The organism is Cellulomonas gelida (assembly GCF_006538725.1).
Classification (GTDB): Bacteria; Actinomycetota; Actinomycetes; order Actinomycetales; family Cellulomonadaceae; genus Cellulomonas; species Cellulomonas gelida.
Genome location: NZ_BJLQ01000003.1, coordinates 1 through 55485 on the forward strand (window position 1 = coordinate 1; position 55485 = coordinate 55485).

The window sequence follows — 55485 nt, forward strand, 5'->3', positions numbered from 1 at the left end:
GGCGCTCGCCGACGAGGGCCGCACCGTCCTGGTCTCGAGCCACATCCTCGCGGAGGTCGAGCAGGTCGCCGACACGGTCTCGATCGTCGCGCGCGGGCGCCTCGTCGCCGCGGGTGCGGTCGGGGACCTGGTGCGTGGCCGGGGTCAGGTGCGGGTCGGGGTCGCGGACGTCGCGGCCGCCGTGCCGGTGCTGACGGCGCGCGGGTGGACGGTGCAGCCGGAGGGCGACGGGCTCCTCGTCGGCCGCGGTGACGGCGCGCGTGCCACCGCCAGGGACACTGGCGTGGAAGCCTCCGGCCCGGACGCCACCGGCTCGGACGCCACCGGCTCGGACGTCACTGGCGTGGACGCCGCGCGGGTCAACGAGGTGCTCGCCGGTGCCGGGGTGTTCGCGCACGAGATCCGCACGGTCCGCGCCGATCTCGAGTCGGTCTTCCTCGAGCTGACCGCTGACGTCGGGGTCGGCGGGACGCAGCGGCGCCTGCGCAGCCGCTCGCACCAGGAGACCCGATGAGGGCGCTGCTGCGCGCCGAGCTCGCGCGCGTCCGGGCCCGCTCGGTGGTGTGGGGGACGGCGATCATCCTGGTCGTCGCGGGTCTCGGGCTCGTCATCGCGGCCTGGGACGACACCCGCCCACCGTCGGCGGCGCAGGTCGCTGAGGGCGAGGCGGCGTACGCCGACTACCTGGAGTTCTGGCTCGAGGACCACGACGAGCAGCGGGCGGTGTGCGAGCGGAACCAGGCCAGGGACACGGTGGCGGACTGGGACTGCGAGCGGCTGGACGTGCAGCCCACGCTCGAGGAGTTCCTCGTCCAGGGGTTCCTGCCGTACCGGCCGGGCCTCGTCGAGACGGTCGACGCGCGGTTCGGCCCGGTGGGCTGGCTGCTCGTGGTGGGTCTGCTCGTGATGGGCGTCAGCCTGGTCTCTGCCGACTTCGCCTCCGGAGCGTTCGGGACGTGGCTGACGTTCGCGCCCCGGCGCGGACGCGTGCTGCTGAGCCGCCTGGGCGCCTCGCTCGTCGCGGCGGTCGTCGTCTCGCTCGTCGCGCTCGCCTCGACCGCGGCCGGGATCGTCGGCGTGCTGGTGTGGAACGACGCGCTGAAGTCCGGCGACGGCGCAGCGGCGGCGCTGTTCGCCCAGACCGCGGCTCGTGCGCTCGTCGCGGGCCTGTGGGCCACGACGGTCGCGGTGGGTCTCGCGTTCGCCCTGCGGCACGCCGCGGGGGTCACCGGCCTGGTCGTGTGGTGGGTGGCGGGCATCGAGACCGCGTTGCCGACGATCGTCCCCACCAGCTCCGCGTGGACGCTCGCGACGAACCTGCGCGCCTGGCTCGACGGCGGGACGACGTACGCGGTCGAGTCGTGCTGGGTCGACGAGGTCGGGGTGGACGTCTGCGGGCCTGTCGAGCACGTCGTCACCCAGCTGCAGGGCGGGCTGGTGCTGCTCGCGGTCGCACTCGTGTGCGTGGGGCTGGGTGCGCTCGTCTTCCGCGTGCGCGACGTGAGCTAGGGCGTCTGCAGGTCGACGACGACGCGCACCGGGTCTGCCAGCAGCGTGATCCGGACGGGTCGCTGCGCGTCGAGCCCGACGAACGACTGCGTCTGACCCTCGAACGTCAGCGGCCGGGTCACCTGCTGCACACCGCCGGTCCCCATGACGTCGTGGTCGAGCTCGTCGTGACCGGTGTCCATGGGGTAGGCCGTGCCGAGGAGGACGACCTGCAGCGTCGCGTCACCGGCGACGTCGAGGACCTCGCCGCTGGGGTCGTCGACCGCCTCGTCGACGTAGCCGACGCGCCACCCGGGCAGCCCTTCGCCCGCGAGCTCGTACACGACGCGCTCGTAGCCGTCGTGCACCCCGATCCGCACGTCGACGACCGTGAGCCGGCCGTCCTGCGGCAGCTGCGAGAGCTCGGTCCCCGGCGCGGTGAAGGCGCCGCCCGTGGGCGCCGACGTCGGGGGAGACGTGGGCTCGGTCGACGCGCCCGGGGTGGGCGGCGTGCTCGTCGGCGTGCTCACGAGGGTCGGCGTCGGCGACGGCGTCCCGGCCTGGTCGTCGTCGGACGCGCCGCAGCCGGCCAACGTGAACGTGGCCGCCGCGAGCACCGCGACAGGCGCCGCCCACCGTCGGGCGGTCGGGCTCGTCGTGCGCATGCGTCCTCCGTCGCTCGAGCTGCGTGCCGGACCTGCGTGCCGGCCGCCATCCGTTCTCCGCTGTCACCGTAGGACCTCGCGTCCGGCGGCGAGGCCAGGAGCGCGCGACGGGCCTGACGAGCTCGGAGCCTATCCGCTATGCGGGCACGTGAGCCACGATGTGAGACGGCGTGGCGGGGACGTGACATGCAACCGACGCAGGCGTAACCTCGCCTCCGTGCAGACGATCCTCGTAGTACTTCCTGAGCGCGCCGGCTGAGGCCAGCAGTCCAGGCTTCGTCAGCGCGCTCACCCCTCGCACCGTCGGCAGCAGCCCGACGCGAGGGGTTTTCTGTTTTCACCGACTTGCTCTCACCGACCGACTCTCACTGACCGGCACCACCAGCACCACCACGCAGCACCCCGCAACCAGCAGCAGGGAGACACCGATGGTCCAGGGCCCCCACCCGGCACCGCCGCGGACGCCCGCGAGCCCCGCCGTGGTCGGCGCGACGGCGCGGCCCGCGCCCGCAGTCCCGACCCCCGCCGTCCCGTCGACGAAGGCCGTCCCGCCGACGAAGGTCGTCGAGCAGGTCTCGGGCGCGAAGTCGATCGTCCGCTCGCTCGAGGAGGCCGGGGCCGAGGTCGTCTTCGGCATCCCGGGCGGCGCGATCCTGCCGACGTACGACCCGCTCATGGACTCGACCCGGCTGCGCCACATCCTCGTGCGTCACGAGCAGGGCGGCGGGCACGCGGCCACCGGCTACGCGGCCGCGACGGGCCGCGTGGGCGTGTGCATGGCGACGTCCGGGCCGGGCGCGACGAACCTCGTGACCCCGATCGCCGACGCGAACATGGACTCGATCCCGCTGGTCGCCATCACCGGGCAGGTCGGCGCCGCGATGATCGGCACGGACGCGTTCCAGGAGGCCGACATCGTCGGCATCACCCTGCCCGTGACCAAGCACAACTACCTCGTCACGGACCCCGACGACATCCCGCGCGTGATCGCCGAGGCGTTCCACGTCGCGTCGACCGGGCGCCCGGGCCCGGTGCTCGTCGACATCGCGAAGTCCGCGATGCAGGCGCAGACCACGTTCACGTGGCCGCAGGAGATCTCGCTGCCCGGGTACCACCCGGTGACCAAGCCGCACGCCAAGCAGATCCGCGAGGCCGCACGGCTGCTCGCGACCGCGCGTCGGCCCGTGCTGTACGTCGGCGGCGGAGTGATCCGGGCCGGGGCCGCCGCGCAGCTGCGCGCGCTCGTCGACGCGTCCGGTGCCGCGGTCGTCACGACCCTCATGGCCCGCGGCGCGCTGCCCGACACCCATCCGCAGCACCTGGGCATGCCGGGCATGCACGGGACGGTCGCGGCAGTCGCGGCGCTGCAGAAGTCGGACCTGATCGTCGCGCTCGGTGCGCGGTTCGACGACCGCGTGACCGGCAAGCTCTCGTCGTTCGCGCCGTACGCGACCGTGGTGCACGCCGACATCGACCCCGCGGAGATCGGCAAGAACAAGGCGGTCGACGTGCCGATCGTCGGCGACCTGCGCGAGGTCCTGACGGACCTCCTGCCCGAGCTCGAGCGCGAGCACGCGCAGCACGGCAAGCCGGACCTCGAGGCCTGGTGGCGCCAGCTCGACGCGTGGCGCGAGACGTTCGGGCTGGGCTTCGACGAGCCCTCCGACGGTCACCTCGCACCGCAGTACGTCATCCAGCGCATCGGCGAGCTCACCGGACCCGAGGCGACGTACGTCGCGGGCGTGGGGCAGCACCAGATGTGGGCCGCGCAGTTCATCAAGTACGAGCGGCCCAACTCGTGGCTCAACTCCGGCGGCCTGGGCACCATGGGCTACGCGGTGCCCGCGGCCATGGGTGCCAAGGTCGGCGAGCCGGACCGCACGGTCTGGGCGATCGACGGCGACGGCTGCTTCCAGATGACCAACCAGGAGCTCGCGACCTGCGCGATCAACGACATCCCGATCAAGGTCGCGGTCGTCAACAACTCCTCGCTGGGCATGGTGCGCCAGTGGCAGACGCTGTTCTACGAGTCGCGGTACTCGAACACCGACCTGCACACGGGCCACGACACCGTGCGCATCCCGGACTTCGTCAAGCTCGCGGACGCGTACGGCTGCGTCGGGCTGCGCTGCGAGACGAAGGCGGACGTCGACGCGACGATCAAGCGCGCGCTCGAGATCGACGACCAGCCGGTCGTCGTCGACTTCACCGTCTCGCGGGACGCGATGGTGTGGCCGATGGTCGCGGCAGGCCTGAGCAACGACGACATCCAGTACGCGCGGGGCATCTCCCCGGCGTGGGACCGGGAGGACTGAGCGGAATGCAGCGGAAGTTGAGGGCCGCAGCGAAGCAAGGCGCTCGGCTGCAGCGGAATGCAGCCTCAGGCCGACCGACGGGAACAGGGGACTGACATGAGCCGCCACACCTTGTCCGTGCTCGTCGAGAACAAGCCCGGCGTGCTCACGCGCGTCGCCGGCCTGTTCGCGCGCCGGGCGTTCAACATCCACTCGCTCGCGGTCGGCCCGACCGAGCACGAGGAGATCTCGCGGATCACGGTCGTCGTGGACGTCGACGAGCTCCCGCTCGAGCAGGTGACGAAGCAGCTGAACAAGCTCATCAACGTCATCAAGATCGTCGAGCTCGAGGACGCCGCGTCCGTCCAGCGCGAGCTGCTGCTCGTCAAGGTCAAGGCCGACGTCACGCAGCGCACCTCGGTGCTCGAGGTCGTCCAGCTGTTCCGCGCGCACGTCGTCGACGTCGTGCCGGACACCGTCGTGATCGAGGCGACCGGCTCGCCGGGCAAGCTCGACGCCCTGCTGTCGGCCCTCGAGCCGTTCGGGATCCGTGAGATCGTGCAGTCCGGCACCGTGGCCATCGGCCGCGGGTCCCGCTCGATCACGGACCGGGCGCTCGAGCGCGTCTCGCGCTCCGCCTGATAGACCACCGTCCAGACGCACGCTCGCGTGCTTGCCTCACCGTTCGATCCCCGAACGTCCATCTGAAGGAGAGACCCACCGTGGCCGAGCTGTTCTACGACGACGACGCCGACCTGTCGATCATCCAGTCCAAGAAGGTCGCCGTCGTCGGCTACGGCAGCCAGGGGCACGCGCACTCGCTCAACCTGCGCGACTCCGGCGTCGACGTCACCGTCGGCCTGCGCGAGGGCTCGCCGTCCCGCGCCAAGGCCGAGAACCAGGGCCTCAAGGTCGCCACGGTCGCGGAGGCCGTCGCGGGTGCCGACGTCGTCGTCATCCTGGCGCCGGACCAGGTCCAGCGCATCGTCTACCGCGACGAGATCGAGCCGAACCTCAAGGACGGCGCCGCGCTCGTCTTCGGGCACGGCTTCAACATCCGCTTCGGCTACATCAAGCCGGCCGCGGGGCACGACGTGCTCATGGTCGCCCCCAAGGGCCCGGGTCACCTCGTGCGTCGCGAGTACGTCGACGGTCGTGGCGTGCCGGTCATCGTCGCGGTCGAGCAGGACGCGTCGGGCTCGGCGTGGGAGCTCGCGCTCTCGTACGCCAAGGCGATCGGTGGCCTGCGTGCCGCCGGCATCAAGACGACGTTCACCGAGGAGACCGAGACCGACCTGTTCGGTGAGCAGGCCGTGCTGTGCGGTGGCGTCTCGCAGCTCATCCAGTACGGCTTCGAGACGCTGACCGAGGCGGGCTACCAGCCCGAGGTCGCCTACTTCGAGGTGCTCCACGAGCTGAAGCTGATCGTCGACCTCATCTGGGAGGGCGGCATCACCAAGCAGCGCTGGTCGGTCTCCGACACGGCCGAGTACGGCGACTACGTCTCGGGCCCGCGCGTCATCACGCCGGACGTCAAGGCGAACATGGGCCAGGTGCTCGCGGACATCCAGTCCGGCGCGTTCGCGGAGCGCTTCATCAACGACCAGGACGCGGGCGCGCCCGAGTTCAAGGCGCTGCGCGAGAAGGGCCAGAACCACCCGATCGAGCCGGTCGGCCGCGAGCTGCGCAAGCTGTTCGCGTGGGTCAAGCCGTCGGACTCGGACTACACCGAGGGCAGCGCCGCGCGCTGACCTGAGCCTCACGCACGACGAGAGCGCGGCGCCCAGACTCGGGTGCCGCGCTCTCGTCGTCCCCGCGCGTGCCGGACGCGTTCGTCGGGCAGGATGGGCGCACCGGTCCGGCGACGAGGGGTGTGGCATGAGCACGTACGACGACACGGTCGACCCGGCCGACGAGCACGCCGACATCGCCACGGACGGTGACGACCGCATCACCGCGTTCTGGCAGGCGGCGCGCGGACACGTGGGCTTCGGCAAGCTCGAGGGGGTCGTCGGCGCGGTGCCCCTGGACGTCGTCCCGCCGCCGTCGTTCTCGTACGGCGAAGGTGCGGAGGCCGACGACGCGGTGCGCGCGATCCTCGCGCAGCAACGCACGTCGGCGAGCACCGCGCGCGACGAGTTCGGCGAGGGCGACGAGCTGCCGCGCGTGGGCGACCTCGCGATCGTGCTGGACAGCGCGGGGGAGCCGCGCGCCCTGGTCCGCACGACGGCCGTGACCGTCACCGACGAGTCGGTCCAGGAGAGCTACGAGCTCGTCTACCCGACGCGCGGCCCGACGCCGGCGATCGACTGACGGGGCCCCCTGCGGCGGCCGGTGCCTGTGGCCGCATCGTGAGATGGACAGTCCGGGGAATGGGACGCGCGGTTAGGCTCAGGACATGAGCAGCAGCGCCACCGCCCGTGACATCAACCTCGCCGTCGTCGCCGGAGACGGCATCGGCACCGAGGTCGTCGAGCAGGGCCTGCTCGTCCTGGACTCGGTCCTGTCGGGCTCGGGCGTCGGGGTCACGACGACGGACTTCGACCTGGGCGCTCGCCGCTGGCACGCCACCGGCGAGACGCTGACGGACACCGACCTCGAGGCGATCCGCACGCACGACGCGATCCTGCTCGGCGCGATCGGCGACCCGAGCGTCCCCTCGGGCGTGCTCGAGCGCGGCCTGCTCCTCAAGCTCCGCTTCGCCCTGGACCACTACGTGAACCTGCGCCCCGGCAAGCTCTTCCCGGGCGTGACCGGACCGCTGGCGAACCCCGGCGAGGTCGACTTCGTCGTCGTCCGCGAGGGGACCGAGGGCCCGTACGTCGGCAACGGCGGCGCGATCCGCGTCGGGACGCCGCACGAGGTCGCGAACGAGGTCAGCGTCAACACCGCGTTCGGCGTCGAGCGCGTCGTGCGTGACGCGTTCGCCCGTGCCGCCGCGCGTCCGCGCAAGAAGCTCACGCTGGTCCACAAGCACAACGTCCTGGTGCACGCCGGCCACCTGTGGCGCCGCACGGTCGAGGCCGTCAACGCCGAGTTCCCGGACGTGACGGTCGACTACCTGCACGTCGACGCCGCGACGATCTTCCTGGTGACGAACCCGAGCCGGTTCGACGTGATCGTCACGGACAACCTGTTCGGCGACATCCTCACGGACCTCGCGGCGGCCATCACGGGCGGTATCGGCCTCGCGGCCAGCGCGAACATCAACCCGGACCGCACGGCGCCGAGCATGTTCGAGCCCGTGCACGGCTCCGCGCCCGACATCGCGGGTCAGGGCAAGGCCGACCCGACGGCCACGGTGCTGTCGGTCGCGCTCCTGCTGGACCACCTGGGCCTGCACTCGCAGGCCCGCACGGTCGAGGACGCCGTGGCGGCCGACCTGGCCGAGCGCGGCTCCGCCGAGCGAGTACGTTCGACGGCCGAGGTGGGCAAGGACCTCGCCGCGCGCGTCGCCGGCTGAGGTCGCACCCCGTCCCACCGAAGGCCGTCGCCGGGTACCGTCAGACCAGTCCCAGGTGAAAGGCCCCACCATGAGCACCGTCGCTTCCTCCACGTCGGCCGACCTCTTCGAGGTGCACGCGTCGGCGAACCCCGTCCCCGCCGACGAACGAGCCGAGCTGCTCGCCGCGCCGCGCTTCGGGACCGTCTTCACGGACCACATGGCCCGCGTGTCCTACTCGCAGGCGGACGGCTGGCACAGCCGCCGCGTCGAGCCGTACGGCCCTCTCCAGCTCGACCCCGCCACCGCGGTGCTGCACTACGGCCAGGAGATCTTCGAGGGTCTCAAGGCGTACCGGCACGCCGACGGCTCGGTCTGGACGTTCCGGCCGCAGGCCAATGCCGAGCGCTTCGCGCGGTCGGCGTACCGGCTCGCGCTGCCGCAGCTGCCCGAGGCCGACTTCCTCGGCTCGATCGAGGCGCTCGTGCGCACCGACCTCGCGTGGGTCCCCACGGGCGAGGAGACGAGCCTGTACCTGCGGCCCTTCATGTACGCCTCCGAGCCGTTCCTCGGCGTGCGGCCCTCGCTCGAGGTCGAGTACCTGGTGATCGCCTCGCCCGTCGGCCCGTACTTCTCCGGCGGGGTCAAGCCCGTGGCGATCTGGGTCGACCAGGAGCTGCACCGCGCGGGTGCGGGCGGCACGGGTGCGGCCAAGTGCGGCGGCAACTACGCGGCGAGCCTGCTGCCCCAGCAGCTCGCGTACGACCAGGGCTGCGAGCAGGTGTGCTTCCTCGACGCGTCGACGAACACGTACCTCGAGGAGCTCGGCGGGATGAACGTGGTCGTCGTGCACGCCGACGGCTCCGTGGTCACGCCACCGGTGTCGGGCTCGATCCTCGAGGGCGTGACGCGCTCGTCGATCCTGCAGCTCCTGAGCGACGCCGGGCACGAGGTCGACGAACGTCCCGTGGCCCTCGCCGACCTGCGCGCCGGCCTCGCGGACGGCTCGATCACCGAGGTGTTCGCGTGCGGCACCGCCGCGGTCATCACGCCGATCGGGCGGCTCAAGAGCACCGACTTCGACCTCACGGTCGGTGACGGCGGGGCAGGCCCCGTCACGATGCGCACGCGCGCCGAGCTCACCGACATCCAGTACGGCCGCGCGGCCGACCGGCACGGCTGGCTGCACCGCCTGGTCTGAGGCGACGAAGCACGACGACGAGAGGGGACGCACCTACCCGGGCGTCCCCTCTCGTCGTGCTGTACCGCCCCAGGTCCGTACCGCCCCAGGTCGTGAACCGCCTCAGGTCGTGACGACCGCCGTCGTGCGCGCGAGCACGCCGGACAGCAGCGACCAGATCGCGACACCGATCAGCAGGTTGACCAGACCGGTGCACAGCGCCGACGTCGTGTCGTCGGTCAACGTCAGCGGCAGCAACGCCGCGACGACGATGCCGAGCGCGAGGATCCAGCCGAAGAACGCGCGAGGGCGGGGCGTCGAGACGACGAGCAGGTGCAGCAGCGCGGCCGCGGCGATCGCCGCGACGAAGCCCGCGAGCCCGTACGCGAGGTAGTCGTTCTCGACCCCGGCGGGGTCCTTGACGACGAGGTCGACGTCGAGGATCGACTGGAGGACGAGCACGCCGACCACGCCGACGAGCGCGGCGACGAGCGCGGTCGCGAACGCGCCGCCCCAGAACGGGCCGGCCCGCAGCACGACTCGCGACCGTGGCGGCGGCGTCGGCCCGGGTGGTGCCCACGCCGGGGGAACGGCGCCGGCCGGGGTCACGGCGGGCGGCGGGGCGGACGCCGCGGGGACGGCGGGCTCGGGGACGACGGGCGGCATCCGCCGGGTGACGGGCTGACGGTCGGGTGGCGGATCAGGGGGCAGTGCGCTCACACGGGCCTCCAGGTGTGCGGACGACGAGCGTCGTCGTCCCGATTCACGCTAGTGACCTCGCGGCCGGCCGCATCTCGAGGCGCTGCCGCTCGCGCGTGCGTCCGAGGGGTGGAACCCGGCGTGCCGGGCGTGACCGCGGCGGGTGGCGTGTGTCACCATGGCGGCATGTCCCCGTGGACCTCGATTATCGACTAGCGCGTCGGCACACCCGCTGACGCGCAGACCTCCCGTACCCCGGGGGGTCTTTTTGTTGGTGCGGGTCCGTCTCACGAGGACACCCCCGCGCCGGCCCGAGCTCCACCTGCACGCGTCCCGAGCACTCCGCACGTCCTGAAGAGAGCACCACCGTGAACGCAGCGACTCCTGAAGCGAACTTCGACCAGCGCGTCGACCTCCCGCACCTCGCGGGCTCGCCGGTCGGCACCCTGCAGGTCTACGACACGACGCTGCGCGACGGCGCCCAGCAGGAGGGGATCGCGCTGTCGGTCGCCGACAAGCTGGCGATCGCCGTGCTGCTCGACGAGCTGGGCGTCGGCTTCATCGAGGGCGGCTGGCCGGGCGCCGTGCCCAAGGACACCGAGTTCTTCAAGCGGGCGGCCAAGGAGCTGGACCTGCGCAACGCCGAGCTCGCGGCGTTCGGTGCGACCCGCAAGCCCGGTGTCCGGGCGTCGCAGGACCCGCAGGTGCGCGCCCTGCTCGACTCCGAGGCGCCGGTCGTCGCGCTCGTCGCGAAGAGCGACATCCGCCACGCCGAGCGGGCGCTGCGGACCACGGGCGAGGAGAACCTCGCGATGATCGCCGACACCGTCTCGCTCCTCGTCGCCGAGGGACGCCGCGTGGTCGTCGACGCCGAGCACTTCTTCGACGGGTACCGCTTCGACCCCGCGTACGCGCGTGCCGCGGCGGCGACCGCGTTCGAGGCGGGGGCCGAGGTCGTCGCGCTGTGCGACACGAACGGTGGCATGGTCCCGGTGTGGGTCTCGCAGGTCGTCGCCGAGGTCCGCGACGCGCTCGGCCCCGATGTCGTGCTGGGCATGCACGCGCACAACGACTCGGGCTGCGCCGTGGCGAACACGCTCGCGGCCGTCGAGGCCGGGTGCACGCACGTGCAGGGCACCGTCAACGGGTACGGCGAGCGCACGGGCAACGCCGACCTGCTCGCGGTGGTGGCGAACCTCGAGCTCAAGTACGGCCTGCCGGTGCTCGCGCGCGACGACGCGGGCACCTCGCGACTGCCGGAGCTCACCCACATCGCGCACGCGATCAGCGAGATCACCAACATCTCGCCGTTCGCGCGCTCGCCGTACGTCGGCGCGAGCGCGTTCGCGCACAAGGCCGGGCTGCACGCCTCCGCGATCCGCGTCGACCCGGACCTCTACCAGCACATCGACCCGGCGCTCATCGGCAACGACATGCGCATGCTCGTCTCCGACATGGCGGGCCGGGCGTCGATCGAGCTCAAGGGCCGCGAGCTCGGCTTCGACCTGTCGCAGCGTCCGGACGTGCTCTCGCGCGTGACCGAGCGCGTCAAGGACGCCGAGGCTCACGGTTACACGTACGAGGCCGCGGACGCGTCGTTCGAGCTGCTGCTCGTCGAGGAGATCGAGGGCTCGCGACCGCAGTACTTCCGCGTCGAGTCGTGGCGGACGATCGTCGAGCGCGCCGGTGGCCGCGGTACGCCCGCGAGTGCCGAGGCGACCGTCAAGCTGCACGCGGGCGGTGAGCGCATCGTCACGACCGGCGAGGGCAACGGCCCGGTCAACGCGCTCGACCACGCGCTGCGCCTGGCGCTCGTGGGTGCGTACCCGGAGCTCGAGTCGTTCGAGCTCATCGACTTCAAGGTGCGCATCCTCGACTCGATGCACGGCACGGATGCCGTGACGCGCGTGCTCATCGAGCACACGGACGGCCAGTCCGTGTGGCAGACGGTCGGCGTCGGCCCGAACCTGCTGGAGGCGTCCTGGGAGGCGCTCACCGACGGCACCATCTGGGGCCTGCGGAACCGCGGCGTGGTGCCACGCTGAGCGCCCCGGGCGCGACGACGATAGCGGCGGGGGTCGAACGGGCCTAGCCTCGGACACGACGACCACCGCCGGTCGAGCCGGGACTCCGCCCGGCCGGTGACCACGGTCGACGCAGCAGGGCCACCCGCCCTGGACAGCGAGGAGAGGACGCGCGTGACGAGCACCGAGCCGGCCTTCACGGGCGGGGCGGGTTCGCCTGACGCGTCACAGGCGCGCGGTCCGGCCCGGCGGTGGTGGTGGGTCGTCGTGATCGCCGTCGTCGCCGTGGTCGTGCTGCTCGTCGTCCAGCCCTGGGCCGACCACGAGACGGAGCCGATCGTCGACGAGACCACGTCCACGCCCTCACCCTCGGCGTCCGCGTCCAGCGCGGCCCCGACGGCGAGCCCGAGCCCGACGTCCACCCCGTCGCAGCCGCCCGTCCCCGGCGCGGACGCGGTGTTCGACGACACGAACGTCCAGTCGCTGTTCGTCCGCAAGCCCGCGCTGGAGGAGGCCGTGCCCGCGGCGGCCGACGGCGTCCGGACGGGCCTCGCCGCCGGCGAGCTGCCGTGGGGGCTGCCGGAGGGCTCGACGGTCGAACCGCCGGAGTGCACTTCGGCGCGCACGATCGTCGTCAGCCTGCCGCCGGGCTTCGTCGCGCGGTCGCTCGTCAACGACGGGCTCGACTTCATGCAGGAGCTGACGACCCTGCCCGACGCGACCGCGGCCCAGGCCGCGTTCCGCGACCTGGTCACGACGGTCGACGGCTGCCCCGAGTACGCGCAGGTCAACCCCGGGATCGACGGCGGCAGCTGGAAGGCCGAGCCGGCGATCGAGGGGCAGGGCGTGTACCCCGCGATCGTGCAGGAGATCGTGCACACCGCCGAGGGCGCCGTGGAGCCCGGCTACCGCGGCCACGTGCTCGTCGGCAACGTGATCGTGACGTGGACGGCGACCGCGCTCGGCGGTGGCGACGACGTGCCCGCGCAGCTCGCGACGCTCGGCTCGCCCGAGTCGTTGTCCACCATGGTGCAGGAGCGAGCGCAGGCCGCGGTCGCCGCGCTGGGCTGACGGGCGCGGAACCGCTCGCGCGCGCGCCTAGGCTGGTCGCGTGACCCAGACGCACCACGAGCCGCACGACGACGATCCGGACGCGGGCCGGGCGCGAGACGGCCACGCGCTGCACGGCGAGTACAAGGTCCCGGGCGGCAAGCTCGTCACGGTCGACCTCACCGTGCGCGGCGGGGTGCTGGACCACGTGCGGGTCGCCGGCGACTTCTTCCTCGAGCCCGACGAGGCGCTCGTCGAGATCGACGCGGCGCTCACGGGCCTGCCGGCGGACACGACGACCTCCCGGCTCGCCGAGGCGGTGCGCGAGCACCTGGCCGCCGCGCAGGACGCCGGCCGCCTCGTCGGGCCCGTGTCCATGGTGGGGTTCGACGAGCACGCCGTGGCGGTCGCGGTACGCCGCGCCCTGGGCCGCTCGACGACGTGGGCCGACCACACGTTCGAGGTGATCCGCCCCGGGCCGTTCGCGCCCGCGCTGCACGCCGCGCTCGACCAGGTGCTCACCGAGGAGCTCGCGGCGGGTCGTCGCGGGCCGACCCTGCGGTTCTGGGAGTGGGAGGAGCCCGCGGTGATCATCGGCTCGTTCCAGTCGCTGCGGAACGAGGTCGACCTCGAAGCTGCGGAGCGGCACGGCATCACGGTGGTCCGCCGGATCTCGGGCGGGGGCGCGATGTTCATGGAGGCGGGCAACTGCATCACGTTCTCGCTCGTCGTGCCCGGCTCGCTGGTCGACGGCATGACGTTCGAGGAGTCGTACGCGTTCCTCAACCAGTGGGTGCTGGGCGCGCTCGCGGACGTCGGGGTCGCCGCGACGCTCTCGGGGCTCAACGACATCTCCTCACCCGGCGGCAAGCTCGCCGGCTCGGCGCAGAAGCGGCTCGTGGGCGGCGCAGTGCTGCACCACGTGACGATGTCGTACGACATCGACGCCGCCAAGATGCTCGAGGTCCTGCGGATCGGGCGCGAGAAGGTCTCCGACAAGGGCACGCGCAGCGCAGCCAAGCGCGTCGACCCGGTGCGCTCGCAGACGCACCTGCCGCGCGTGGACGTGATCGACGCGTTCGAGGCGCACTTCCGCACGCACTACCCGAGCGTGTCCGGCGAGCTGCGCGCCGACGAGCTGGCGCGGGCCGAGCAGCTCCGGGTGCACAAGTTCTCCGACCCTGCCTGGACCGCCCGCGTGCCTTAGCCCGTCCGCGCCCGGTCGCGCCCGCTCGCCCGGCCCACGCCGTGCCCGCGTCAGACGAGGCGGCCGTGCCCGGTGACCAGGACGACGAACGCGGCGACCCCGATCACCGTGGTCCCGAGCGCCATGCTCGCGACGAGCCGCCCGCCGCGGCCACCCTCGGGTGCCTCGGTGGTGTGGCGCCGCCACGCGAGGCGCACGACGATCCCCGCGGCGGCCAGACCCGCGAGCGCGACGAGCCAGGAGACGGGACCCACGACGTCCTGGAGCAGCCGGCCCGCCGCGACCGAGCCGGCGGCGAGGCCCAGGGCGGTGCGTCGCCACGCGAGCCGCGTGCGCTCGAGCGCGAACCCCGGCGTGCTCATCGCAGGAGCAGCCCGAGCAGCACGAGCACCCCGGCGACCGCGACGCCGACGACGAGGACCAGGAAGCCGACCGGCGCCGGGAGGGCGGCGCCCGTGCGCATCGCGCGCTCCGCACGCGCCCAGCCCCACCAGGCGAGCAGGGGCGCGAGCGAGCCGAGCACGACGAGCAGCACGGAGGCGGCGAGCCGGAGCCGCTCCTCGACCGGCAGGTCGAGCGCCTCGAGCGCGACCCCCGCCGCGAGCAGCGCGAGCGCGGTGCGCACCCAGGCGAGGAACGTGCGCTCGTTGGCGAGCGAGAACCGGGCGTCCGGCTCCTGGCCGTGCCCGTAGACCCAGGCGGGCAGCCGGCGGTTGCGGAGGTCGCTCACGCGCCCATTGTGGCGTGCCGGACGGCGGCCGCGGGACGCCGCGTCCGGGCTGCCGCCTCTGCGACACGTCCGCGGTCGTGGCCCAGCGCGTATCAGGCCGTCACCTCCCGGTCCCTGACGTGCAGGTGTCGGCGACCCGGCGACACAGAGGGGATGACGGGTGGCGAGGCACCGCACCCGGGCACCGATGGAGGACGTCGTGAACGAGAGCGTGACGCTGGACCGTGAGCTGCGGCGCATGGCCGTGCTGCACGCGCGCGAGCTCGCCGCGATGCGCAGGGCCGGCTCGCGCCGGCTGCGTCCTCAGCGGCCCGCGACCGCCGGACGGCTCCCGAACACCGCCGTCCCGACGCGCACCATGGTCGCGCCGCAGGCGATCGCGAGCTCGAGGTCGCCGCTCATGCCCATGGACAGCCCGCTCGCGCTCGCCGTCCCCGGCGCCCCGCTCGAGACCACCTCGTCGCGGATGGTGCGCAGCAGGTCGTAGCCCTCGCCGACGACGCGGTCGTCGTCGGACCGTGCGCCGATCGTCATGAAGCCGACGAGGCGCAGACCCTCCAGCGCGCCCACGGCGACCGCGAGCGGCGCCGCGTCCTGCGGCGTGACCCCCTGCTTCGTCGGCTCGCCCGAGACGTTGACCTGCAGCATCACGTCCAGCGGCGTCGCACGGCCCGACGCGCGGGTGGACAGTCGCCGCGCGAGGTCGAGGGAGGCGACCGACTCGACGCACGACGCCCAGCGCAGCGCCGCGTTGACCTTGTTCGACTGCAACGGCCCGATCACGTGCCAGGCCGGGGAGAGGTCGACGAGCTCGGGCGCCTTCGCGACGAGCTCCTGGACCTTGCTCTCGCCGAGCAGCACGGGACGCAGCGACGGGTCGGCCGCACGGGCCCGCGCGTCGGCCTCGAGCGCCTCGCGGGTGGTGGCCGTCGTCTGCGCCTTGGACGCGAGCAGGAGCGTCACGTCCTGCGGGCGTCGACCCGCCGCGGCGCACGCGCGCGCGACGCGGTCACGCACGGCGGCGAGCGGCGCGTCGAGGGGGACGTGGTGGGGGACGGCGGCGGGCTCCACGACCCAGCAACCTAACGGACGGCGCCGTGGGCGACGAACCTCGCGCCCCGCGGGCGAGCCGCCGTGCCGAGCGGGCTGGTGCGCGCGCACGCGGCATGGCACGGTGAGGTCCGTGAAGACGCTGCTGAACCTGATCTGGCTGGTCCTGGCGGGTTTCTGGCTCGCGCTCGGCTACGTGCTCGCGGGCATCATCTGCTGCATCCTCATCGTCACGATCCCGTTCGGGATCGCGGCGTTCCGGATCGCGGGCTACGCGCTGTGGCCGTTCGGCCGCACGGTCGTCGACAAGCCCGACGCAGGGGCGTGGTCGGTGGTCGGCAACGTGATCTGGGTGCTCGTGGCGGGCATCTGGCTCGCGATCGAGCACGTCCTCACCGCGATCCCGCTGTTCCTGTCGATCATCGGCATCCCGCTGGGCATCGCGAACCTCAAGATGATCCCGATCTCCCTCATGCCGCTCGGCAAGCAGATCGTCCCGTCCGACCACCCGTTCGTGGGCTACGGCGAGCCGTCGCGGCGCTGAGGCTCAGCCCTTGGCGATGTCCGCGACCGTCGCGGCGGTCAGCCGTACGAGGTCGTCGGGCGCGAGCTCGACGTCCAGGCCGCGCCGGCCGCCGGAGACGAACACGGTGTCGAACAGCCAGACCGTCTCGTCGACCACCGTGGGGTGCGCGGTGCGCTGGCCCAGCGGCGAGATGCCGCCGACGACGTAGCCCGTCGCGCGCTCGGCGTCGGGCTTGGGCGCCATCGCGGCCTTCTTGCCGCCCGCGGCTGCGGCCAGGGCCTTGAGGTCGAGCTGACCGGTCACCGGGACGACCGCGACCGTGAGCGTGCCGTCGACCACCGTCATGAGGGTCTTGAAGACCTGCTCGGGCGGGACGCCCAGGACCTGCGCCGCCTCGAGGCCGTAGCCCACGTCGGACGCCGGGTCGTGCTCGTACGGGTGCGCGGTGTGCGGGACGCCCGCCTGCGTGAGCGCGACGAGCGCGGGGGTGCCGGTCGGGGCGTGCTTGGCGTTCTTGGCCACGGGAGCAGCCTAGGTGGCCGATCGCGTCGGGACGGCGGGACCGCTAGACCGCGAGCCCGACGACCGCGCCGATCGCGTAGGTGATCACCATCGCGAGCGAGCCGCCGATCACGTTGCGCCGCACCGCGGGGAGCGCGGGCGCCCCACCGATCCGTGCGCTCACCGCCCCGGTCAGGACGAGGGCGGCGACGACCGCGGCGAACACCGCGGGCACGAGCGCCGCGCCCCACGGCACGAGCGCCACGAGCACCGGCACGAGGCCGCCGACCAGGAACGCCCCGAGCGAGGCGACCGCGGCGTGCCACGGGTTGACCAGGTGCTCGTCGGCCATCTGACCGGCGCGCTCGGCGTCGCGCTGCGAGCTCACCGAGACGTACTCGCCGGCTGCCATCGACAGGGCGCCGGCCACGAGACCGGCGATCCCGGCGGTGAGGATCGCGGCCGAGCCGGGGGTCGCGCCGGCGACGCCGACGACGAGCGCGGCGACGGACACGATGCCGTCGTTCGCGCCGAGGACGCCCGCCCGCAACCCGTTGAGGCGCACGCCGTCGACCGGTTCGCCCGTCTGCCGGGGCGCAGGGTTCAGGAGGCTGGTCAAGGCCGTCATACGGCCACCGTAGGCACGTCCTGACGGTCTGTCATCATTGGAAAGGCTGGCCTGACCTGCAGTGATGCAGGTGTGCCTACCCTTCGACGGGGACCGGCGGGCCCGGCGCCGAGGTCAGAGCGCGCCGACCGCGAGGACGCGCAGGACCACCTCGCCGGCCTCGTCGGACGCCGCCAGGTCGACCAGTGCGTCGATGCGCCAGTCGTGGTCGCCCTCGGGGTCGTCGAGGAGCTGGCGCACGCGCCAGGTCGTCGCGCTCGTCGTGACCTGGAACAGCGCGGGTCCCCGCGCGGGGGCGCCCGTGAGGATCTCGTCGTGGTCGTCGTAGAACGGGTCGAGCGCGGCGGACCAGCGGTCGGTGGTCCAGGGCTCGTCGTCCTCGTCGCGGTCGCCGAGCGCCGCCAGCGCGCCGTACTGCTCGCGCGCCGCGAGCTCGACGCGGCGGAACAGCGCACCGCGCACGAGCGCGCGGAACACGCGCGGGTTGTCGGTGATCGGTTCGGGAGTGTCCTCGTCGAGGCCGCCGGGCGCGTCGGCGCCGTGCTCGTCGAGCGGGTTCGCGAGGCGCTCCCACTCGTCGAGCAGGCTCGAGTCCGTGCGGCGCACCAGGTCGCCCAGCCACTCGATGAGCTCCCACAGCTCCTCGGTGCGGGCATCCTCCGGGACGGTCTGGCGCAGCGCGCGGTACGCGTCCGCGAGGTAGCGCAGCAGCACGCCCTCGGTGCGGTCCAGGGTGTACAGGCTCACGTACTCGGCGAACGTCGCGGCGCGCTCGTGCATCTCGCGGACCACGGACTTGGGGGAGAGCTCGAGGTCGGCGACCCACGGGTTCGTCGTGCGGTAGGTCGCGAACGCCGCGGCGAGCAGCTCGGCCAGCGGGCGCGGGTAGGTGACGTGCTCGAGCAGCGCCATGCGCTCGTCGTACTCGAGGCCGTCGGCCTTCATCGCGGCGACGGCCTCGCCGCGGGCCTTGTTCTCCTGCGCGGCGAGCACCTGGCGGGGGTCGTCGAGCGTGGCCTCGAGCACCGAGACCACGTCGTGCGCGTACCCGGGGTCCGCCTGGTCGAGCAGCTCGAGGGCCGCGTACGCGAACGGCGACAGCGCCTGGTTGAGCGCGAAGTTCGGCGGCAGGTCGTGCGTGAGGCGCACGGTCCGACGACGACCACGCGGCGCGTCCGCGTCGTCGACCGTGACCCGCTCGATCACGCCGGCCGCGCGCAGCGAGCGGTAGACCGCGACCGCCTGGCGCACGTGGCGTCCGCGCGCGGAGGCGGGCTCGTGGTTGTCGGTGAGCAGGCGCGTCATGGCGACCACCGGGTCCTCACCCTTCGCGCCGCGGGCCAGCACGTGCAGCACCATCGCGTGCGTGACCGAGAAGCTGCTGGTCAGCGGCTCGGGCGGGGCGTCGCGCAGGCGCTCGAACGTCTTGTCGGTCCAGTTGACGTGCCCGGTCGGCGCCTGCTTGCGGACGATCTTCTTGAGCTTGCGCGGGTCGTCGCCCGCCCGCTCGAGCGCCTTGCGGTTCTCGATGACGTGCTCGGGCGCCATGACGACGACCTCGCCGACCGTGTCGAAGCCCGCGCGTCCCGCACGCCCCGCGATCTGGTGGAACTCGCGCGCCGACAGGTGCCGCATCCGCTGGCCGTCGTACTTCACCAGGCTCGTGAGCACCACGGTCCGGATCGGGACGTTGATGCCGACGCCGAGGGTGTCCGTGCCGCAGACGACGGGCAGCAGGCCGCGCTGCGTGAGCCGCTCGACCACGCGGCGGTACTTGGGCAGCATCCCCGCGTGGTGCACCCCGACGCCGTGCCGCAGCAGCCGCGACAGCGTCTTGCCGAAGCCCGGGCCGAACCGGAACGCCCCGAGCTCGGCCGCGATCGCGTCGCGCTGCTCGCGGCTCGTCAGGTGCGCCGACAGCAGCGACTGCGCGCGCTCGACCGCCTCCTTCTGCGTGAAGTGCACGACGTACACGGGCGCGCGACGGGTGCGGACGAGCTCGTCGAGCACCTCGTGCAACGGCTCGACCACGTAGGAGAACGTCAGCGGCACGGGTCGTTCGGCGTTCGTGATGACCGCGACGTCACCGCCCGTGCGGCGCCGCAGGTCGTCGGCGAAGAACGTGACGTCGCCGAGCGTCGCGGACATGAGCACGAACTGCGTGCGCGGCAGCTCCAGCAGGGGGACCTGCCACGCCCAGCCGCGCTGCGGGTCGGAGTAGAAGTGGAACTCGTCCATGACGACCTGGCTCGCGTCCGCGTCCGCGCCGTCGCGCAGCGCGAGGTTCGCGAGGATCTCGGCGGTGCAGCAGATGATCGGCGCGCCCGGGTTCACGGCCGAGTCGCCCGTCATCATCCCGACGTTCTCCGAGCCGAACGCCGCGACGAGGGCGAAGAACTTCTCGCTCACGAGCGCCTTGAGCGGCGCGGTGTAGAAGGTCCGCCGCCCCTGGGCGAGCGCGACGAAGTGCGCGGCGGTCGCCACCAGGGACTTGCCCGAGCCCGTGGGCGTCGACAGGATCACGTGGCTGCCCGTGACCAGCTCGAGGAGCGACTCCTCCTGGTGCGGGTACAGCGTCAGGCCCTGCTCAGCGGCCCACCCGGTGAACGCCTCGTAGAGCGCGTCGGGGTCGTGCGGGTCGGTGGGGATCCGGTCGGCGAGCGTGGGCACCGCCTGATCCTCCCATCCGCAGGGTCATGCGCTGCCGTGCTCCTCGCTCACCGCCATGCGAACGAACCGAGCACGGCGTCCACGGTGGGCCAGTCGGCCGTCGCCGGGTCGTGCAGGTAGCCGATGGCCAGCACCGTCCCGTCGCGCTCGACGAACCACTCGCTCAGCACCTGGTCCTCACCCAGGGCTGTGTCGAGGCGCACCGCGGTGCCGAACGGTCCCTGCACCCGCACAGGTTGCTGGGTGAGCGGCTTGTCGGCGTCTGGCCCCTGGTCGACGCGGAGATCGGCCAGGGCGTCGGCACCCCCGACGACGGACGTCGCGCCCTGGCACAAGACGTGCATCGATCCGTGTGCCCAGACGAAGCCGCGCGCGTCCGCGGTGGTGCCCGGGCTCGTCGCGGGGCTCGAGATCGCGTAGTCGGGGCACGGGTCGGCGGAGCCGTCGAACCGCTGCGGGAGCTCGACGCCGGACGACGGCAGGGTGAGCGTGGCCCACGCCAACGGGTCCGGGGAGCGCGTCGCGCGTGCCGCGAACCAGCCGCCGCCGAAGCCGCCGGCGACGAGTCCGAGCGCGACGACGAACGCGAGCGCCGTACGGGACGGACGTGGCATCGATGACCCCCTCACGTCGGAGCCGGGGAGGCTCCGACCGGGCAGCCTCGCACGCCCGGCGGTCGCGCGTGGAGCGATCCGCGCACGGTCACCCGGACGGACGCGCGTGCCGGGGATAGCGTCGAGCCATGAGGCCCTTCGTGCTGCTGGCGTCGCGCGCCGAGGACGGCGCCGCGGACGACGAGTACGCGCAGGTGCTGCGGTACGGCGGGCTCACGGAGCGCGACCTGGTCCGCGTCCGCCTCGAGGCGGGTCCGATGCCTGAGCTGGACCTCGACGAGCTCAGCGGCGTGATCGTCGGTGGCAGCCCGTTCGACGCGAGCACCCCGGCCGACCGCAAGTCCGACGTCCAGCAGCGGGTCGAGCGCGAGATGTCCGCGCTGCTCGACCGGCTCGTGCCGCGCGACTTCCCGTTCCTCGGCGCGTGCTACGGGGTCGGCACGCTCGGCTCGCACCAGGGCGGCGTGATCGACCGGACCTACGCCGAGCCCATCGGCGCGGTGCGCGTGACGCTCACGGCCGCCGGACGCGCGGACCCGCTGCTCGCCGAGGTCCCCGACGCGTTCGACGCGTTCGTCGGGCACAAGGAGGCCTGCCGCGTCCTGCCGGCGACCGCGACGCTCCTCGCGAGCTCGCCGACGTGCCCGGTGCAGATGTTCCGCGTGGGCTCGAACCTCTACGCCACGCAGTTCCATCCCGAGCTCGACGTCGCCGGGATCAGCGCGCGCGTGAAGGTCTACGGGGGCTACGGGTACTACCAGCCGGGCGAGCAGGAGCAGATCCTGGCGCGCCTCGCGTCCAGCGACGTGTGGGCGCCCCCGCGCATCCTCGCGGCCTTCGTCGACCGCTACGGGCGGCGCTGATCCACGGCGCCCGTTCGTCGTTCCGTCGCCTGCTCGGCGCGGCCCTGCGCCTCCAATGACCCCGTGCCGTCGCCCGGCCCCCGTGCGGCCCGTGGCTGGACGCGCGACCATGTCGGGGGACCGGTCGACCGGGGCCGGCGGGGACACGGGAGCACCCATGACGCAGGCGCAGCGGACGTTCGACGTGGTCGTGCTCGGCGGTGGTGCCGTCGGCGAGAACGCCGCGGACCGGGCCGCGCGGACCGGCCTCGAGGTCGCGCTCGTGGAGGGTGCCCTCGTGGGCGGCGAGTGCTCCTACTGGGCCTGCATGCCGTCCAAGGTGCTGCTGCGCCCGGGCGCCGTCCGTGACGCCGCGCGCCGCACGCCCGGCGTCGCCGACCCAGGCGACCTCGACGTGGCCGCCGTGCTCGCGCGGCGCGACGAGATCACGCACCACTGGGACGACGCGTCGCAGGCGGACTGGGTCGCGAGCGTCGGGATCACGCTGCTGCGCGGGCACGCGCGGTTCACCGGTCCGCGTGCGCTCGTCGTGGAGTCGGACGACGGGACAGTCGACGTGCGGGCCCGACGGGCCGTGATCGTCGCGACGGGCTCCCAGCCGACGATCCCGCCCGTCGAGGGGCTGGCCGACGCCCGCCCCTGGACGAGTCGAGACGCGACGTCCGCGCAGCACGTGCCCGCGCGGCTCGCGGTGCTCGGCGGGGGAGTCGTGGGGTGCGAGCTGGCCGACGCGTTCGCGAGCCTGGGCAGCGCGGTGACCCTCGTGGTGCGCGGCGACGGGCTGCTCGCCGGGGCGGAGCCGTTCGCGGGCGAGGCCGTCCTCGAGTCGCTGCGCGCCCGCGGCGTGCGGGTGCTCCTCGGGGCGCAGACGCGCCGGGTGCACCGCGACGACGCCGGGGTGCACGTCACCCTCGACGACGAGGTCGTCACCGCCGACGAGCTGCTCGTCGCGACCGGGCGCCACCCCCGGACACGAGACCTGGGGCTCGAGACCCTCGGCCTCGAGCCGGGTGCGCCGCTCGACGTCGACGACGCGCTCGCGGTCGCGGGCCTGCCGTGGCTGTTCGCCGTCGGCGACGTGACCGGACGGACCGGCACGACGCACCAGGGCAAGTACGACGCGCGCGTCGCCGGCGACGTGGTCGCGGCACGGTTCGGGTCCGACGAGGCTGCGCGCACCGCGGAGGCCGCCGCCAGGCCGTGGAGCAGGTACCGGGCGAGCGCTGACCACGCCGCCGTGCCGCAGGTCGTGTTCACCCAGCCCGAGGTCGCGTGGGTGGGGCTCACCGAGCGGGCCGCACGCGAGGCCGGGCTCGACGTGCGCGTCGTCTCGTACGAGCTCGCCGACGTCGCGGGAGCCAGCGTCCTCTCACCGGACTACTCGGGGCGCGCGCAGCTCGTGCTCGACGCTGCGCGCGACGACGTCGTGGTCGGCGCGACGTTCGTCGGGCCGGACGCGGCCGAGATGCTGCACGCGGCCACGATCGCGGTGGTCGGCGAGCTGCCGCTCGCGCGGCTGTGGCACGCGGTGCCGTCCTACCCGACCCTGAGCGAGGTGTGGCTGCGGTTCGGCGAGGTCGCCGGCCTGTGACCGTCGGGGCCACCGGCCACTGACCGGCGGCCCCGACGTCTGTCCCGCGCCCCGGGGCGCGGTGTGCCGTCAGCCGAGCGAGCCGTCGCTGGACAGCACGAGCCCGATCGCGGCCTCGCCCTTGCGCACCGCCTCGCCGATGAGTGCGAAGTCGTACGCCGTGAAGTCGGTGAACACCAGGCCGTACTTCTCCTCGAGCCCCGGCTGGCAGAACGGCCGCTCGGGGCACTCCGCGGGCCCGGCGAGCGACAGGCCCGCCGCGCACGCCTCCGCGAGCTCGGACAGCGTCGTCACGCCGTGCTCGTCGGCGAACTCCTGGGTCACGGCGAACGCGTTCTGGTCTTGCGCGGCCGACGCCTTGCCGACCACCAGCCCACGCTCCTGCGCGAGGGGTTCGAGCGCCGCCACCGTCGCGTCGACGTCACCCGACGCGACGGGCGCGGCGTCCGGGCCGTTGATCGTCGAGTTGAGGAACTCGGCGAGCGTCGCCGCGTACTCGGGGACCACCGCGAGCTCGCCGGACTCGAGCGCCGGCAGGTACGTCTCGCGTGCACCGATCTCCCGGACCTGCGCGTCGTACCCGGCGCTGCGCAGCACCTCGGCGTAGATGTTGGCGAGCGTGCTGCTCTCGGAGAAGTTCGCGGCGCCGATCGCGAGCGAGGTCCCAGCGCCCGACTGCTCGGTCGCGGCCAGGCCCTCGTCCTTCACGAACTGCGCGGCGACCTCGCTCGAGGTCTGGCGGTCGATGTCGACGGCCTTGTTGAGCGCGATGAGGCGGTCGGTGTCGAGCGCGTCGGAGACGGCGTCGAGCAGCGGGACGACGCCCGGGCTCGCCTCGGCGACCGACGCGCTGACCGCGGGGATGACGTTGTCGGCGTTCTGCAGGGTCTTGTCGTCCTTCAGCACGACGAGCTGGTCACCGGGGACCGGTTCGCACGCCGCGCCCGTGGCCGCGCCCTGGCTGGTGGGATCCGCGACGCCGCCGCCCGAGCCCGGGTCTCCGCACGCGCCGAGCGCGAGCAGGGACGCGGCGAGGGACAGCACGGCGAGGCTCTTGCGGTTCGAGAACACGGTGACTCCAAGGCGGCCGGTGATCGGGACAGGCAGTGCGGACTCGGGAGCGGACTTGGGAACGGGCTCGGGAGGGGACTCGCCAGCGAACGGCGGCGAGCGTCGTGCGGTCATCGCGCAGTCCCATTCGAGCGGGGGCCGTCCGCGGCGGCAACCGCGGGCACGGGATCGGCGGCCGTGAGACCGCGGCGTGGTCGCTGCGCGGTGGCGCGGCGCGTCGACTCGCGCACGCCGCGCGGCGTCACGGCACGCTGGGCGAGGGCCAGCGCACCCTCGGCGAGCAGGCACAGCGCCGCGACGAGCAGACCGCCCGCGAGCACCTGCCCGTAGCGCTGCGTCGCGAAGCCCGAGACGACCACCGACCCGAGACTGCGGCCGCCCACGAGCGCCGCGAGCGGGACGGTCGCGAGCACCTGCACCACGGCCGTGCGGACCCCCGCCGCGACGAGCGGCACGGCGAGCGGGAGCTCGACGAGCCACAGCCGGCGCGAGCCGCCCATCCCGAGCCCCCGTGCCGCGTCGAGCACGTCGCGGTCGACGCCCGCGAGCCCGGTGACCGTGTTCGTCAGGAGCGGCGGGACCGCGAACACCGCGCACGCGAGCACGGTCGCCGAGCTGCCGAACAGGCCCGCCGAGGCGAACAGCGTGAGCAGCGCGAGCGTGGGCAGAGCGCGGGTCGTGTTCGCGACGACGACCCCGAGCGTGCCGCCGCGACGCGCGTGCCCCAGCGCGACGCCCGCGGGCAGCGCCACGAGTGCCGCGAGCAGCACGGCCAGCACCGTGACCCGCAGGTGCTCGGCGGTGAGCGCGAGCACGCCGTTGCGGCCCGTCCAGTTGAGCGGGTCGTTGAGCCACGCGAAGGCCTCGGTCAGCAGGTCCACGAGAGCCTCCCGGCGCGTGGCTCTCCGGTGCGCGGGCTCATACCGCGACCGCCCGACCGTCGCGCGCGGCGCGCCACGGCGTCAGCAGCCGCCCGACGAGCACGACGAGCAGGTCCGCGACCAGCGCGAGCAGCACGCACAGCACCGTCGCCGTCATGATCTCGGCGTGATAGTCGCTGCGGAAGCCGCGGAACATGAGCTGGCCGAGCCCGCCGTAGCCCACGACCACCCCGACCGTCACGAGCGCGACCGTCGTGACCGTGGCGACCCGCACGCCCGCGACGATGCTCGGCAGCGCCTGGGGCAGCTCGACCTGCAGCAGCATGCGCACGCGCCCGTACCCCAGCCCGCGAGCCGCGTCGGTCACGGCCGGGTCGACGCCGGCGAGGCCCACGAGGACGTTGCGCACGAGCACGAGGAGCGCGTACAGCACCAGGCCGATGAGCACGGTCGTCCGCCCGATGCCCGTGTACGGCGCGAGCAGCGCGAACAGCGCCAGCGAGGGCACCGTGTAGAGCACCCCGGCGGTCCCGACGACGGGACCCGCGAGCCGCGGCCGCAGGTGCGCGACCCCTGCGAGCGGAAGGGCGGCGACGAGCGCGAGCAGGACCGCCTGCACCGTGAGCGACACGTGCTGCACGAGGGCGCGCTCGATGTCGGCCCAGTTGCGCTCGACGTAGTCCCACGACAGCCACGGGTTCGCGGGCGCGCTGGTCGTGGACATGGCAGCGAACGTAGACCGAGCCTCCGACACCCGCCCGACGAGCGGTCGACCGGCCGGGCAACGGGTGCCCACAGGCGCGGGAACGAGGCCGGGCGCCGGGCGGGCCGGGGCGGGCGCTCGCGGATGTCGGTGCGCGCGGTTACGGTCCCTGGCGTGGACGACGAGTGGGCGATCCGGTTCGAGCACGCCGCCAAGACGTACGCCGCGGGCTCGTCGTCCCGCCGCGACGCGCCGGCCGCGGTCGACGAACTGACCCTCGACGTGCGCACGGGCGAGGTGCTGGTGCTCGTGGGTCCGTCGGGGTGCGGCAAGTCCACCACGCTGCGCATGGTCAACCGGCTCGTCGAGCCCACCGGCGGACGCGTGCTCGTCGAGGGGCGTGACGTCGCGACGCTCGACGTGGTCGAGCTGCGCCGCCGCATCGGGTACGTCATCCAGAACGTCGGGCTCTTCCCGCACCGCACGGTCGCGCAGAACGTCGCGACCGTGCCGCGCCTGCTCGGGTGGGACCGCACGCGCACCCGCGCGCGCGTCGCCGAGCTGCTCGAGCTCGTCGGGCTCGCGCCGGACCGCTACGCGCGGCGCTACCCCCACGCCCTGTCGGGCGGCGAGCGTCAGCGCGTCGGCGTGGCTCGCGCGCTGGCGACCGACCCGCCGGTCCTCCTCATGGACGAGCCGTTCGGTGCGGTGGACCCCGTGGGTCGCCGCCGGCTGCAGGACGAGTTCGCGCGCATCCAGCGTGAGCTCGGCACCACGGTCATGCTCGTGACGCACGACATCGACGAGGCGGTGCGGATGGCCGACCGGGTCGCGGTGATGAGCCTCGGTGGCCACGTCGAGCAGCTCGCGGCACCGCTCGAGATCGTCGCCCACCCCGCGACGCCGGCGGTGGCCGATCTCGTCGGCCGCGGTCGTGTCGCGCGCCTGCTGGCCCTCGGCCGTCTGTCGCCCGACGACGTCGACGCGCACGGCACGGCAGCCCCGGACGCACCGGTGGTCCACGTCGGCGACGAGCTCGGCGAGGTCCTCGACACGCTGGCGAGCGACGGCGTCACCGCGGTGGCGGTGCACCACGACGGGGCCCTCGTCGGGACCGTCACCTCGACCGCAGTCCTGGCCGCCCTGCGCAGGCTGGTCGCTGCGCCCGCCCCGGCGGACGTCCCGGGCCGGTGACCCTCAGCCGTGGCCGACGACGCGGTCGCCGTCGTGCGGCCTGAGGCTCACAGGCCGCCCAGGACGCGACCCACGATGATCTTGGTGATCATCGCCGCGGGGTAGACGAGGGCGTACCCGAGCGCCACCCGGGCGTCGTAGCGGGTCCGTGCGTTCGCGAACGCCAGGACCGCAGGCTGTGTCTGTGCGCCGCCCATGATCCCGGACAGCCGCGTGCCGCCGATCTTGAACAGCCGCCGCATGACGAGGTACAGGCCCGCTGAGACGAAGGTCGTGACGACGACGCCGAGCACGAGGATCCGCAACCAGTCGCCCGAGGTGAACGCCGCCCCGATCTGCGCGCCGGCCCGGGAGCCGGCCTGCGCGAGGAAGATCAGCAGGCCCAGCTCGGCCATGGCCTGCGCCGCGGTGTACGGCATCACGGTCACGACCGGGCCGATGCGGCCGATCCGGCCGAGCACCAGGCCGACGAGCAGGGTGCCGAAGGCCGACCCGATCTTGAACACGCCGCCCGAGACGGGCAGCTCGATCGCGCCGAGCAGGATCCCGATCGACATCCCGATGCCGAGCACGACCGGCACGATGTCGGACATGCCGCGCGAGGAGTCGCCGAACCACGAGGAGACCTCGGACATGCGCTCGCGCGGCGCGATCACGCGGACGCGGTCGCCGAGCTGCAGCTGGAAGTCGTCGGTGGCCACCATGTCGATGTCGCCGCGCCGGACGCGTGAGACCGTCGCACCGAAGCGGTGGACGAGGTCGATCTCGGCGACCGTGCGCCCCGCCACGCGCTCGGACGAGACGGTGATGCGCCGCACGTCGAGGTACACCCGGTCCGCCTCGAGGCGGTGCGAGGACGCGTGGCCGAGCTCGCGCGTGACGGCGTCGATGTCCTCGGTGGGCCCGACGACGGTCACCAGGTCGTCGAGCAGCAGGAGGTCGGTGGCGTCCGCCGGCTGGATCGGTGAGGTCTCGCCGTGGCGCACGCGGGAGAACTTGATGCGGTCGCCGTGCTGCTCCTCGAGGTCCTCGATGCGCGGCCGGCCGTCGACCTCGACGCGCACCGTCCGGCTCGTGAGCGTCGGCGGGGCGTCCGCGTCCTGCTCGCGGTGCCGCAGCGCGGCGGACACCGCCACGAGCATGCCGACGACGCCGAACAGGTACGTCACGGCGTAGCCGATCGTCGGACCCGTGGCGTCACCGGCGGCGTCGCGCGCGGCGGCGAGCGCGGGCGTGTTGGTCACGGCCCCCGCCCACGAGCCGGCGACCACGGCCTTCTCCAGCCCGAGCAGGCTGCCCGTCGCGACCGCCACGGCCGCGCTGGCGACCAGCACCCCCGCGACCGCGAGGATCGGCCCGAAGCTGCGCCGCAGCGAGGAGAAGAACGTCGCCCCCGACACGAGCCCGACGCAGAACGTGAACAGCGCCAGCCCGAGCGTGCCCGTGGCCTCGGGGATCTCCAGGTCCGCCCCGTACGACGCGCCCCAGGCGGACAGCCCGATCGAGAGCAGCAGCACGGCCGCTGCGCCCAGGCCGACGCCTCGTACCTTGAAGTGGCCGATGGCCGACCCGAGACCGATGACGACGAAGAGCAGCAGGACGGGCTGCTGCGCGAGGAACTCGAAGACCTGTGACATGGCGTGCTCCGGGTGTGCTAGCGCCACGCTGTGGCGACGTTGCCGACCTCATTGAAGCCCGCGACCGACCCGGTCGAGTGGTCCCTAAGGCCCGGGTCCGCAACCGGCGTGCTCACGCGTCGGGTGAGCGAGAGTCGTCGTGACGCCGCAGGATGGGACCGTGATCCTGGAACCCTGGCGACGTCGCGTCGGCACCGCGCTGTTCCTGCGCGTGGCCGGTCCCGACGGTCTCGAGAGCCGCGAGCGCATCCACGGCACGCCCGGCCCCCGCTGGTTCGCGCCGGACGCCGCGATCCGGCGCGTGCACGGCGACGCCTCGATGTTCGTCGGCGGCCTGCGCGCACTGCTCCTGCAGTCGCTGCACCCCGCCGCGATGGCGGGCGTCGCGGGTCACTCCGGGTACCGCGGCGACCCGTGGGGCCGGCTCGCGCGGACCAGCACGTTCCTGGCCGTCACGGCGTTCGGCACCGCCGACGACGCGCAGGCGGCCGTGGACCGCGTGCGCGCGGTGCACGCGCGCGTTCGGGGCCGCACTCCCGACGGTCAGCCGTACCGCGCCGACGACCCGGACCTCCTGCGCTGGGTCCACGTCGCCGAGGTCGACTCCTTCCTGCGCGCCCACCAGCGCTTCGGCCGACGACCGCTCGACCCCGCGGGCGCCGACGCCTACGTGCGCGACGCCGCGGTGGTCGGTCGTGCGCTCGGGGCCGGCGACCTGCCCGAGACCGTGGCCGACCTCGCCGTGGCGCTCGACGCGTTCCGACCGGTGCTCGCGGCCGGCGACCAGGCGCGCGACACCGCGCACTTCCTGCTGCACGAGCCGCCCGTGCCGCCCGCCATGCGGGCCGGCTACGCCCTGCTCAGCCGCGCGGCGGTCGCGACGCTGCCGCGGTGGGCGGTCGAGGAGCTGGACCTGCGGTCGGGCGGCCCGGTGCGCACGCGTGCCGCCCTGGCCGGCGGGCAGGTCGTGACCCGCACCATCCGCTTCGTGCTCGGCCCCGACGACGCGCGCCGCATCACCCAGGACCGAGGCGCCCACGAGCCCTCCCGCGGCTGACCAGGTTCACGCGCCCGTGGACACCCGGGAGCACGCGTCGAGCAGCCGCGCGCGCAGACCGTTCGAGCGGGCCGCGAAGTCCCGCTGTCGCCGCACGTACTCCGCCTTGCCGTGGGACGTCTCGATCGCGACGGGCTCCAGGCCGTACGCGGACACGTCGTAGGGCGACGCCTGCATGTCGGTCGTGCGGATCTCGCGGGCGAGCGCGAAGCAGTCAAGGAGCAGGTCGCCCGGTACCAGCGGGCCGAGCTTGAGCGCCCACTTGTAGAGGTCCATGTTCGCGTGCAGGCAGCCGGGCTGCTCGAGCGCGGGTTGGGTCTCACGGGTCGGCTGGAGCGTGTTGAGCGGGCCGGCCTCGGGTGTGAAGAAGCGGAACGCGTCGACGTGCGTGCAGCGGATCCGGTGCGCCTCGACCACGGCGTCGGTGCCCGCGCCGCCGAGTCGCAGCGGCAACGGGTGGCGGTGCTCGTCCTCGCGGTAGACCATCGCCCACTCGTGCAGCCCGAAGCAGCCCGTGGCGGCCGGTCGTGCCGCGGTCGCGCCCAGCAGGCCGACGACGTAGCCGACGGTGCCGGCGCGCTCGGCGAGGAACGCCGCGACGTCGAGCCGGACGCTGCCGTCGTCGTCCGTGGTGTACCAGCGCCACTGCGCGTGGGGCGCGGGGCCGTCGGGTCCGGTGGCGAGCACCGCCCCGGGACCCGGGTGCCACCGGCGCAGGATCGACGGCTTCGTCGGGTAGTACTCGAACAGGAAGTCCTCGATCGCGTGCCGCTCGCCGCGCGCACGGCGCTCGCGGTGACCCGCGGTGAACGCGTCCGCGCGCTCGGCGTGCGCGCGGGCAGCGGCCCCCCAGGCGTCATGCGTGAGCACGACGGACCCGCGAGCGGGTGCTTCCTGGGCGTGGGCGGTCACCGTTCCAGGGTACGGAGCGCGCGCGGTGCCGTGCGCACGCGACGACGTGACGGCCCGCAGGACGAGGGCAGCACGACGAGCGGTAGGCCGAGTGCCAGCACGAGTGCCAGGACGACGAGCGTGGGCGCGACGCCGGGCGTGCCGCGCTGTCATGCTGGCGTCATGGTCGTCGTCGCCGCTGTTCTCGCCCTGCTCGCCGCCGCGCTGCACGTGGTGATCTTCGTGCTCGAGGCGGTGCTCTTTCGGCGCCCGGACGTGCACGCCCGGTTCGCGACCCAGCCGCAGGACGTGGACGCGGTCGCCCCGTGGGCGTTCAACCAGGGCTTCTACAACCTTTTCCTCGCGATCGGAGCGGCGGTCGGCGCGCTGCTCGCGCTCGGCGAGGACACGCGCACGGTCGGGCTGGCGCTGGTGCTGCTCGCGTGCGGGTCGATGCTCGCGGCGGCACTCGTGCTCGTGTCGTCGGACCGCCGGATGCTGCGGGCCGCGGCGAACCAGGGGACCATCCCGCTGTTCGCGGTGGTCGCCGCGGTCGTCGCGCTCGTCTGAGCCTCAGCGCGTGCCCGCGTCGGCGGGTTCGCGGGGGACCACGCGCTCGGCGACGGCGGTCGAGACGCCGTGCAGCAGGCGTTCGAGCGGCCCGCGGCCGAGCCACGTGCGCCACGCCCAGCACGCCAGGACCGTCCCGGCCACGAACGCGAGCCACGACGTGAGCAGCGGCTGCCACACGATCTCGGGCCCGACCGCAGCGACGACGACGATCTGCACGGTGTAGGCGGTGAAGGCGAGTGCGCCGACGGCCGCGACGGGCGCGAGCGCGCGTGGCGCACGGACCGCCACCGCCAGGCACGCCGCCACGACGAGCAGCGCGACGCCCGTGTTGCCGACGACCTCGAACGTCGTCGACGAGTGCGGACGTGTCGAGGCGAGTGCCGCGTCGTCGCCGAGCAGCAGGCTCGCGAGGTGGCCCGCGCCGTACCCGCCGACGGTGAGCGCGGTGCCCACGAGAGCCGTGCGTCGCTGCACCGCACCGGACGCGAGGTCCTGCCGGCCGAGCGCGAGCCCGGCGAGCAGGTACGCGATCCACACGAGCGCGGGGTAGTGCGGCCCGACGACCAGCGCGGCGAGCTCGTCACCGAAGCCGTCGACGACGGTCCCGGGTGCCGCGAGCCCGATCGCCTCGCGCGCCGGCGGTCCGACCACCGCGAACGCCACCGCTGCGACCACGAGCGCGCGCGTCGACCACCGCAGCACGACGCACCCGGCGAGGAACAGCACCGCGTAGGTCGGCAGGATCACGAGGATCGGGGTGTCCAGGGACTCGAGCACCAGGCCGACGAGCAGCACGACGACCGCGCGTGCGGCCACGCGGACGCGGGAACGGCGCAGGTCGCGGCCGCCGAGCGGCACGCGCCCGCCGGACATGAGCGCGAGCGAGAGCCCGGCGAGCACGACGAACAGGGCCGACGAGCGTCCGTCGGCGAGCTCGAGGAGGCGGTCGGCGGGAGAGGTGCGTCCGGGGTCGTCGGGGCCGACGTGCGCGGTGACCATGCCGAGCACGGCGAGCCCGCGCGCGACGTCGATCCCCGTGAGCCGCTCCACGCCCCGACGGTACGGCCGCGACGGTCGGGCGGAGTCGGACCGGCCCACGACTGACCCGTCGTCTCGCATGATGGGCCGGTGTGTCCCGTGCCTTGATCATCCCCGGGGTGCCGCGCCTATTGTCACGTGTGAGCACCAGCAACGACGTGTACGTGCACGGACACCACGAGTCCGTGCTGCGCTCCCACCGGTGGCGTACCGCCGAGAACTCCGCGGCCTACCTGCTCTCCACGCTCGAGCCCGGCGCGCGGCTGCTCGACGTCGGCTGCGGCCCCGGCAACCTCACGATCGACCTCGCGCAGCGCGTCGCGCCGGGCGCGGTCGTCGGGATCGACGCGTCGTCGGCGGTCGTCGAGATCGCGCGCAAGGCTGCGGCCGAGGCGGGTGCGCTCACCGTGACGTTCGAGGTGGCGGACGCCTACCACCTGCCGTTCGACGACGACGCGTTCGACGTCGTCCACGCGCACCAGGTGCTCCAGCACCTCACCGACCCGGTCGCCGCGCTGCGCGAGATGCGCCGCGTCACGCGTCCCGGCGGCACCGTCGCCGTGCGCGACTCCGACTACTCCGGCATGACGTGGTTCCCGGCCTCGGCAGGGCTCGACGAGTGGTCGGCGCTCTACCACGAGGTCACGCACGCGAACGGCTCCGAGGCCGACGCGGGCCGACGCCTGCTCAGCTGGGTGCGCGACGCGGGCTTCGACCCCGAGGGCATCGCGCCGAGCGCGGGCGTGTGGTGCTACGCGACGCCCGAGGACCGCACGTGGTGGTCGGGCCTGTGGGCGGACCGGTGCGTCGCGTCGAACTTCGCCAAGCAGGCCATCGAGCACGGGCTGGCCGACGAGGTCGGCCTCGAGCAGCTCGCCGACGCGTGGCACGAGTGGGGCCGTCAGCCCGAGGGCTGGTTCGCCGTGCTGCACGGCGAGGTGCTCGCTCGGGCCTGACGCGCCAGGCGTGAATCACCCGCGTGAGGCGCGGTCGCGTCTCGCCCGTAGGCTGAGCGGGTGCGCATCGCGAGGTTCACCACTGGTTCCGATCCCCGTTTCGCCCTGATCGAGGGCGAGCCCGGCTCCGAGGAGCTGGTCGTCATCACGGGTGACCCGATCTACACGCCCGTGCAGCCCACGGGTGAGCGGGTCCGGCTCGACGACGACGCGGTCCGACTGCTCGCCCCCGTGATCCCGCGCTCGAAGATCGTGGGTGTCGGCCGCAACTACGCCGACCACGCCACGGAGATGGGCAACGAGGTCCCCGCCCAGCCGATGCTGTTCCTCAAGCCGAACACCGCGATCATCGGCCCCGACGACCCGATCGTCCTGCCCGACTGGTCCGACGAGGTCTCCTACGAGGCCGAGCTCGCGATCGTCATCGGCAAGGTCACCAAGGACGTCACGCCCGACCGCGCGCTCGACCACGTGTTCGGGTTCACGGTCGCCAACGACGTGACCGCGCGCGACATCCAGCGCTCGGACTCGCAGTGGGCCCGCGCGAAGGGCTTCGACGGCTCGTGCCCGATCGGGCCGTGGATCGTCCCCGGCCTCGAGGTCGACGACCTGGCGGTCCGCTCGCGCGTCAACGGCGAGACCCGCCAGGACAGCCGCACGTCCCAGATGGTGTTCGACGCCGCGTTCCTCGTCTCCTACATCAGCGAGGTCTTCACGCTCCTGCCGGGCGACGTCATCCTCACCGGCACGCCCGCCGGCGTGGGGACGATCGTGGAGCGGGACGTCGTGGAGTGCGAGGTCGAGGAGATCGGCACGCTGCGCAACCCCGTGCTGCGCCGCCACTGATCGCGCCCGACTAACCTGGGGGCGTGACCACCCCTGTTGTCGACGGCTCCGCCGTGCGCGTCCGCTTCTGCCCGTCCCCGACCGGTCTGCCGCACGTCGGCATGGTCCGCACGGCGTTGTTCAACTGGGCGTACGCGCGCCACGTGGGCGGCACGTTCGTCTTCCGCATCGAGGACACGGACGCCGCGCGCGACTCCGAGGAGAGCTACCACATGCTCCTCGACGCGCTGCGCTGGCTCGGGCTGGACTGGGACGAGGGCGTCGAGGTCGGCGGCCCGCACGCGCCGTACCGGCAGTCGCAGCGCTACGACCTGTACCGCGACGTCGTCGCGCGCCTGCTCGACGGCGGCTACGCGTACGAGTCGTGGTCCACGCCCGAGGAGATCGAGGCCCGGCACCGCGCCGCGGGCCGCGACCCGAAGCTGGGCTACGACGGCTACGACCGCGACCTGACGGACGAGCAGAAGCTGGCCTACCGCGAGCAGGGTCGCGAGCCGGTCATCCGCGTCCGGATGCCCGACGAGGACATCACGTTCACGGACCTCGTGCGCGGCGACGTGACGTTCAAGGCGGGCTCGGTGCCGGACTTCGTCATCGTGCGCGCCAACGGTCACCCGCTGTACACGCTGGTCAACCCGGTCGACGACGCGCTCATGGGCATCACGCACGTGCTGCGCGGCGAGGACCTGCTGTCCTCGACCCCGCGTCAGGTCGCGCTGTACCGCGCGCTGCTCGACCTGGGCGTCGCCACGGTCATGCCCCAGTTCGGGCACCTGCCGTACGTCATGGGCGACGGCAACAAGAAGCTCTCGAAGCGCGACCCCGAGTCGAACCTGTTCCTGCACCGCGAGAACGGCTTCACGCCCGAGGGCCTGCTCAATTACCTGTCGCTGCTGGGCTGGGGCCTGTCGGCGGACCGCGACATCTTCACGGTCGACGAGCTCGTCGCGGCGTTCGACGTGCACGACGTCAACCCGAACCCCGCGCGGTTCGACCTCAAGAAGGCCGAGGCGATCAACGGCGCGCACGTGCGCATGCTCGCGCCGCAGGACTTCCGCGACCGGCTGGTCCCGTACCTGCACCACGCGGGCCTCGTGCCGGCCGACTCGTTCGCGGACCTGTCGCCCGAGCAGCGCGACCTGCTCACCCGGGCCGCGCCGCTCGTGCAGGAGCGCATGACGCTGCTGGGCGAGGCCGTCGGGATGCTCGGCTTCCTGTTCCGCTCCGACGACGAGCTGCACGTCGAGGACGACGCGCGGGCCGCGCTGCGTCCCGAGGCCGCGCAGGTGCTCGACGTGGCCGCCCAGGTGCTCGGCGACGTGCCCGAGGACGGCTTCACGCCCGAGGCCACGCAGGCGGCGCTGCAGGCTGCGCTCGTCGACGAGGGTGGCCTGGGGATCAAGGCACGCTTCGCGTACACGCCGCTGCGCGTGGCCGTCTCGGGCCGCCGGGTGTCCCCGCCGCTGTTCGAGTCGTTCGAGCTGCTGGGCAAGGCGTCCACCCTGGCGCGGATCGCCGCGCTGCGCGCGTCGCTGTGACAGCCACCAGCAGCACGACGACGAGCACCCGCGACCTGCTGGTCGACGGCGTCCTGTTCGACATCGACGACACGATCGTCGACACGCGCACGGCCTTCGCGGCCGCTCTGGCGGGTGTCGTCGCGGCCTACCTCCCGGCGCTGCCCGACGACGAGGCCGCCGCCCGGCTGCGCGAGGTCGTCGCGATGTGGCGCGCCGACCCGCACGCGCGCTACCACCGGTACACGTCTGGGCAGGACACCTACCTGCACCAGAAGATGCTGCGCGCGAACGACCTGCACGCGGCGTTCGGCGGCCCACCGCTGGACGAGGACGCGTTCACGGCCTGGAACGCGGTGTTCGACGAGGGCTTCCGCGCCTCCTGGGCGGCGCACCACGAGACCGATCCCGTGCTCGAGCGGCTGCTCGCTGCGGGGCTCGCGGTCGGTGCGCTGTCGAATGCGGGGACGCCGCTGCAGACCGCCAAGCTCGAGAAGGCCGGGCTCCTGGAGCGCGTGCCCATGCTCGTGGGCGTCGACACGCTGGGCGTCGGCAAGCCGGACCCCCGCGTGTTCCTCGAGGCGTGCCGCCGGCTCGGGACCGACCCGGCGCGCACCGCGTACGTGGGCGACGAGGCGGACGTCGACGCGCTCGCGGCGCGCGACGCCGGCCTGGTCGGCGTGTGGCTCGACCGGCCCGGCGCGCGGCGCCGCCCGGTCGACGAGTCGACCGTGACGGGCGTGCACGTGATCCGCTCGCTCGACGAGCTGCCGGGCGTGCTCGGGCTCGACTGACCGACGGGCTCGCCAGCGCGCGTTCAGCCGCCGTAGGTCCGGGTGAGCAGGTCCGTCCAGGCGGCCGCGGTCTCGTCGGACGACGAGGGTGCGTCGGCGAAGTCGTGCACCGCGACGCCGACGACGTGCCCGAACGCGTTCCGGCCGAACACGCGCACGAGCGCGTCCTCGGTCCGCAGCCCGAGGAAGTGCGGGTGCACGTAGTCCACGACGGCGCTCGTCGGGCCGCCCGGCAGCGTGACGGTGACCTCGTCGCCCACCACGGCGTCGGTGGGGACGCCGAGCGTGACGCGCAGGACGTCGAGCGCGTCGGGTGCGCCGCCCGGGCCGCCGACGGGCGCCTCGACGTGCGTCCACACCGCGTCGCGTCCGCGGAAGTGCGCGAGGTACTCCTGCAGCGTGTGCAGGTAGAACGCGGTGTGCTGCGTGACGCCGTCGTACTGGTCGTCCCAGCTGTCGACGAACATCCCGCTGTGCACCCACCGCAGGGTCGAGCCGCCGTCCTCGCGCGCGGTCACCTGCGCCTCGAGCCGGTTGTACCAGCCGTTCTCGCCGGTCTCGTAGCCGACCCAGCGGTGCGGCGGGTCCCACTCGACGATCGCGCCGCCGGCGCCTGCCGCGCCGGCCGCGTCGGCGGTGAGCTCGGGCTGCGGCCACAGCCAGCCGGCGCTCCCCGTGGTGATCGCGGCCCAGGTCTCGGCCTGGCTCGCGTCGGTGGTGGCCTCCTGGGCGATCTCGAACTCGCGCATGTCAGGACTCCTTCGTGGCGGTGAGGGCGGTGTCGTCCTGCGGGACGGCGGTGTCGGTGGGCTTGAGCACGGGGTGCAGCGCGACGACGAGCCGGTGGTCGCGGCCACCGGTGGCGTCGGGGGAGTCGTAGCGGGCCATCAGGTCCGTCAGGGCGGTGCCGAGCTCGTCCGCGAACGCGGCGCGGTCGGCGGCGGACGCGAACCGCACCGTGCCGTCCACCGCGAACGTGGCCAGGCGCTGTCCCGCGGACTGCGCACCGGTCAGCAGCGTTCCCACCTCGTGCACGAGGCGCGCGCCGAGCGCGAGCATCCACTGAGCGGAGAGCTGGTCGCGGAGCCGCTCGGGGTCGGGGGCGACCGCGGGGAGGGCTCCGGGGGAGATGACGTAGGACGCGGCGCTGGCCTCCAGCACGCGCTCGGTCATGTTGCCCTTGCGGCGCTCGTCGACGAGCGTGGCGAGGCCGTGGGCCTCGAGTGTCCGCAGGTGGTAGTTGACCTGCTGCCGGGTCAGACCGAGCCCGGCCGCGAGCGTGGTCGCCGAGCCCGGAGTGGCGAGCGCGGCGAGCAGGCGTGCCCGGGTGGGGTCGAGTGCGACCTCCGCGACGGCGGGGTCGTCGATGACGGCGACGGAGAGCATGCGAGCAGCGTCGCACCGACAACTGTCACTGTCAAGAAAAGCAGTGTTGTCGGTCAGTCCTGCTCCCGCGTGGCGCGCCAGCACCTCGTGACGTACGGGAGCTCGGCGGACGAGCGGCCGACGAGGTCGGGATGCGTGCGCCACAGCGCGTCGACCTCGGCGAGCAGGCAGTCGCGGTCGGGAGGAGACATCGCGATCAGGTGGCTGCGGCTCGAGGCGAGCCGGCGCAGCTCGTCGGGCCGGATCGTGCGGCGCCAGCCGAACGTCGCGCGCTCCCACGGCCCCAGCCCGGGGCCCACCACGGGGTCCTCGGTGCGCGAGTAGTCGAGCGGGTCCCCGCGGTGCACGATCTCGAAGTACGCGTCGGCCCAGTCGAGCTCGCCTTCGAGCAGGACGTTCCACACCACGGCGAGCCGTCCGCCCGGGCGCAGGACGCGCGTGACCTCGCGCGTCGCCGACAGCGGGTCGAACCAGTGCCACGCCTGGCCGACCGTCACGAGGTCCGCCGACGCGTCCGGCAGCCCGGTCGCCTCGGCCGTGCCCGCGACCGCGGTGACCTCGGGGAGCGCGGCGGTCAGGGCCGCGCGCATCGTGTCGTCGGGCTCGACCGCGGTGATCCTCAGGTCGCCCGTGGCCGCGAGGCCCGCGGTGAGCTTGCCCGTGCCCGCACCGAGGTCGACGACGTCGCGCGCGTGCTCGGGCACCAGCCAGGCCACCGCCTCGGCCGGGTACGTCGGGCGCGCCGAGGCGTAGGCGTCGACGCTGCGGCCGAAGGACGACGAGCGCGTCAGGTGCAGCTCGCTGCGCCAGTCCTTGCCCCGGTCGTCCACGCCGCTCAGTCGTCCGCCAGGTCGAGTCGCGCGACCACCTCGTCGTGCAGCAGGCCGTTCGTCGCCATCCCGGACCCGCCGAACGGCCCGGGCGCGCCGCCCACCGACGTGAACCTGCCACCCGCCTCGGTGACGATCGGGACCAGGGCCGCCATGTCGTGCAGCGCGAGCTCGGGCTCCGCGGCGATGTCCACCGCCCCCTCGGCGACCAGCACGTACGACCAGAAGTCGCCGAACGCGCGCGTCCGCCAGACCGTGCGCATCAGGTCGAGCACGTGGGGGAGCCGCCCGCGCTCCTCCCAGCCGTCCAGGCTCGAGTACGAGAACGACGCGTCGGCGACCCGGTCGACCTTCGACACGTGCATCTGCGTGGCCTGCGACAGCGAGCGGCCGGTCCACGCGCCCGACCCCTGTGCGGCCCACCAGCGACGGCCCAGGGCGGGGGCGCTGACGAGCCCGACCACGACCTGGTCGCCGTCGAGCAGCGCGATGAGCGTGGCCCACACGGGCACGCCGCGCACGAAGTTCTTGGTCCCGTCGATCGGGTCGACCACCCAGCGCCGCGGACCGTGCCCCGTGTCGGGCATCTCCTCGCCGTGCACCGCGTCCCGCGGTCGCGTGCGGGACAGCTGCGAGCGGATCAGCGCCTCGGCCGCACGGTCCGCGTCCGAGACGGGCGTCAGGTCGGGCTTGGTCTCGATCTCGAGGTCCTGCGCCTTGAAACGCGACATGGTCAGCGAGTCGACCTGGTCGGCGATCACGTGGGCGAGGCGCAGGTCGTCGTCGTACCCGGTCCGCAGGCTCATGCGCTCACCGTAGTGGGCGCGTCGCCGGCGCCGGTCACGACGCGGGCGCGGAGTCGGCGTCGGCGGTGCCCAGGCGGCTCGCGAGCAGGCGGCGGAACGAGTCGACGCGCGCGGCCCGCGCGTCGCGCTCGGTGTCGTCCGCGCTCGCGGCGACCCATTCGTCGAGCCCGCAGTCGGGCGCGTCCGCGGCGTGCGTGCAGCCGCGCGGGCACGTGTCCGCCGCGACCTGCGCGAGCTCGCCGAACGCCTGCAGCAGGTGGTCCGGTTCGACGTGGGCCAGCCCGAACGACCGGACGCCGGGAGTGTCGATGACCCACGTCGGCCCCGCGTCGCCGTCGAGCGCGTCGACCCGCAGCGCGATCGCGGACGTCGAGGTGTGCCGGCCGCGTCCGGTGACGACGTTGACGGCCCCCGTCGCGCGGCGTGCGTCAGGGACCAGCGCGTTGACGAGCGTGGACTTGCCCACCCCGGAGTGCCCGACGAGCACCGACGTGCGGCCGGCGAGCGCGGCGTGCAGCTCGTCGAGGCCGTGGATCGTGCGGTCGTCGCCCGAGCCCTCGGTGCGCGTCACGACCACGCGCACGCCGATCGGCGCGTACATCTGCACGAGCTCCGCGGGGTCGGCGAGGTCCGCCTTGGTGAGCGCGAGCAGCGCGTCCATGCCCGCGTCGTACGCCGCGGCGACGCAGCGGTCGATCATGCGCGTGCGCGGCTCGGGGTCGGCGAGCGCGGTGACGATCACGAGCTGGTCGGCGTTCGCGACGATCACGCGCTCGATCGGGTCGGTGTCGTCCGCGGTGCGGCGCAGCACGGTCCGGCGCTCGGCGATGCGCACGATCCGCGTCAGCGTCCCCTCGTCGCCCGACGTGTCGCCCACGAGGTCGACGAGGTCGCCCGGCACGACCCGTTCGCGGCCCAGCTCACGCGCCTTCATGGCGATCGCGCGGCGCTCGTGCGGGCCGTCCGGGTCGACGAGGACCGCGTACCGGCCGCGGTCGACGCCCGTGACCATCGCCCGCTCGGCGTCCGCGTGGTCGGGGCGCTGCTTGGTCCGCGGCCGTGACCCCTTCCCGGGCCTGATCCGGACGTCGGACTCGTCGTACTGCCGCCGAGGACTCACCGCTGCGCGTCGCCCGCCAGCATGCCGTCCCACAGGCCGACGAAGTCGGGGATGGTCTTGGCGGTCGTCGCGACGTCCTCGACCACGACGCCCGGGACGCGCAGGCCGATCAGCGCGCCCGCGGTCGCCATGCGGTGGTCGGCGTACGTGCGCCACGTCCCGCCGGTGAGCGGCCGAGGCGTGATCACCAGGCCGTCGGCGGTCTGCTCCGCCTGACCGCCCAGGCGCGTGATCTCGTTCGCGAGAGCGGCGAGGCGGTCGGTCTCGTGGCCGCGCAGGTGCGCGATGCCGCGCAGCCGCGTGGGGGAGTCCGCGAGCACCGCGAGGGCGGCGATCGTCGGGGCGATCTCGCCCGCCGCGTGCAGGTCGAGGTCCACGCCGCGGATGGCGCCGGTCCCGGTCACCGCGAGCTCGTCGCCGACGAGCGCGGTGCGGGCGCCCATGCGCTCGAGGATGCCCGGCAGGAGCGCGCCGGGCTGCGTGGTGTCCGCCGGCCACCCCGGCACGCGGACGGTGCCGCCCGCGACGAGCGCGGCGCACAGGAACGGCGCGGCGTTCGACAGGTCGGGCTCGACGCGCACGTCGCGGCCCGCGACCCGGCCAGGCGCGACCTCCCAGATCGCCGGTCGCGAGTCGTCGACCTGCACCCCCGCGGCGCGCAGCGTCTCGACGGTCATCTCGATGTGCGGCAGCGAGGGGAGCGTCGGGCCGGTGTGCCGCACCACGAGGCCCTGCTCGAACCGGGCCGCCGCGAGCAGCAGCCCCGAGACGAACTGGCTCGAGCCGGACGCGTCGACGTCGACCCGGCCGCCGCGCACCGAGCCGTGGCCGTGCACGGTGAACGGCAGGTGCCCGGGCACGCCGTCCTCGTCGACCCGGACGCCGAGGGCCTGCAGCGCGCGGATGACCGGACCCATGGGGCGCACGAGCGCCTCCGTGTCGCCCGTGAAGTGCACCGGGCCGTCGGCGAGCGCCGCGACGGCGGGCAGGAACCGCATCACGGTGCCGGCCAGGCCGCAGTCGATCGTCACGTGCCCACGCAGCGCACCGGGCTCGACCGTCACGTCCTGACCGAGCGCGACGCCGACGCCGAGCGTCTCGAGCGCGCCCGCCATGAGGCGCGTGTCGCGCGACAGCAGTGCCGAGCGCAACCGGCTCGGGGAGTCCGCGATCGCCGCGATCACGAGGTAGCGGTTGGTGAGCGACTTCGACCCCGGGACCTCCACGCGCGTGTCGAGCGGCGCGGTCGCGGTGGGTGCGGGCCACAGCGGGTGTGCGGTCGGGGGGAGAGTCGCGGTCATGTCGCCCAGGCTAGCGACGGCGGGTGCCCGCGACCGTCTAGGCTCACGCCGTGAACACGCAGAATCCGGACATCCTGCCCCTCGGCTCCCTGCCCCGACCCGCCTCGGACGACGACCTCGCGGCACGCCTGCGCACCGCGCTGCTGACGAACGGCGGCGTGGACGCCGCGTCCGCCGGCGCGCTCTCGGTCGCCGCGACCCAGGCCGGCGCCGACATCCCGTCGCTCGCCGTGGACCTCACCGGCGTGGAGCTCTCGCCGCGCGAGGCGCGTGCGGCGCGCACCGCCGCCGAGGGCTTCGAGGCCGCGCGGCGCGAGCGCGGCACCATCGGCTCGCTGACCGTCCAGGCGCACCCCGTGACGGTCGTCGGCGCCGGGGTCGACCTCCAGCTCGACGTCTCGGGCGTCTCGTTCGAGTGGGTCGAGGGCGCGGACGGGCGCCTCGGGCTCGCGGCGGTCGAGCCCGACGAGGCGCACCCCGTGACGGGCTCGGCCCGTGTCGCCGTGCCCGTGCAGGCGATCGAGGCGGCCGCCGAGCGCGTCGCGGCCCAGCTCGCGGCCGCGAACGGGCTCAAGCTGTCGCGGCTCGACCTGCGGCTGTCGCCCGCGGGCGCCAACGGCGTCGCGGTGGTCGTCGACGCGCAGGTCAAGAAGTCGCTGCTGTCGGCCACGGTCGAGGCGGGCATGACGGCGACGGTCGACGACGCGCTGGGCGTGACCCTCACCGACGTCAAGGTGTCGAGCCGCAACCCGGTGGTCGCCGCCCTCCTGGTGGCCGCGCGCAGCCGGGTCGAGCGGTACGACGGCCGCCGCATCGACCTGGTCTCGGCCCTGCCCGCCGGGATCCGGCTCGCCGACGTGCGGGTCACGGTCGGCGACGAGGTGGTGCTGACCGCCCGCGCGCAGTGAGGACCCGGTGAGACGAGCCGCCCTCGCCGGGAGGTGAGGGCGGCTCACCGGAGCCCTCCGGCGGCTCAGTCGTCGGAGGCGTGCGCCGCGGTGCGGCGCTCGTGCGCGTCGGCGAGCCGCCACCGCAGGCCGGGCCGTCCCTCGTGGTCGACGCCGACGAGGACCGCGCCCGCGGTGAACGCGAGCGCCCGGACGAGCCGCTCGCGGCGCTCCGCCTTCTCGACGGGGTCGACCGGGCGCGGCCCACGTGCCGGCAGGTTGACCAGCACCAGGGGTGCCGTGAGCCCCGCCAGGGCCAGCGCGGCCGTGCGCGGGGCGCGCCCGACCGCGAGCATCGTCGCCGCGAGCACCATCGCCGCGCCGTGCGCCCGCACGGCGCCGGTCAGCTGCGTGTCCGTCAGCGCGATGCGTGCGTTCGGCGCTGCGCCCTCGACGCGGTCGAGAACGGCGCGTGCGGCGACCACGTGCGACCCGGGGTGACGCAGCGCGTCGAGGCCTTCCGAGGCGAACCACGTGGCGAACACAGGACGGGCGAGGCGACGCAGCAGCACGGCGATCCCTTCGGACGAGGACGGCCCAGCCGGACGCGGACCGTCGACGGACGAGAGCCACGCTACTGCGCGCGGGAATCGGACGCCGTTCGTGCGCGTTGACGACCAGCATGACCCGCCTCGCCGAGCCGACCGCCGCGCCCGTAGCCGAGCCGACGGCCGCGCTCCCGGCCGCGCCGGCCCCGACGCGCGCCGCCGAGCCCGCGCACCGCTCCGCCTCGATGGGCAACCTGGCGTGCGTGGTCGTCGCGACCCTGGCCGCTGGTCGGTCGCCTGGCGGTGCAGGCGAGCCTGCGGGCATAGGCTCGGCACCGATGAGCGACGAGACGATCGAGCCGACCGCGGCCACCGAGACGGTCGAGCCAGCGCCCGAGATCGAGCCGATGCCGCAGGGCGGCAAGCGCGCACCCGAGGCGGAGGACGAGTCCGCCCGAGCCGCGCGGTTCGAGGACGAGGCGCTGGTCTACCTCGACCAGCTCTACGGCGCTGCGCTGCGCATGACGCGCAACCCTGCGGACGCCGAGGACCTGGTCCAGGAGACGTTCACGAAGGCGTTCGCGGCGTTCCACCAGTACAAGCCGGGGACCAACCTCAAGGCGTGGCTGTACCGGATCCTCACGAACACGTACATCAACACGTACCGCAAGAAGCAGCGTGAGCCGCAGCAGTCCCACTCGGAGGAGATCGAGGACTGGCAGCTGGCCCGCGCGGCGTCGCACACGTCCGCCGGGCTGCGCTCGGCCGAGGCCGAGGCGCTCGACCACCTGCCGGACTCGGACGTGAAGGACGCGCTGCAGCGCATCCCGGAGGAGTTCCGCATCGCGGTGTACCTCGCCGACGTCGAGGGCTTCGCGTACAAGGAGATCGCCGAGATCATGGGCACGCCGATCGGGACGGTGATGTCCCGCCTGCACCGTGGCCGCAGCCAGCTGCGCGAGCTGCTCGAGGACTACGCGCGCGAGCGCGGGCTGGTCCCCGCCGCGCACGGCACGGCGGCGCAGGGCTCGTCGGAGGAGGGCGAGTGATGAACGAGGGTCAGGAGACGCTGCGCGAGGGCGTGTGGGAAGAGCCGGCCGGGACGGCGGGACGGTCGTCGTCGGGCTGCGACTGCGACGAGGCCGTCGCGGAGCTCTGGGCGTACCTCGACTCCGAGCTCGAGCCGATCGAGGCCGAGCGGGTCAAGGAGCACCTCGAGAGCTGTGACGGCTGCCTCGGCGAGCACGACGTCGAGCTCGTCGTGAAGAAGCTCGTCAAGCGGTGCTGGGAGCAGGACGAGGCCGCGCCTGCGGACCTGCGTGCCCGGATCCACGCGACGCTCACGGGCGTGCGGGTCACCGAGACCCGAGTCACGCAGACCCGTGTCACGCAGACCGCCGTCACGCAGACCGGCGTCAGCGCGACCCGGATCACCGAGACCCGGATCGTCGAGAGCTGAGACCCGGGTCGGCGACACCCCCTGGACGACGAAGGCCCCGCTGCACCTGAGGTGCGCGGGGCCTTCGTGCGGGTGCGTCGACGACGCCCCGCTGAGCTCGGGGGCTCAGGCGTTGGGGCGCTTGCCGTGGTTCGACGCGCTCCCGGCGCGGGAGCGGCGCTTGCGGCCTCGCTTGCTCATGGGGCTTCCCTTCGTCGGCCTTGGTCACAGAGTTACGTGCCATCGTCCCACACCCGCGGCGGTGACCCGGACGGGGTCCGGCCGCGCCGGAAGCGAGCGTGCCGCCGGTCGTCCCGCCGTCCTGAGGTCGATCCGCTGCCCCGCTGCGAGTCGGTCGCACGTGCGCCGGGCGGAAAACCGTGATCCCGCACCGACCTGCTCAAGTCGGGTATGTCGGTGACCGATGAACTCGAACGTGAGCGCGCCCACGCAGTCCGTCATCCCGTTCCTGCACGCCCTGGCCAGCACGGGCGGTTCCGACCTGCACTGCAAGGTCGGCTCGGCGCCGCGCGTGCGCGTCGACGGCCGGCTCCGCAAGCTGCAGGTGCCGGAGCTGACCCCGGCGGACACCGAGCGCATGCTCGAGGAGGTCCTGCCCGACGACCTCGTCGCGAGCTTCCGCGAGTCGCACGAGGCGGACTTCGCGTACTCGCTGTCTGGCGTGGGCCGGTTCCGTGTCAACGCCTACCAGGCGCGCGGGACCTACGGGCTGGTCTTCCGACGGGTCGCCGTGGGTGCGCAGTCGCTCGGCTCGCTGGGCATCCCCGAGGTCGTCGGCGAGCTCGCGCTCGAGCCCCGCGGTCTCGTGCTGGTGACGGGCCCGACGGGTTCGGGCAAGACGACGACGCTCGCGTCGATGGTCGACCTGATCAACACGTTCCGCGAGGTCAACATCGTCACGATCGAGGACCCGATCGAGATCCTGCACCAGGACAAGAAGGCGATCGTGTCCCAGCGCGAGGTGCGTCAGGACACCGCGGACTTCACGGTCGCGCTGCGTGCCGCGATGCGCCAGGACCCCGACGTCATCCTCGTCGGTGAGATGCGCGACATCGAGACCGTGCGCGCGGCGCTGTCCGCCGCCGAGACCGGGCACCTCGTCCTGTCCACGCTCCACACGATCGACGCGCCCGAGACGATCAACCGCATCGTCGACTTCTTCCCGCTGCACGAGCAGAAGCAGGTGCGGGTCGCGCTCTCGCAGGCGCTGCGCGGGGTCGTCTCGCAGCGGCTGGTCCGCAAGTCCGACGGCTCGGGCCGGTGCCCGGCGGTCGAGGTCATGGTCAACACCGGTCGCACGGCCGAGGCGATCCTCGACCCGCAGAACAACCCGCCGCTGGTCGACCTGATCCGCGAGGGCGACTACTACAAGATGCAGACGTTCGACCAGCACCTGTTCACACTGGTGCGCGACGACGCCATCACGTACGACGAGGCGCTCGCGGCGTCGTCGAACCCGCACGACCTGACCGTCGAGCTGCGCGCCGCGGGCATCGTCGCCTGACCCGGCTCAGGGCGCTCCCGCCGGGACCGCCGGTCTCGGGGCCGCCTGCCCGCTCGTCGTGACGGTCGTGAGCCGGTAGGCAGGGAGGCCACGCCGCCGGATCAGCCACTCGGCGACCACGACGTTCGGCAGCCAGCACAGGAACGGGACGACGGCGTACGCCTGCGCGAACAGTGCGTCCGCGTCGGGATCGGGCCCGGCGCCGGGCAGCTGGACCGCGATGAGCAGACCGGTCCATGTGCGCAGCGTGACGGCCGCGAACGTCAGCGCGTAGGTGCGCACCATCCACGCCTCGTGGTGCGCGACGTCCCCGCGCCGGATCGCGAGCAGCGCCCGAGCGGCCGACCCGACCCACAGGAACGCGAGCGCACCGAACCCGAAGACCCCGACGAGTCCCGCGGAGTTGGCGGGCAGGATGACGAGCGAGGCCAGCGCGCCGATGCCGACCGCGCCGAGGTAGGCGCGGCCGAGCACGCGGTGGCCGCGCGGCGCGCGCCGGCGCAGCCGCGCCGAGAGCTGGGGGAGCCCGGCCACGAGCGCGAACGCCGACGCCGCGATGTGCACGTAGAGCGCGCCCTGGACCAGCGCCGGTTCGTCGGCGTACGCGGAGGCGAGACCCGCGTCCTCGTCGGCGAGCTCGCGCAGGGTGCCCTGGGCGTACGTGGAGATCGAGATCAGCGCGATCGCGAGCGCGGCGACCGCGAGGACGACGAAGGCGGCACGTGACGTGCGTCGACGCGCCCCGGATGCCGGAGGGTCGGCGTCCCGCCGGGCGGCGAGGTTCGGGTGGGTCGGGTGTCGCTCGGTCATCGGGACCCCTGGCGTCCGGGTGGCATGTGAACGGCTGTCACATTGTGAACGGCGTCAACATAGGACCCGATGTTAATGTCGTCAACATGTCCGCCACGCACCGAGACAGCTACCACCACGGCGATCTGCGGTCGGCGCTGCTGGCCGCCGGGCGCGAGCTCTTGGTCGAGCGAGGGGCCGCGGGGTTCTCGCTGAGCGAGCTCGCGCGGCGCGTGGGGGTCAGCACCGCGGCGCCCTACCGGCACTTCGCGGACCGCGACGCGCTCCTGGACGCGCTGGGCGACGAGGGGTACGGGATCTTCGGCGCCGCGCTGCTGGCGGCGATCGCGGTCGACGACGGTCCGCGCGCCTGGCTGCACCGGATCGGCGTCGCCTACCTGGACTTCGCGCGCGACCACGCCGAGCTCTTCGAGATCATGTTCGCCGACCGGGCCGGTCGTCCGGCGCTCGCCGGCCCGCCGACGTTCGAGCCCCTCGTCACCGCCGTCGCGGCGGCCCAGCGCGACCGCGTGCTGCCCGACGACCAGCCCGTGCCGAGCCTCGCGCGGACGATCTGGGCGATGCTGCACGGGCTCGCCGTGCTCGAGGCGCGCGGGGGCTTGTCGAAGCTCGGCCTGGGTGCGCCGCACGAGACGCTGGTCCGCGAGGCGTTCGCCCTCATGCTCGTCCCGGGATAGACGCCGAACCCGCCCACAACGCGATATATCTTGACCTCGTCCGGGACGCGATATAGCGTGAGCCAGGACAAGATATATCGCGACAGGGAGTGATCATGGCCACCGAGTCCTGGGTCGTCGCCGGCCCGCAGATCATCGAGATCGAGCACGTCGACTCGCTGCGCGTGCAGCTTGTCGGCGGGCGCGTGGACGTCGTCGCGCACGACGACCCGGGCGTGCGGCTCGAGGTGCACTCGGTCGAGGGGCGCCCGCTCGAGATCGGCCTCGCGGGCGGCGAGCTGCGCGTGGGCTACAGCTTCACGCTCACCGGGTGGGACGGCTTCCTGGAGAAGTTCCGCAACTTCCGGGACAAGGACCGCGCGGACGTGCACATCGCGATCCCGCGCTCGGTCGCCGTCAAGCTCGGCACGGTGAGCGCGGACGGGCTGCTCGTCGGTGTCGTCGAGGACTCGTCGGTCTCGACCGTGTCCGGCTCGGTCGTCACCGACGGCACGCGCGGCCGGCTGTCCGCCAACGCGGTCTCGGGCGAGATCGTCGTGCGCGACCACGGTGGCCCGCTCAAGCTCAACTCGGTGTCCGGCGAGATCGCGGCCTCGGGCGAGCTCTCGCTCGTGCAGGCCAACACGGTCTCGGGTGCGCTCTCGCTCGACGTCACCACGGGCACCTCGTCGGTCACGGCCACCACGGTCGCCGGCGACGTCACGGTCCGCCTGCCCGCAGGCAAGGGCGTGCACGTCAAGGCGCAGTCCGTCTCGGGGCGCCTCGTCGTGGACGGCGAGGAGCACAAGGGGTCCTCACCGGGCCAGCGTCGGGTGGACCTGTCCACGGGCGACGGCGCGTGCTACGTCTCGGCGAGCACCGTGAGCGGCCACGTCACCGTGCTGCGCGGCGAGGTGGCGCGGTGATGGCGCCCGTGTTCGCGCACGGCCAGCTGCGCCTGTACCTGCTGGCGCTGCTCGAGTCCGGCCCCAAGCACGGGTACGAGCTCATCACGGCGCTGTCCGACCGGTTCGGCGGGACCTACCGGCCGAGTGCCGGGACGATCTACCCCCGCCTGGCCCGGCTCGAGGAGGAAGGCCTGGTCTCGCGGTACGACGAGGAGCGCAAGAGCACGTACGCGCTCACGGAGGCCGGCTTCGCCGAGCTGCAGGCTCGCCGCGGCGACCTCGCGGACCTCGAGCAGGGCATCGCCGAGACGGTGCGCGACCGTGCGTCCCAGGTGCGCGAGGACGTGCGCGGTGCGATGCACGGGCTGCGCGCCGACCTCGCCGCCGCAGCGCAGCACGCGCGTGAGCAGGCCGTCCCGCCGTCGCACACCGACGCGCACGCCGCGTCGCACGTGCACCGGGTCGAGGCCGAGCAGCTCGTCCAGCGGTTCCGCGACGACGTGCGGGCCGAGCTGCGCCGTGCCGACGCCGCGGGCCAGGTCGAACGGCTCACGGTCGAGACGTTGCGCACGGTGCTGGACTCCGCGCTGTCCGCGGTGCGCTCCACGCTGCGCTGAGCGCCACCGCTCGGTGGCAGGGAGGAGGCATGGTGCTGGTGCCGTGGCGGGTGCCGCTGCTCCTGCTGTCGTTGACGCTGCTGACCTCAGGCGGCGTCGTCGGGCAGGCCGAGCCAGGCGTGCCACCCCGTGTGCAGGACGAGCCAGGCCATGAGCCCGTACCCGGCCTGGCCGGGCAGGAGCCCGTCGCCTGAGGCGAGGTCGGCGAGCCACTGCTCGTGCGCGGCGAGCGGCGAGTACGTGTCGACGTACGGCACGCGGCGCCGCATGGCGACGTCACCGAAGGCGACCGACAGCTCCGCGAGCTTGTCGCCGTCCTCGACCGCGCCGGGCGGTGGTCCGACGACGAACGCGGGCATGCGCCGCTGCTCGGCGACGTCGAGGATGTTCGCGAGGTTGAGCCGACTGCGGGCGAGCGAGAGGCCCGCGCTCGCGTCGGCCCGTCCCAGCCCGATGACGAGGCGGGTCTCCACGTCCGGCGCCGTCCGCCGGGCGACCTCGTCCTCCCAGCGCTGGCCGAGGGCGGTCGTCGACTCGCCGGGGACGGCGAGCGTGAGCACCGTGAGCGCGTCGGGAGCCTGGGTGCGCGCCGTGACGCGGCCGACCCATCCGAGAGCCTTCGGGTCACCCGCACCGGCGACGAGCTCGTCGCCGATCACCACGAGCCGCAGCTCACCCACTGTTCGTCCCTCCGTGCCCGACGTCCTGCCGCCGACCATCCTCCCAGCGTCCGGCGCGTGCGCCGACGAGCCCGGTGGGCGAGTCGCGCACGGCCTGGGCGAGCGTGCGGGCGTTCGGAGCGGGGGAGCGCGTGGTGTCGCGGGAGCGGCGTGCCGTGAGCGGGGCGGAGACCGGGTCGGTCAGAACCGGTGGCTGGGCAGGCTGTGGGTCGCGTCGGACCAGGCGGCCCGGGAGGTCGGCGGGCGGCGTGAGCCGAGACCGTCGCGGTGGATGAGCAGCGACAGGTGGACGGCCGACCAGACGGCGAGGACCACCAGCAGGGCGAGGAACCAGGTCATGGCAGAAAGTCTGCGCCCGGGCAGAACCCGCCGACAGTGGCAGATCCGCCGATGACCGTTGATTTACCGCCAACTCCGCGGCACGATGTCCGCATGCTGCAGACCGTCTCCGTCGTCCTGCTGCCGAACGTCGCGCCCTTCGAGCTCGGGGTCGCGTGCGAGGTGTTCGGCATCGACCGGTCCGACACCGGGGGACCGGTCTTCGACTTCCGCGTGTGCGCGCAGGAGCCCGGTCCGGTCTCGACCAAGGGCGGCGCGTTCGGGCTCTCGGTCGAGCACGACCTCAGCGCGACGCTCGACGCCGACCTCGTCGTCGTCCCGGCGTACGGCGCCGACCCGGCGCGTGTCCCGGACCCGGTGCTCGACGCGCTCTGCGCGGCGCACGCGCGCGGCGCGTGGATCCTGAGCATCTGCAGCGGCGCCTTCGCGCTGGGCGAGGCCGGTCTGCTCGACGACCGCGCCTGCACGACCCACTGGATGCACGCGGCCGAGCTCGCGAGCCGGTTCCCTGCCGCACGCGTCGACCCTTCGGTGCTCTACGTCGACGACGACCGCGTGCTCACGAGCGCGGGCACAGCGGCGGGGATCGACGCGAGCCTCTACCTGGTGCGCCGCGAGCTCGGCGCAGCCGCAGCCGCCACCATCGCGCGGCGGATGGTGGTCCCGCCGCACCGCGACGGCGGCCAGGCGCAGTACGTCGACACGCCGCTGCCGTGCGACGCGGACACCCTCGCACCCCTGCTGGCCTGGGTCGTCGAGCACCTCGACGAGGAGCACTCGGTCCCGACGCTCGCCGCACGCGCGCTGATGTCGGAGCGCACCTTCGCTCGTCGGTTCCGGGCCGAGACGGGCACGACGCCCGCCGCATGGCTCACGCGGCAGCGTCTCGCGCGTGCGCAGGAGCTGCTCGAGCGCACCGACGTGGGGATCGACGAGGTCGCGCAGCGCGCGGGGTTCGGCACCTCGGCCGTGCTGCGGCACCACTTCGCGCGCTCGCTCGGCACGAGCCCGCAGAGCTACCGCCGGACGTTCGCCGGCCCCGTGCGCGGCGAGGACGTCGCCTGACGCACTGCCCGGACGCGGCGACGTCGCGGAGGCCCTGCGTGCTCGCGCGGAGCCCCGGCACCTCCTGACCGCCGCCCGACGACGCGAGCCCCGCCCCTGCCAGGCAGGGACGGGGCTCGCGCGTCGTGCGGCGGCGCCTCAGCGGGCGAAGGCCTGCTCGAGCAGCTGGGCCTGCTGGGCCTGGTGCTTCTTGGCCGTGCCGGTCGCCGGCGAGGCCGACTCCGCGCGCGAGACCACCTCGAGCGTGCGGCCGACGAGCTGCGGCAGGTGCAGCGACAGGTACGACCACGGGCCCTGGTTGCGGGGCTCGTCCTGGACCCACACCAGCTCGGCGCCGTCGAACGGTGCGAGCGCAGCGCGGATCGAGTCGCTGTCGAGCGGGTAGAGCTGCTCGAAGCGGACGATCGCGGTCTGCTCGTCGCCGGTCTTGACGCGGTGCGCGAGCAGGTCCCAGTAGACCTTGCCCGAGCACAGGAGGACGCGCGTGACCTGACCCGCCTTGGCCTCGGCGAGCTCGTCGCGCAGCACCGGCTCCCACGTGCCCGAGGTGAAGTCCTCGACGGGTGACGACGCGGACTTCAGCCGGAGCATCGACTTCGGCGTGAACACGATCAGCGGCTTGCGCGGCCGCGTGTATGCCTGACGACGCAGCAGGTGGAAGTACGACGCCGGCGTCGACGGCTGCGCGATGACCATGTTGTCCTGCGCGGCGAGCTGCAGGAACCGCTCGATGCGCGCCGACGAGTGGTCGGGCCCCTGGCCCTCGTACCCGTGGGGGAGCAGCAGCACCACCGACGAGCGCTGCGCCCACTTCTGCTCCGCGGACGAGATGAACTCGTCGATCACGGTCTGGGCGCCGTTGACGAAGTCGCCGAACTGCGCCTCCCACAGCACCAGCGCGTCCGGACGCTCGACCGAGTAGCCGTACTCGAAGCCGAGGCACGCGTACTCGGAGAGCGAGGAGTCGTAGACCCAGAACTTGGCCTGGTCGCCCGAGAGGTACAGCAGCGGGGTCCACTCGGCGCCCGTCTCGCGGTCGTGCAGCACCGCGTGCCGCTGCACGAACGTGCCGCGGCGCGAGTCCTGACCGGCGAGGCGCACGGGCGTGCCCTCGGCGAGCAGCGAGCCGAACGCGAGGATCTCGCCGAAGCCCCAGTCGATCCCGCCCTCGCGGGACATCGCCTCGCGCTTGTCGAGGAGCTGCTGCAGCTTGGGGTGGACCGTGAAGCCCTCCGGGGGACGCACGTGCGCGCGCCCGATCCGCTCGAGCAGCGAGGCCGGGACGGCGGTCTGCCAGCCGACCATGACGCCGGCGTCCTCGAGCTGCGACTCGGGCCGCTCGAGGCCTGCGACCGCCTCGGACTCGGGCGCGGGCGGCGTCCAGCCGTCCTCCCGGGTCTCGCTGAACACGCGCTCGAGCTGCGACTGGTAGTCGCGCAGGGCCTGCTCGGCCTCGTCGATCGTGATGTCGCCGCGCGAGACGAGCGTCTCGGTGTAGATCTTGCGCACCGAGCGCTTGGCCTCGATGAGGTTGTACATGAGCGGCTGCGTCATCGACGGGTCGTCGCCCTCGTTGTGCCCGCGGCGGCGGTAGCACAGCATGTCGATGATGACGTCGCGGTCGAACTGCTCGCGGTACTCGAACGCGAGCTCGGCGGCGCGCACGACGGCCTCGGGGTCGTCGCCGTTCACGTGGAAGATCGGCACCTGCAGGCCCTTGGCGACGTCGGTCGCGTACTGCGACGACCGCGACGACGAGGGGCCCGTGGTGAAGCCGACCTGGTTGTTGATGATCACGTGGATCGTGCCGCCGGTGCGGTACCCGCGCAGCTGCGCGAGGTTGAGGGTCTCGAACACCACGCCCTGGCCCGCGAACGCCGCGTCGCCGTGGATCAGCACCGGGAGCACCGAGAAGCCGTCGCCACCCAGGTCGATGCGGTCCTGCTTGGCGCGCACGATGCCCTCGAGCACCGGGTCGACGGCCTCGAGGTGCGACGGGTTCGCGGCGAGGTAGACCTTCGTCGTCGCCCCCGACTCGGCGGTGAACAGGCCCTCGGTGCCGAGGTGGTACTTCACGTCGCCCGAGCCCTGGACGGACTTCGGGTCGGCGTTGCCCTCGAACTCGGAGAAGATCTGCGCGTACGACTTGCCGGCGATGTTCGCGAGCACGTTGAGCCGCCCGCGGTGCGCCATGCCGATGCCGACCTCGTCGAGACCGGCGTCCGCCGCGCGCGACAGGATCGCGTCGAGCAGCGGGATGACCGACTCGCCGCCCTCGAGCGAGAACCGCTTCTGGCCCACGTACTTGGTCTGCAGGAACGTCTCGAACGCCTCGGCGGCGTTGAGACGGCGCAGGATCCGCAGCTGGTCCTCACGCGGCGTGCGCGCCCACCCGGACTCGAGCCGCTCCTGGAGCCAGCGGCGCTGCCGCGGGTCCTGCAGGTGCATGTACTCGACGCCCGTGGTCCGGCAGTACGAGTCGCGCAGCAGGCCGAGCACGTTGCGCAGGCTCGCGCGCGGCTTGCCCGTGAACCCGCCGGTCGGGAAGACGCGGTCCAGGTCCCACAGCGTCAGGCCGTGGTTCTGGATGTCCAGGTCCGGGTGCTTGCGCTGGCGGTAGGCGAGCGGGTCGGTGTCCGCCATGAGGTGACCGCGCGAGCGGTACGCGTGGATGAGCTCGGCGATCCGCGCGGGCTTGATGGCCTCCGCGTCCGGGTCGCTCGAGGTGTCGCGGACCCAGCGGACGGGCTCGTACGGCACGCGCAGCGAGGCGAACACGCGGTCGTAGAAGCCGTCCTCGCCGAGGAGCTTCTTCGACAGGATCCGCAGGAAGTCGCCCGACTGCGCGCCCTGGATGATGCGGTGGTCGTACGTGCTCGTGATCGTCAGGACCCGCGAGACGCCGAGCTCGTTGAGCCGGTCGTCGGACGTGCCCTGGAACTCCGCCGGGTACTCCATCGCGCCGACGCCGACGATCGTGCCCTGCCCCTGCATGAGGCGGGGCACCGAGTGAACGGTACCGATCGTGCCGGGGTTGGTCAGCGAGATGGTCGTGCCCGCGAAGTCCTCGACCGTGAGCTTGCCGCCGCGCGCCCGGCGCACGACGTCCTCGTACGCGTTCCAGAACTGCGCGAAGTCGAGCGTCTCGGCCTTCTTGATCGACGGCACGAGGAGCTGGCGCGTGCCGTCGGGCTTGGCGAGGTCGATCGCGAGGCCCAGGTTGACGTGCGCGGGCTGGGTGACGCCCGGCTTGCCGTCGACGAGCGTGTAGGCGGCGTTCATCGCCGGCATGTCCGCGAGCGCCTCGACGAGCGCGAAGCCGATGAGGTGCGTGAACGAGATCTTGCCGCCCCGCCCGCGCTGCAGGTGGTTGTTGACGACGATCCGGTTGTCCACCATGAGCTTGGCGGGCACGGCACGCACCGACGTGGCGGTCGGGACCTCGAGCGAGGCCTCCATGTTCGTCACGACGCGCGCGGCGGGACCGCGCAGGCGCTGCACGTCGTCGGTGGCCTCGTGCTCGTCGGGACGGCTCGCGCGCTGCGCGGCCTCGGCGAACTCCGCGTACGGGGCGGTGGCCGGCTGCGCGGTGGCGACCGGCGAGGTCGCGGTGGGCGTGGGCTCCGGCGAGGTCGGCTGCGCGACCGGTGCCGGGACGGCGGGGGCGGGCACGACGGCCGCGGGCGGCGTGGGAGCTGCCGGGCCCGACGACGCGGGCTGGAAGGCGCCGTCGGTCGGCGCCGCGGACCCGGCCGACGCGGGCGCGCTCACACCGTCCGGCGGCGACTGCTCCTGCGGTCGGTAGCCCTCGAAGAAGTCCCACCACGCGGGATCGACCGCGTTCTTGTCCTTGAGGTACTGCTCGTACAGCTCGTCCACGAGCCACTCGTTCGCGCCGAACACGGCACGCATCGATTCTGGCTCAGCCTTCTGGGACACGCGAGGATCGCCCACTTCCGCTTCGGTCCCGCAGGACCGCTTCGTCGCCGGTTCTGTCGATGACAACACTACGTCGTCCGGGACCTTCGACCCGCCTCGGCGAGCGGTTTCCGGGCCTATGTCACCCGGACCCGCACGCGATGCACACGTGCAGGTCAACGACCGGCAAGGGTCCTGCCGTCGGCGGGGCAAGGGGGTGCCACCGGCTGGTCTGCTCGCCGGTGGCGGCCCCCTCGACGACTCACGTGAT

The 55485-nt window shown here is 73.6% G+C and carries 56 protein-coding genes and 1 pseudogene (1 of these 57 only partly in view); 29 read left to right on the plus strand and 28 right to left on the minus strand.

Features of this window, described 5'->3' with window-relative positions:
• Both CGE01nite_RS01455 and CGE01nite_RS01460 read left to right on the plus strand, forming a co-directional pair.
• Positions 1–514: pseudogene (locus CGE01nite_RS01455) on the plus strand (hypothetical protein); the annotation flags it as partial.
• Positions 511–1509 (plus strand): hypothetical protein, encoded by a 999-nt coding sequence (locus CGE01nite_RS01460; RefSeq protein WP_048343794.1) that lies wholly within the window; start codon positions 511–513, stop codon positions 1507–1509. The pseudogene CGE01nite_RS01455 and the gene CGE01nite_RS01460, both read left to right, overlap by 4 nt.
• On the opposite strand, the gene CGE01nite_RS01465 is transcribed toward CGE01nite_RS01460, so the two are convergent.
• Positions 1506–2153, minus strand: coding sequence for an AMIN-like domain-containing (lipo)protein (locus CGE01nite_RS01465; protein WP_053071734.1), 648 nt, complete (start codon positions 2151–2153; stop codon positions 1506–1508). The two genes, CGE01nite_RS01460 and CGE01nite_RS01465, sit on opposite strands and share 4 nt — an antisense overlap.
• A 428-nt stretch (positions 2154–2581) precedes the next feature.
• Here CGE01nite_RS01465 and CGE01nite_RS01470 point away from each other — a divergent pair, with 428 nt between their 5' ends.
• The 6 genes from CGE01nite_RS01470 to CGE01nite_RS01495 all read left to right on the plus strand — a co-directional run bounded on the left by CGE01nite_RS01470 (position 2582) and on the right by CGE01nite_RS01495 (position 9090).
• On the plus strand, positions 2582–4468 hold the full coding sequence (locus tag CGE01nite_RS01470; RefSeq protein ID WP_141368550.1) for an acetolactate synthase large subunit: 1887 nt from the start codon (positions 2582–2584) through the stop codon (positions 4466–4468).
• A 96-nt stretch (positions 4469–4564) separates the two neighbouring features.
• On the plus strand, positions 4565–5089 hold the full coding sequence (gene ilvN / locus CGE01nite_RS01475; protein WP_048343796.1) for an acetolactate synthase small subunit: 525 nt from the start codon (positions 4565–4567) through the stop codon (positions 5087–5089).
• Positions 5090–5169: 80 nt separating this feature from the next.
• Positions 5170–6198 (plus strand): ketol-acid reductoisomerase, encoded by a 1029-nt coding sequence (ilvC, locus tag CGE01nite_RS01480; RefSeq protein WP_048343797.1) that lies wholly within the window; start codon positions 5170–5172, stop codon positions 6196–6198.
• 127 nt (positions 6199–6325) lie between these two features.
• A complete protein-coding gene (locus CGE01nite_RS01485; RefSeq protein WP_229747464.1) occupies positions 6326–6760 on the plus strand; it encodes an ASCH domain-containing protein in 435 nt (144 codons plus the stop codon).
• Between the two features lie 85 nt (positions 6761–6845).
• On the plus strand, positions 6846–7910 hold the full coding sequence (locus CGE01nite_RS01490) for a 3-isopropylmalate dehydrogenase (protein WP_141368552.1): 1065 nt from the start codon (positions 6846–6848) through the stop codon (positions 7908–7910).
• Between the two features lie 70 nt (positions 7911–7980).
• Positions 7981–9090, plus strand: coding sequence for a branched-chain amino acid aminotransferase (locus CGE01nite_RS01495; RefSeq protein WP_048343799.1), 1110 nt, complete (start codon positions 7981–7983; stop codon positions 9088–9090).
• A 102-nt stretch (positions 9091–9192) separates the two neighbouring features.
• Here CGE01nite_RS01495 and CGE01nite_RS01500 read toward each other — a convergent pair whose 3' ends face one another.
• Complete coding sequence (locus CGE01nite_RS01500; protein WP_141368554.1) at positions 9193–9606, minus strand: DUF6069 family protein; 414 nt, start codon at positions 9604–9606, stop codon at positions 9193–9195.
• A gap of 608 nt (positions 9607–10214) precedes the next feature.
• Between CGE01nite_RS01500 and cimA the strand changes: the two genes are divergently transcribed.
• The 3 genes from cimA (at position 10215) to lplB (ending at position 14049) form a co-directional block, all read left to right on the plus strand.
• Positions 10215–11813, plus strand: coding sequence for a citramalate synthase (gene cimA, locus CGE01nite_RS01505; protein ID WP_141368806.1), 1599 nt, complete (start codon positions 10215–10217; stop codon positions 11811–11813).
• 153 nt (positions 11814–11966) lie between these two features.
• Complete coding sequence (locus tag CGE01nite_RS01510) at positions 11967–12863, plus strand: sensor domain-containing protein (protein WP_141368556.1); 897 nt, start codon at positions 11967–11969, stop codon at positions 12861–12863.
• 109 nt (positions 12864–12972) lie between these two features.
• Positions 12973–14049 carry a lipoate-protein ligase small subunit gene (gene lplB, locus CGE01nite_RS01515; protein ID WP_048341684.1) on the plus strand — a complete coding sequence of 359 codons (1077 nt, stop codon included), beginning with the start codon at positions 12973–12975 and terminating at the stop codon, positions 14047–14049.
• Positions 14050–14099: 50 nt separating this feature from the next.
• Here lplB and CGE01nite_RS01520 read toward each other — a convergent pair whose 3' ends face one another.
• The 3 genes from CGE01nite_RS01520 to CGE01nite_RS01530 all read right to left on the minus strand — a co-directional run bounded on the left by CGE01nite_RS01520 (position 14100) and on the right by CGE01nite_RS01530 (position 15850).
• Positions 14100–14411, minus strand: coding sequence for a DUF202 domain-containing protein (locus CGE01nite_RS01520; protein WP_048341678.1), 312 nt, complete (start codon positions 14409–14411; stop codon positions 14100–14102).
• Positions 14408–14779 (minus strand): YidH family protein, encoded by a 372-nt coding sequence (locus CGE01nite_RS01525; RefSeq protein WP_048341677.1) that lies wholly within the window; start codon positions 14777–14779, stop codon positions 14408–14410. The genes CGE01nite_RS01520 and CGE01nite_RS01525 overlap by 4 nt, the downstream gene beginning before the upstream one ends.
• Positions 14780–15082: 303 nt before the next feature.
• On the minus strand, positions 15083–15850 hold the full coding sequence (locus tag CGE01nite_RS01530) for a YggS family pyridoxal phosphate-dependent enzyme (RefSeq protein WP_141368558.1): 768 nt from the start codon (positions 15848–15850) through the stop codon (positions 15083–15085).
• 112 nt (positions 15851–15962) lie between these two features.
• On the opposite strand from CGE01nite_RS01530, the gene CGE01nite_RS01535 reads away from it, so the two are divergent.
• Entirely contained in the window at positions 15963–16373 is a 411-nt protein-coding gene (locus CGE01nite_RS01535) for a YccF domain-containing protein (protein WP_048341675.1), read from the plus strand.
• Positions 16374–16376: 3 nt separating this feature from the next.
• Here the strand turns inward: CGE01nite_RS01535 and ybaK are convergent, their stop codons facing one another.
• The 4 genes from ybaK to CGE01nite_RS01555 form a co-directional block, all read right to left on the minus strand.
• Positions 16377–16877 (minus strand): Cys-tRNA(Pro) deacylase, encoded by a 501-nt coding sequence (ybaK, locus tag CGE01nite_RS01540; protein ID WP_048341674.1) that lies wholly within the window; start codon positions 16875–16877, stop codon positions 16377–16379.
• A gap of 43 nt (positions 16878–16920) precedes the next feature.
• Complete coding sequence (locus CGE01nite_RS01545; protein ID WP_048341673.1) at positions 16921–17484, minus strand: VIT1/CCC1 transporter family protein; 564 nt, start codon at positions 17482–17484, stop codon at positions 16921–16923.
• Positions 17485–17598: 114 nt separating this feature from the next.
• Positions 17599–20154, minus strand: a complete 2556-nt coding sequence (locus CGE01nite_RS01550) for a DEAD/DEAH box helicase (protein ID WP_141368560.1) — start codon at positions 20152–20154, stop codon at positions 17599–17601.
• Positions 20155–20201: 47 nt separating this feature from the next.
• Positions 20202–20768 carry a hypothetical protein gene (locus CGE01nite_RS01555; RefSeq protein WP_141368562.1) on the minus strand — a complete coding sequence of 189 codons (567 nt, stop codon included), beginning with the start codon at positions 20766–20768 and terminating at the stop codon, positions 20202–20204.
• Positions 20769–20896: 128 nt separating this feature from the next.
• Between CGE01nite_RS01555 and CGE01nite_RS01560 the strand changes: the two genes are divergently transcribed.
• Together CGE01nite_RS01560 and CGE01nite_RS01565 are read left to right on the plus strand one after the other, a co-directional pair.
• On the plus strand, positions 20897–21631 hold the full coding sequence (locus CGE01nite_RS01560; protein WP_141368564.1) for a glutamine amidotransferase: 735 nt from the start codon (positions 20897–20899) through the stop codon (positions 21629–21631).
• 157 nt (positions 21632–21788) lie between these two features.
• Complete coding sequence (locus CGE01nite_RS01565) at positions 21789–23222, plus strand: dihydrolipoyl dehydrogenase family protein (protein ID WP_141368566.1); 1434 nt, start codon at positions 21789–21791, stop codon at positions 23220–23222.
• Between the two features lie 69 nt (positions 23223–23291).
• On the opposite strand, the gene CGE01nite_RS01570 is transcribed toward CGE01nite_RS01565, so the two are convergent.
• The 3 genes from CGE01nite_RS01570 to CGE01nite_RS01580 form a co-directional block, all read right to left on the minus strand.
• Entirely contained in the window at positions 23292–24293 is a 1002-nt protein-coding gene (locus CGE01nite_RS01570) for a glycine betaine ABC transporter substrate-binding protein (protein ID WP_229747463.1), read from the minus strand.
• 110 nt (positions 24294–24403) lie between these two features.
• The gene (locus tag CGE01nite_RS01575; protein WP_141368570.1) at positions 24404–25174 is read right to left on the minus strand and encodes an ABC transporter permease; all 771 of its coding nucleotides are present in this window, start codon (positions 25172–25174) and stop codon (positions 24404–24406) included.
• Between the two features lie 37 nt (positions 25175–25211).
• Positions 25212–25898 (minus strand): ABC transporter permease subunit, encoded by a 687-nt coding sequence (locus tag CGE01nite_RS01580; protein ID WP_141368572.1) that lies wholly within the window; start codon positions 25896–25898, stop codon positions 25212–25214.
• Between the two features lie 123 nt (positions 25899–26021).
• Here CGE01nite_RS01580 and CGE01nite_RS01585 point away from each other — a divergent pair, with 123 nt between their 5' ends.
• Complete coding sequence (locus tag CGE01nite_RS01585; protein ID WP_218022586.1) at positions 26022–27071, plus strand: ABC transporter ATP-binding protein; 1050 nt, start codon at positions 26022–26024, stop codon at positions 27069–27071.
• A 47-nt stretch (positions 27072–27118) separates the two neighbouring features.
• Here the strand turns inward: CGE01nite_RS01585 and CGE01nite_RS01590 are convergent, their stop codons facing one another.
• Positions 27119–28708, minus strand: coding sequence for an aspartate:alanine exchanger family transporter (locus tag CGE01nite_RS01590; RefSeq protein WP_048341666.1), 1590 nt, complete (start codon positions 28706–28708; stop codon positions 27119–27121).
• Between the two features lie 166 nt (positions 28709–28874).
• Between CGE01nite_RS01590 and CGE01nite_RS01595 the strand changes: the two genes are divergently transcribed.
• Entirely contained in the window at positions 28875–29765 is an 891-nt protein-coding gene (locus tag CGE01nite_RS01595; RefSeq protein ID WP_141368808.1) for an oxygenase MpaB family protein, read from the plus strand.
• A gap of 6 nt (positions 29766–29771) precedes the next feature.
• Here CGE01nite_RS01595 and CGE01nite_RS01600 read toward each other — a convergent pair whose 3' ends face one another.
• Positions 29772–30677, minus strand: coding sequence for a 3-methyladenine DNA glycosylase (locus CGE01nite_RS01600; protein ID WP_371857556.1), 906 nt, complete (start codon positions 30675–30677; stop codon positions 29772–29774).
• A gap of 162 nt (positions 30678–30839) precedes the next feature.
• On the opposite strand from CGE01nite_RS01600, the gene CGE01nite_RS01605 reads away from it, so the two are divergent.
• On the plus strand, positions 30840–31226 hold the full coding sequence (locus CGE01nite_RS01605; protein ID WP_141368574.1) for a DUF1304 domain-containing protein: 387 nt from the start codon (positions 30840–30842) through the stop codon (positions 31224–31226).
• 3 nt (positions 31227–31229) lie between these two features.
• Here CGE01nite_RS01605 and CGE01nite_RS01610 read toward each other — a convergent pair whose 3' ends face one another.
• Positions 31230–32279 (minus strand): heparan-alpha-glucosaminide N-acetyltransferase domain-containing protein, encoded by a 1050-nt coding sequence (locus CGE01nite_RS01610; RefSeq protein WP_141368576.1) that lies wholly within the window; start codon positions 32277–32279, stop codon positions 31230–31232.
• A 128-nt stretch (positions 32280–32407) separates the two neighbouring features.
• On the opposite strand from CGE01nite_RS01610, the gene CGE01nite_RS01615 reads away from it, so the two are divergent.
• Genes CGE01nite_RS01615 through CGE01nite_RS01630 form a run of 4 tightly spaced genes read left to right on the plus strand, consistent with a single transcriptional unit; the run spans position 32408 to position 36380 of the window.
• The gene (locus tag CGE01nite_RS01615; protein ID WP_141368578.1) at positions 32408–33223 is read left to right on the plus strand and encodes a methyltransferase domain-containing protein; all 816 of its coding nucleotides are present in this window, start codon (positions 32408–32410) and stop codon (positions 33221–33223) included.
• 60 nt (positions 33224–33283) lie between these two features.
• Positions 33284–34069: a fumarylacetoacetate hydrolase family protein gene (locus CGE01nite_RS01620; protein ID WP_141368580.1), complete on the plus strand. Its 786-nt coding sequence runs from the start codon at positions 33284–33286 to the stop codon at positions 34067–34069.
• A gap of 23 nt (positions 34070–34092) precedes the next feature.
• Complete coding sequence (gltX, locus tag CGE01nite_RS01625) at positions 34093–35607, plus strand: glutamate--tRNA ligase (RefSeq protein WP_141368582.1); 1515 nt, start codon at positions 34093–34095, stop codon at positions 35605–35607.
• Positions 35604–36380 (plus strand): HAD family hydrolase, encoded by a 777-nt coding sequence (locus CGE01nite_RS01630; RefSeq protein ID WP_141368584.1) that lies wholly within the window; start codon positions 35604–35606, stop codon positions 36378–36380. The genes gltX and CGE01nite_RS01630 overlap by 4 nt, the downstream gene beginning before the upstream one ends.
• A gap of 23 nt (positions 36381–36403) precedes the next feature.
• Here the strand turns inward: CGE01nite_RS01630 and CGE01nite_RS01635 are convergent, their stop codons facing one another.
• The 6 genes from CGE01nite_RS01635 to aroA are packed head-to-tail and all read right to left on the minus strand — an operon-like array spanning position 36404 to position 41823.
• Positions 36404–37129, minus strand: a complete 726-nt coding sequence (locus CGE01nite_RS01635) for a hypothetical protein (RefSeq protein ID WP_048341658.1) — start codon at positions 37127–37129, stop codon at positions 36404–36406.
• 1 nt (position 37130) lies between these two features.
• A complete protein-coding gene (locus CGE01nite_RS01640) occupies positions 37131–37766 on the minus strand; it encodes a winged helix-turn-helix domain-containing protein (RefSeq protein WP_048341657.1) in 636 nt (211 codons plus the stop codon).
• A gap of 53 nt (positions 37767–37819) precedes the next feature.
• Complete coding sequence (locus CGE01nite_RS01645) at positions 37820–38596, minus strand: class I SAM-dependent methyltransferase (RefSeq protein WP_141368586.1); 777 nt, start codon at positions 38594–38596, stop codon at positions 37820–37822.
• A 5-nt stretch (positions 38597–38601) separates the two neighbouring features.
• A complete protein-coding gene (gene hisN, locus CGE01nite_RS01650; protein ID WP_141368588.1) occupies positions 38602–39402 on the minus strand; it encodes a histidinol-phosphatase in 801 nt (266 codons plus the stop codon).
• Between the two features lie 34 nt (positions 39403–39436).
• Positions 39437–40522, minus strand: coding sequence for a ribosome small subunit-dependent GTPase A (gene rsgA / locus CGE01nite_RS01655; RefSeq protein WP_048341655.1), 1086 nt, complete (start codon positions 40520–40522; stop codon positions 39437–39439).
• Positions 40519–41823, minus strand: a complete 1305-nt coding sequence (gene aroA, locus CGE01nite_RS17110; protein ID WP_141368590.1) for a 3-phosphoshikimate 1-carboxyvinyltransferase — start codon at positions 41821–41823, stop codon at positions 40519–40521. Before aroA ends, rsgA begins: the two co-directional genes overlap by 4 nt.
• A gap of 50 nt (positions 41824–41873) precedes the next feature.
• Here aroA and CGE01nite_RS01665 point away from each other — a divergent pair, with 50 nt between their 5' ends.
• A complete protein-coding gene (locus CGE01nite_RS01665; RefSeq protein ID WP_048341653.1) occupies positions 41874–42731 on the plus strand; it encodes a hypothetical protein in 858 nt (285 codons plus the stop codon).
• 65 nt (positions 42732–42796) lie between these two features.
• Here the strand turns inward: CGE01nite_RS01665 and CGE01nite_RS01670 are convergent, their stop codons facing one another.
• Entirely contained in the window at positions 42797–43282 is a 486-nt protein-coding gene (locus tag CGE01nite_RS01670; RefSeq protein ID WP_141368592.1) for a DoxX family membrane protein, read from the minus strand.
• Positions 43283–43392: 110 nt separating this feature from the next.
• On the opposite strand from CGE01nite_RS01670, the gene CGE01nite_RS01675 reads away from it, so the two are divergent.
• Entirely contained in the window at positions 43393–44307 is a 915-nt protein-coding gene (locus CGE01nite_RS01675) for a sigma-70 family RNA polymerase sigma factor (RefSeq protein ID WP_141368594.1), read from the plus strand.
• A complete protein-coding gene (gene rsrA, locus CGE01nite_RS01680) occupies positions 44307–44717 on the plus strand; it encodes a mycothiol system anti-sigma-R factor (protein WP_082156468.1) in 411 nt (136 codons plus the stop codon). The genes CGE01nite_RS01675 and rsrA overlap by 1 nt, the downstream gene beginning before the upstream one ends.
• Before the next feature lie 105 nt (positions 44718–44822).
• Here the strand turns inward: rsrA and CGE01nite_RS17510 are convergent, their stop codons facing one another.
• Positions 44823–44897, minus strand: coding sequence for a 50S ribosomal protein bL37 (locus tag CGE01nite_RS17510; RefSeq protein WP_369796588.1), 75 nt, complete (start codon positions 44895–44897; stop codon positions 44823–44825).
• A 235-nt stretch (positions 44898–45132) separates the two neighbouring features.
• Between CGE01nite_RS17510 and CGE01nite_RS01685 the strand changes: the two genes are divergently transcribed.
• Entirely contained in the window at positions 45133–46221 is a 1089-nt protein-coding gene (locus CGE01nite_RS01685) for a type IV pilus twitching motility protein PilT (RefSeq protein WP_170210856.1), read from the plus strand.
• A gap of 6 nt (positions 46222–46227) precedes the next feature.
• On the opposite strand, the gene CGE01nite_RS01690 is transcribed toward CGE01nite_RS01685, so the two are convergent.
• A complete protein-coding gene (locus CGE01nite_RS01690) occupies positions 46228–47031 on the minus strand; it encodes a DUF2306 domain-containing protein (RefSeq protein WP_141368598.1) in 804 nt (267 codons plus the stop codon).
• A gap of 86 nt (positions 47032–47117) precedes the next feature.
• Here CGE01nite_RS01690 and CGE01nite_RS01695 point away from each other — a divergent pair, with 86 nt between their 5' ends.
• The 3 genes from CGE01nite_RS01695 (at position 47118) to CGE01nite_RS01705 (ending at position 49212) form a co-directional block, all read left to right on the plus strand.
• Positions 47118–47708 (plus strand): TetR/AcrR family transcriptional regulator, encoded by a 591-nt coding sequence (locus CGE01nite_RS01695; RefSeq protein ID WP_170210857.1) that lies wholly within the window; start codon positions 47118–47120, stop codon positions 47706–47708.
• A 95-nt stretch (positions 47709–47803) separates the two neighbouring features.
• Positions 47804–48613: a DUF4097 family beta strand repeat-containing protein gene (locus CGE01nite_RS01700; RefSeq protein ID WP_048343923.1), complete on the plus strand. Its 810-nt coding sequence runs from the start codon at positions 47804–47806 to the stop codon at positions 48611–48613.
• The gene (locus CGE01nite_RS01705; RefSeq protein ID WP_048343824.1) at positions 48613–49212 is read left to right on the plus strand and encodes a PadR family transcriptional regulator; all 600 of its coding nucleotides are present in this window, start codon (positions 48613–48615) and stop codon (positions 49210–49212) included. The genes CGE01nite_RS01700 and CGE01nite_RS01705 overlap by 1 nt, the downstream gene beginning before the upstream one ends.
• 86 nt (positions 49213–49298) lie before the next feature.
• Here CGE01nite_RS01705 and CGE01nite_RS01710 read toward each other — a convergent pair whose 3' ends face one another.
• Positions 49299–49892 carry a GDSL-type esterase/lipase family protein gene (locus CGE01nite_RS01710; RefSeq protein WP_082156469.1) on the minus strand — a complete coding sequence of 198 codons (594 nt, stop codon included), beginning with the start codon at positions 49890–49892 and terminating at the stop codon, positions 49299–49301.
• Positions 49893–50072: 180 nt separating this feature from the next.
• The gene (locus CGE01nite_RS16820; RefSeq protein WP_170210859.1) at positions 50073–50231 is read right to left on the minus strand and encodes a hypothetical protein; all 159 of its coding nucleotides are present in this window, start codon (positions 50229–50231) and stop codon (positions 50073–50075) included.
• Between the two features lie 93 nt (positions 50232–50324).
• Between CGE01nite_RS16820 and CGE01nite_RS01715 the strand changes: the two genes are divergently transcribed.
• Complete coding sequence (locus tag CGE01nite_RS01715) at positions 50325–51296, plus strand: GlxA family transcriptional regulator (protein WP_048343826.1); 972 nt, start codon at positions 50325–50327, stop codon at positions 51294–51296.
• A gap of 138 nt (positions 51297–51434) precedes the next feature.
• Here the strand turns inward: CGE01nite_RS01715 and CGE01nite_RS01720 are convergent, their stop codons facing one another.
• On the minus strand, positions 51435–55208 hold the full coding sequence (locus tag CGE01nite_RS01720) for a multifunctional oxoglutarate decarboxylase/oxoglutarate dehydrogenase thiamine pyrophosphate-binding subunit/dihydrolipoyllysine-residue succinyltransferase subunit (protein ID WP_141368602.1): 3774 nt from the start codon (positions 55206–55208) through the stop codon (positions 51435–51437).
• Positions 55209–55476: 268 nt separating this feature from the next.
• Positions 55477–55485: the final stretch of a DUF2705 family protein gene (locus tag CGE01nite_RS01725; protein ID WP_229747460.1), read on the minus strand. Its footprint extends 798 nt past the window's final position; 9 of the gene's 807 nt are visible here — the last part of the coding sequence; the start codon falls outside the window, past its right edge; the stop codon is at positions 55477–55479.

What these genes read in the sequence shown, in the direction of transcription:
- CGE01nite_RS16820 (WP_170210859.1), bottom strand. Translation starts at nt 50,231, where the DNA reads ATGACCTGGTTCCTCGCCCTGCTGGTGGTCCTCGCCGTCTGGTCGGCC.
- CGE01nite_RS01700 (WP_048343923.1), top strand. Translation starts at nt 47,804, where the DNA reads ATGGCCACCGAGTCCTGGGTCGTCGCCGGCCCGCAGATCATCGAGATC.
- CGE01nite_RS01675 (WP_141368594.1), top strand. Translation starts at nt 43,393, where the DNA reads ATGACCCGCCTCGCCGAGCCGACCGCCGCGCCCGTAGCCGAGCCGACG.
- hisN (WP_141368588.1), bottom strand. Translation starts at nt 39,402, where the DNA reads ATGAGCCTGCGGACCGGGTACGACGACGACCTGCGCCTCGCCCACGTG.
- aroA (WP_141368590.1), bottom strand. Translation starts at nt 41,823, where the DNA reads ATGACCGCGACTCTCCCCCCGACCGCACACCCGCTGTGGCCCGCACCC.
- rsrA (WP_082156468.1), top strand. Translation starts at nt 44,307, where the DNA reads ATGAACGAGGGTCAGGAGACGCTGCGCGAGGGCGTGTGGGAAGAGCCG.
- CGE01nite_RS01720 (WP_141368602.1), bottom strand. Translation starts at nt 55,208, where the DNA reads ATGCGTGCCGTGTTCGGCGCGAACGAGTGGCTCGTGGACGAGCTGTAC.
- CGE01nite_RS01640 (WP_048341657.1), bottom strand. Translation starts at nt 37,766, where the DNA reads ATGCTCTCCGTCGCCGTCATCGACGACCCCGCCGTCGCGGAGGTCGCA.
- CGE01nite_RS01695 (WP_170210857.1), top strand. Translation starts at nt 47,118, where the DNA reads ATGTCCGCCACGCACCGAGACAGCTACCACCACGGCGATCTGCGGTCG.
- CGE01nite_RS01590 (WP_048341666.1), bottom strand. Translation starts at nt 28,708, where the DNA reads ATGTCACAGGTCTTCGAGTTCCTCGCGCAGCAGCCCGTCCTGCTGCTC.
- CGE01nite_RS01605 (WP_141368574.1), top strand. Translation starts at nt 30,840, where the DNA reads ATGGTCGTCGTCGCCGCTGTTCTCGCCCTGCTCGCCGCCGCGCTGCAC.
- CGE01nite_RS01485 (WP_229747464.1), top strand. Translation starts at nt 6,326, where the DNA reads ATGAGCACGTACGACGACACGGTCGACCCGGCCGACGAGCACGCCGAC.
- CGE01nite_RS01555 (WP_141368562.1), bottom strand. Translation starts at nt 20,768, where the DNA reads ATGCCACGTCCGTCCCGTACGGCGCTCGCGTTCGTCGTCGCGCTCGGA.
- CGE01nite_RS01465 (WP_053071734.1), bottom strand. Translation starts at nt 2,153, where the DNA reads ATGCGCACGACGAGCCCGACCGCCCGACGGTGGGCGGCGCCTGTCGCG.
- ilvN (WP_048343796.1), top strand. Translation starts at nt 4,565, where the DNA reads ATGAGCCGCCACACCTTGTCCGTGCTCGTCGAGAACAAGCCCGGCGTG.
- CGE01nite_RS01520 (WP_048341678.1), bottom strand. Translation starts at nt 14,411, where the DNA reads ATGAGCACGCCGGGGTTCGCGCTCGAGCGCACGCGGCTCGCGTGGCGA.
- CGE01nite_RS01705 (WP_048343824.1), top strand. Translation starts at nt 48,613, where the DNA reads ATGGCGCCCGTGTTCGCGCACGGCCAGCTGCGCCTGTACCTGCTGGCG.
- CGE01nite_RS01560 (WP_141368564.1), top strand. Translation starts at nt 20,897, where the DNA reads ATGAGGCCCTTCGTGCTGCTGGCGTCGCGCGCCGAGGACGGCGCCGCG.
- CGE01nite_RS01715 (WP_048343826.1), top strand. Translation starts at nt 50,325, where the DNA reads ATGCTGCAGACCGTCTCCGTCGTCCTGCTGCCGAACGTCGCGCCCTTC.
- CGE01nite_RS01470 (WP_141368550.1), top strand. Translation starts at nt 2,582, where the DNA reads ATGGTCCAGGGCCCCCACCCGGCACCGCCGCGGACGCCCGCGAGCCCC.
- CGE01nite_RS01460 (WP_048343794.1), top strand. Translation starts at nt 511, where the DNA reads ATGAGGGCGCTGCTGCGCGCCGAGCTCGCGCGCGTCCGGGCCCGCTCG.
- CGE01nite_RS01565 (WP_141368566.1), top strand. Translation starts at nt 21,789, where the DNA reads ATGACGCAGGCGCAGCGGACGTTCGACGTGGTCGTGCTCGGCGGTGGT.
- CGE01nite_RS01490 (WP_141368552.1), top strand. Translation starts at nt 6,846, where the DNA reads ATGAGCAGCAGCGCCACCGCCCGTGACATCAACCTCGCCGTCGTCGCC.
- CGE01nite_RS01635 (WP_048341658.1), bottom strand. Translation starts at nt 37,129, where the DNA reads ATGCGCGAGTTCGAGATCGCCCAGGAGGCCACCACCGACGCGAGCCAG.
- CGE01nite_RS01545 (WP_048341673.1), bottom strand. Translation starts at nt 17,484, where the DNA reads ATGACGGCCTTGACCAGCCTCCTGAACCCTGCGCCCCGGCAGACGGGC.
- CGE01nite_RS01690 (WP_141368598.1), bottom strand. Translation starts at nt 47,031, where the DNA reads ATGACCGAGCGACACCCGACCCACCCGAACCTCGCCGCCCGGCGGGAC.
- CGE01nite_RS01580 (WP_141368572.1), bottom strand. Translation starts at nt 25,898, where the DNA reads ATGTCCACGACCAGCGCGCCCGCGAACCCGTGGCTGTCGTGGGACTAC.
- CGE01nite_RS01495 (WP_048343799.1), top strand. Translation starts at nt 7,981, where the DNA reads ATGAGCACCGTCGCTTCCTCCACGTCGGCCGACCTCTTCGAGGTGCAC.
- CGE01nite_RS01585 (WP_218022586.1), top strand. Translation starts at nt 26,022, where the DNA reads ATGTCGGTGCGCGCGGTTACGGTCCCTGGCGTGGACGACGAGTGGGCG.